The sequence below is a fragment of the Rhodococcus chondri genome (assembly GCF_036327435.1).
Lineage (GTDB): Bacteria > Actinomycetota > Actinomycetes > Mycobacteriales > Mycobacteriaceae > Rhodococcus > Rhodococcus chondri.
On sequence record NZ_JAUZMZ010000011.1, the window covers coordinates 1 to 55,974 of the forward strand.

The following is a 55,974-nucleotide window of genomic DNA, read 5'->3' on the forward strand; positions in this document are numbered from 1 at the left end:
ACTATAAGCGGACCGCGGTCCGATTAATTCCCCGGGCGCTAAAGTGTGACCTTGTGAACACCACACCCCTCCCGATGGCGAACCACGGCGACACCGAGCGCTGCGACGCCGCGCGCAACCGCCGGCGGCTGCTCGAGGCGGCGTCCCTGCTCGTCGCCGAACGCGGAGTAGATGCCGTCACCATGGAAGCGGTGGCCGCACGAGCCGGTGTCGGCAAAGGCACGGTGTTCCGCCGGTTCGGCTCACGCGCCGGGCTGATGCAGTCCCTGCTCGACCACACCGAGCGCGAACTGCAACAGGCATTCCTCACCGGCTCCCCGCCGCTGGGGCCGGGCGCCCACCCGGTCGACCGCCTCGTCGCCTTCGGCCGCGCGCGCATCGCGCTCATCGAAGTGCAGGGTGAGCTCGTACGGGCGACGGAAAGCTCGTCCGAGACACGGTTCTCGGTCCCTCCGCGCCTCATCTCTCTCACCCACATCGAATCCCTGCTGCGGGCGGCGGGCACGCCGGGAGATCGGTCGCTGCTCGCCCAGTATCTCTTCGCCCCGCTCGAGGCCTCGCTGGTGCTCCACCAGTGGCGGGTGCTCGGGTATTCGCTGGACCGCCTCGCCGACACCTGGGCCGACTTCGCGCGTCGTGTCGCCGGTCCGTCGGGCCCCGGCCCGGCAGACCGGCCCCGGAGCGTGAACTGATGCCCCGCGTACTCGGTATCCTCACCGTCCTCGTACTGGCCGGCCTCACCGCGGCCTGCGGCGACGGTTCCGGTGCGCCGCCGGCTTTCGGCACCGCCTCGGATCTGGTCGGCCGCACCTTCGTGTCGACCACGGTCACCGGTGCGCCCATCCCCGGCGACGGCCCGCTGATCATGGAGTTCCCCGAACCCGGGCGGATCGCCGCGACCGCGGGCTGCAACCACGCGATCGGCGCCGTCGATCTGGCGGAAGGGATCGTGACCGCCGGCGATCTCGCGATGACGCTGATGGCGTGCCCGCCTCCGCGCGACGGTGCCGACCGGTGGCTCTCGGCGCTGTTCGCCTCGCATCCGCGCTGGAGCCTCGACGGCGATGTGCTCACTCTCGATCGCGGCGCCGGGTCGATCTCCCTGACCGACAAGAAGGTCGTGGACCCGGACCGGCCGTTGATCGGCACCGAGTGGGCACTCACCTCGCTGCGTACCGCGTCCGCGATCGTCACGCCGGGCACACAGGCGCAGACGCCCACGCTCACCGTCGCCGAGGACGGCGCCGTGTACGGCAGCACGGGATGCAACCGGTTCCGGGGCCACGCGCAGATCACCGACACCGCAATCACCTTCGGCCCGCTGGCGACGACCCGCGCGGCCTGCCCGAACCCGGAGTCCGCCGACGTCGAACGCCACGTCCTCGGTGTGCTCGCGGGCGAGACCACCTATGCGATCGACGCCGCGACCCTGACGGTGACGGCAGCCGACGGGATTACCGGGATCGAATTCACCGCCTCCTGATCAGGTCGGGAGCGAGCTCAGTATCGGGAGGCGAGCCACTCAGCCAGGATACGGGCGCTCTCGTCGAGCTGCTTCGGCCAATCCATCGCCGATTCGTCGGCGTGATCGCTCACGTGCTTGACCAGCCGGCACCGGGCGCCCATCCGGTCGGCGGCATAGGCGATCGCGAATCCCTCCATGTCGACGAGATCGGCCCGCGCCGACAGCGCGTCGCGGACCTCGGCGTCGGAGACGAACGCGTCGCCGGTCGCGAGCACCGACCCGTCGCCGTCGTCGAGGGAGAGCACGTCGCGCACGGGGTGTCCGAGGCTGCGCAGCACTTCACTGCTGATGTCGTGGTTGATCACGGTGGACGGCACGTACAGACCACCGTGGTGGCGGTGCAGCGCCCCTGCGGTGCCGATGTTGACCACCAGCGGGCGTGTGTCCTCCGGATACCGGGCCAGGGCCGCCGTCACCGCGACCGCCGCGGTGACCTTCCCGATGCCGGTGACGAGGACGTCGTACCGGTCCGGCACGTGCGCGGCTTCGCCCTTCGTGGCGGATACGACGAGGATCCCGTTCACCTGCTGCCTCCGAGTTCGAGAGTCGCGAGCGCCGCCCGATGCAGCGCTCGCCCGTATCCGGCACCGTATCCCGCGGCGTGCACAGCCAACGGATGCAGCTGGTGCAGCGGAACCCGGTCCCGCCATCCGGCGCGCAGCGGATGCGCCGCCTCGTACCCGGCAAGGATGTCGTCGAGATGCGGGCAGCCGAACAGAGCGAGCATCGCGAGGTCGGTCTCCCGGTGTCCTCCGTGTGCCGCCGGATCGATGAGCACCACTTCGTGCGCCGACCACAGCACATTGCCGTTCCACAGGTCACCGTGCAGCCGCGCAGGTGGCTCGGGGTCGTCGAGGGCGCCGCCGCCGATCAGGTCACAAGCTCGTTCGATATCGGGCAGCTGCCGGCCGGTGACGCTGCCCGCCTCGACGGCGATGCGCACGAACGGAAGCACGCGCTCGACCGCGTAGAACTCGCCCCAGCTCGCATGCACCGTCCGGCTCATCGGACGCCGCCCGATGAACAGCTGCCCGTCGTATCCGTCCGGTGCGGCGCCGAACCCCGCCGCTCCGGCGTCGTGCATGCGGGCGAGACAGGAACCGAATCGCCCGGCAACGTCACCACCGGACGGCGACTCGGTGATGCGGTCGAGCACGATGTGGCCGGCGCCGACCTCACGGACTCGTGGCACGGGCATGCCCGCGTCGGCCAGCCACGCCAGCCCGGCGGCCTCGGCACGGAAGAAGTCGGGGTGTGCTCCGGGATCCTGTTTGCGGAAGACGTCGCGGTTGCTCACCGCACCGAGTCTGCCGTGCCGAAGACCCTGCGCGGCATACGTCGCCGTGATCGCGTGATCGCACTAGGGTTGCGGGGATGACGAATCTTCGCGCCCAGATCATCGATGAACTCGGGGTCAAGCCCACGATCGACCCGCAGAACGAGATCCGCTCGCGGGTGCGGTTCCTCGCGGACTACCTGCGCAGCACGCCGACGAAAGGCTTCGTGCTGGGCATCAGCGGTGGGCAGGACAGCACACTCGCCGGTCGTCTGACGCAACTCGCTGCCGAGCAACTGCGCGCCGAGGGCCACGACGCCGAGTTCGTCGCAGTCCGTCTCCCCTACGGCGTACAGGCCGACGAACACGACGCCCTGATCGCGCTCGAGTTCATCGGCCCCGACCGCACCCTGAAGATGGACGTCAAACCGGGAGCCGACGCGACCGCCGTCGAAGCGGGTCGCGCACTGCATGCGGACTCCGGGAACGAGATCGAACTGCGTGATTTCGTGCGAGGCAACATCAAGGCACGCGAGCGGATGATGCTGCAGTACGCGATCGCCGGTGAGCTGAATTATCTCGTCGTCGGCACCGATCATGCCGCCGAGGCCGTCACCGGCTTCTACACGAAATACGGCGACGGCGGCGTGGACATCACCCCCTTGGCGGGTCTGACGAAGCGGCAGGGCGCGGCGCTGCTGCGGGAACTCGGTGCTCCCGAGAGCACCTGGAGCAAGGTGCCCACGGCAGATCTCGAGGACGACCGTCCCGCCCTGCCCGACGAGGTGGCGCTGGGAATGACGTACAGCGAGATCGACGACTACCTCGAAGGCAAGGACGTCACCGGCGAACTCGTCGAGAAGCTCGAACGTCAGCACCGCATCACCCGGCACAAGCGCGCCATGCCGGTCGCGCCGTCCGACACCTGGTGGCGCTGACGCGGTAGGGCCGAGCCGCCGCAGGAAAGGGTTCAGCCGCCGGCGAAAGGCGGCAGAACGTCGACCCGCGGCCCGGCCTCGACGGTCAGGTCGCGGGTCAGCGCCGCCGAACCGACGGCGTCGCCCGGCTCGACGAGAAACGCGGCCACCGACAGGATCCGTTCCATGTCGAATCCGTGCCGGTCGATCAGGACCGCGCGCAGGGCGGCCAGGTCGGCACCGCCGGGCAATTCGATCGTTTCCTTGTCGCGGCCCGCGGCATCTGCCGCCGCCGCGAAATAGCGCACCTCGATACCGGTCACGCGATCATCCACCGATAGCTCCCATACTGCGTTGCGGCGGAACGAAATCCGCCGCGTCGATGCCGTGTCCGGCCCACTTGTTCCACATGGCGCCGCGCCAGAGCGCCGCGAGTTCGTCGTCGGTGGCACCGCCGCGCAGGGCCGCCCGCAGATCCGTCTCCCGGTCGCTGAACAGGCACGACCGGACGGTTCCCTCCGCCGTCAAGCGGGTGCGGTCGCAGTCCGAGCAGAACGACCGCGTCACCGACGCGATGACACCGACGGTCGCCGGGCCACCGTCGACGGTCCAGCGCTCGGCCGGCGCGGACGGGTCCTCACGTTCCGTTTCGGTCAACGCGAACCGCTGTCCGAGAACGTCGAGCAACCGCTGGGCGGGCACCATGTTCGCGCGCGCCCACTCGTGATCGGCGTCGAGCGGCATCTGCTCGATGAAGCGGAGTTCGACGCCCTCGTCGAGGCACCAGGCCAGCAGCTCGGTGGCGCCGTCGAGGGTCTCGGGCATGAGAACCGCGTTGATCTTCACGCGCGTGAAACCGGCGGTCTTGGCGGCGCGGATCCCGGCCAGGACCGAACCGATCCGATCCCGGCGGGTCAGCCGCGCGAAGTGCGCGCGGTCGACGGTGTCGAGCGAAATGTTGACGCGGGTCAGGCCGGCCTCGGCGAGGGCACGCGCCCGGTGTTCGAGGCCGATCGCATTGGAAGTGACGGCAAGCGGCACGCCGGGTGCGGTGCGGGAACAGCCGGCGATAATCTCTTCGAGGTCGCGGCGCATCAGGGGTTCCCCGCCGGTGAAACGCACTTCGCGGACCCCGAGCCTGCTCGTGGCGACTCCGACCAGTCGCACGATCTCGTCGGCGGTGAGCAGTTGTTCGCGCGGGATCGCCGGCAGGCCTTCCTCCGGCATGCAGTACGTGCAGCGCAGCGAACACTTCTCGGTGATCGATACCCTCAGATCGCGGGCGACCCGGCCGAACCGGTCGAGCAGTTCCGGCACGTCGGGACGATCGGACACGTCGTCCTCACGCACCCGCACGGACGGAATTCCCACATCCACCGTTGTCATCCGATCGCCTCCATGGCCCCAGTATGCCCACTGGCGGGCTCGGGCGAGCGGGGATACACACGACATCGGCCCGGCCGGCGCGCCGACCGCCGCAGCGACCGGTCCCGATGTGCCTAGTATGAGCGCCATGGCAGGCGGTAAACGGTCCGTGGAGGAACACGCAGCGCACGTTGCGAAGCTGCTCGCGGCGGTGCGCTCCGGGACGAGGGTTCGTATCCCGCTCTCCCGGGCGCTGCACCGTGCGCTCGCGGAATCGCTCGACGCGCCGATCGATCTGCCACCGTTCCGCAACTCCCAGATGGACGGATACGCCGTCGACTCGGCGTCGGTGGCGACCGTCCCGGTCACTCTCACGGTCCGCGGGGTACTCGCGGCCGGGGACGGCCGGGCCGAGCACGAACCCGGCACCGCGCTCAAGATCATGACCGGCGCCCCGATACCCGACGGCGCCGATGCGATCGTGCCCGTCGAGGACACCGAGGCCGACAAGCGCGCCGGGACGGTCACGGTGCACCGCACGGCACCCGCGGGCGCCTACGTGCGGGAGGCAGGCAGCGACATCCGCACCGGCGATCCCCTCCTCCCGGCCGGCACTGTGCTCGCCGCGCGGCACATCGCGGCGCTGGCCGCGGTCGGCGTGACCGACGTGTTCGTCCACGCGCGTCCCCGGGTCGCGGTGATCTCCACCGGCAGCGAACTCGTCCCGGCCGGTGACGCCCTCGCACCGGGCAAGATCTACAACTCCAACGGTCCAGCACTCGCCGCGAGCGCCATCGCGAACGGGGCCGACGTGGTCTCGATCGATCACAGCGACGACGACCCCGACGGTTTCGCCGAGATGCTCGCGCACGCGGTGGCGGTCGCCGACGTGGTGTTCACCTCGGGCGGCGTGTCGAGGGGGGACTTCGAGGTCGTCAAGGACACCCTCGAGCCCCGGGGTGGTGAATTCCTCTCGGTCGCAATGCAACCGGGCGGGCCCCAGGGCACAGCGGTGGTCGACGGCATACCGGTCCTGGCGTTCCCCGGGAATCCGGTGAGCGCCCTGGTCTCGTTCGAGATGTTCGCCCGGCCGGCGCTGCGCGAGGCCTCGGGGCTACCGGCCGTCGAGTACGAGGACCGGCCGCTCACAAGGGATCTCACGTCGATTTCCGGGAAACGACAGCTTCTGCGCGGCCGGCGGGACGGCACCGGCGTCGCACCCGCATCGGGACACGGCTCCCATCTCGTGGCCGGTATGGCCACGGCCGACGTACTGATCGACATTCCCGCCGACACCACCTCACTGAAGACCGGAGATCTCGTGAAAGTCATTCCACTGTGAGCGAATTGAGCCACATCGACGACCAGGGACGCGCACGGATGGTGGACGTGTCGGCGAAGGCGGACACCACCCGCACCGCAGTGGCCGCGGGACAACTCGTCACCACCCCCGAGGTGGTGGCGCTCGTGCGCGCCGACGACATGCCGAAGGCCGACGTGCTCGCCACCGCCCGCATCGCCGGAATCGCTGCGGCGAAACGTACCTGGGAACTCATACCACTGTGTCACCAGCTCGCACTCTCGTCGGTGAAGGTGACCTTCGACTTCACCGACACCGCGATCACCATCGAGGGCACCGCGAAAACCAAAGGCCCGACCGGAGTCGAGATGGAAGCACTCACCGCGGTGGCCGTTGCCGGACTGACCCTCCACGACATGGTCAAGGCCGTCGACCCCGCGGCGGTACTCGACGGGGTCCGGCTCGTGGCGAAGGACGGCGGCAAGCGCGGGCACTGGCGCCGCGACAGCCCCTCCCCCGCCTCCGAACCGGCGGCCGTCGAGCCGGAGATGCGCGAGCGCACCGCCGCGGTCCTGGTCTCCTCCACGGGAGTCGCGAACGGCACCCGCGAGGACCGCACCGGACCGATCATCGAACAATGGCTCACCGACCGGGGATTCACGGTCCGCGGTCCGCTCGTCTACGCGGACGCCCGGATCGGCGCGGGTCTGGCCGACGCGGTCGGCGGCGTCCCCGCTCTCGTGATCACCACCGGCGGAACCGGGGCCTCCCCGACCGACGCGACACCGGAAGCCACGCTGGCCCTGCTCGACCGGGAACTGCCCGGGGTCGCCGAATCCATTCGCCGGCGCGGGCTCGAGGTCACGCCGCACGCCGTGTTGTCGCGCGGGGTCGCCGGTCTCGTCGGACGCACCGTCGTGGTGAACCTTCCGGGCTCACCGGGAGGCGTGAAGGACGGCCTTGCCGCACTCGACCCGATCCTCGATCATCTGTTGGCACAAGTCGCGGGAGGCGGAGCACATGAGTGATCTGCTGGCACGGATTTCGTCGGAACCCCTGGATGTCGCGGCAGTGGACGCCGCGGTCGCCGGGCCGGAACACGGGGCGGTAGTGCTGTTCAGCGGCGTGGTCCGCAATCACGACGGCGGACAGTCGGTGACCGCACTCGAGTACCAGGCGCATCCGGACGCCGAGGCGTTCCTGCGCCGCTGCTGCGAACAGGTCGCGGCGGAATCGGGGCTTCCGGTCGCGGCGGTGCACCGAGTGGGCGATCTCACCATCGGCGATCTGGCCCTGGTCGCGGCGGTCGCCGCTCCTCACCGGGCCGAGGCATTCGCGACCTGCGCCGATCTCGTCGAGCGCATCAAACGGGAAGTGCCGATCTGGAAGCGGCAACGCTTCACCGACGGCGCCTCCGAGTGGGTCGGCCTGTAGTACTGCGCCGGACGGACGTGCGGCGTGGGGTAGGCTGACCGGGTTCGAGTGTCACGACGACACTCACCGTCGTGGGATACCGGCGGTCCGGGATCGTGCCCGGCCCGCAAGCACATGCATCGGCCTTCCTTGCGGCGATCCACCGCACCTCCGGGACGTACCCGGATGCGTGCACACACGCCGCATCGAAAGGCAGCGCTGTTCTATGACCACTTCTTTCTCCGATCTCGGTGTCCCCCGGACACTCGTCGCCTCCTTGAACGACAGCGGAATCACCGCTCCGTTCCCCATCCAGGTCGACACCCTTCCCGACACGCTGGCCGGCCGCGACGTGCTCGGCCGCGGCCGCACCGGCAGTGGCAAGACCCTCGCGTTCTCCATCCCGCTGGCCGCGCGTCTCGCCGGTGGCACCGCCCGCACGACCGGCCATCCCCGCGGGCTGGTCCTGGCACCGACCCGTGAACTGGCCACGCAGATCGCAGCGGTCGTCGAACCGCTCGCCCGCACCGCCGGTCTGCGCGTGACCACCATCTTCGGTGGCGTCTCCCAGAGCCGCCAGGTCGAGGCACTGCGACGCGGCGCCGACATCGTCATCGCCTGCCCGGGTCGCCTCGAAGACCTCATGCGTCAGGGTTTCGTCAAGCTCGACCAGGTCGAGGTCACCATCCTCGACGAGGCCGACCACATGGCCGACCTGGGCTTCCTGCCCGGTGTCACCCGGATCCTGAACGCCACCCCGCAGACCGGACAGCGCCTGCTGTTCTCCGCGACCCTCGACAACGGGGTCGACAAGCTCGTCAAGCGGTTCCTGCACAACCCGGTCATGCACTCGGTGGACGAGGCGAACTCTCCGGTGGCCGCAATGACCCACCACATCTTCGATGTGGCCGGTGTGGATGCGAAGAAGGCACTCGTCCGGACCCTCGCGTCGGGAACCGGCCGCCGAATCCTGTTCATGCGCACCAAGCATCAGGCCCGCAAGCTGGCCAAGCAGCTCACCGACTCGGGCATTCCCGCAGTCGATCTGCACGGCAACCTGTCGCAGAACGCGCGCGACCGCAACCTGGCCGCGTTCTCGTCGGGTGAGGCCCGTGTGCTCGTGGCCACCGACGTCGCCGCGCGCGGCGTGCATGTCGACGACGTCGAACTCGTGGTTCACGTGGACCCCCCGGCCGAGCACAAGGCCTACCTCCACCGGTCCGGCCGCACCGCGCGCGCCGGCAGCGCCGGTGACGTGGTGACCGTCGTGCTCCCCGAGCAGCGCAGGGACCTCGCCGTGATCATGCGTAAGGCCGCGATCACCGTCACCCCCGTGAAGGTGACCGCCGACTCCGAGCACGTGCTCGAGCTCGTCGGCGAGATCGCCCCGCACGTACCCCCGACCCAGAAGCCGGTCGCGGCCACGGGTTCGAGCCGTCCGCAGCGCAACGGCGGCGGTGCACGTCGACGGAACACACCCGGTCAGGGCGGCGGCTCACGTCAGGGCGCAGGCGCATCCCGTCAGGGCGGCAGCGGCGGTCACCGCAGCTCCGCCGGTCAGGGCGCCGGCGCAGCGGGACAGCGTCGTCCGCAGCGGCGGACGTCCGCGGCTCGCTGACCCTCTTCCCGGAACGTCAGCGTGGCGTGAACCGGTGGACGGCGTACATGGCGTCCGCCGACACCGGTTCCGTCGCCACGCACCTCGCCAGTTGCTCATGCGCTGCGTCGGTGTCGAGGTCGGCTCCGATCACGACGAGCTGGGTACCGTCCGGTACCGGCTCGCCGCGGCCGGCCGGTTCGAAGCGGATGTGATCGCCCACCGTGTGCAACAGATACGTGCTCGCGCGCAGACCCGCCGCGACACGGACATAACCCTTGATGCGGAACACCCCCGCGGGCTGGTTTTCGAGAAAGTCGACCAGCATGCGGGGGTGCAGCACGTCCGGTGACTCGAAGGTGATCGCGTCGTATCCGTCGTGCAGGTGCCCGTGTTCGGCATCGTCGCCGTGGTCGTCCTCGTACAGCAAGCGGTCGAGGGTGAGCTGCTCACCCGGTTGCGGACCGGGCCGTTCGGGAATGTCGAACAGCAGTCCGGGATCGATGCGCCCGTGCTCGGTCGAAACGACCGCCGCACGCGAGTTGAGCGCGCACAGCCGGCCCAGCAGATCGTCGTGCATATCGCCGTCGATGCGATCGGTCTTGTTCAGCAGCACCAGATCTGCCAGCGCGACATGCTGTTCGACTTCGGGGTGGCGGGCACGAGTCGCCTCGAATTCGGCCGCATCGACGACGAGCACCAGTCCCCCGTAGGCGACGTATTCGTTCTCCGATCCCGCGACGAGCCGAATCATGTTGCGCGGCTCGGCAAGTCCGCTGGCCTCGACGACGATGACGTCCAGTTCCGACGACCGGTGGGCGAGTTTGTCGAGCATCGCGTCCATGTCGCTGACGTCGACCGCGCAACACAGGCACCCGTTGCTCAGGGAGACCATCGAATCCACCTGGCCGGCCACCATCATGGAATCGATGTTGACCGAACCGAAGTCGTTGACGATCACGCCGATTCGGGCGCCCCGCGTATTGCGGAGCAGGTGATTGAGCAGCGTGGTCTTCCCCGAGCCCAAGAAACCTGCAACGACGACGACGGGGATCTGCCGCTTTGCCTTCTCGCCCACCCGGGCATGATACGTGTCCACCCGCGGCCCCATCCGTTCAGCTTCCGCGCTTGATCCACTCCTCGAGGTGCGGCGCTTCGGTACCGATGGTGGTGCCGTCGCCGTGCCCGGTGTGCACCGTGGTCTCGGCCGGTAAGGCGAAGAGCTTGTCGCGGATCGAGCCGATGATGGTCGGGAAGTCGGAGTACGAGCGTCCCGTCGCTCCCGGACCCCCCGAGAACAGGGTGTCTCCGGTGAACAACTCGCCTGCCTCGGGCAGATACAGGCACGTCGAGCCGGGTGAGTGACCCGGCGTGGCGATGGCCTGCATGTCGGTTCCCGCGACCGCGATCCGGTCGCCGTCTTCGAGGGTGCCGTGCGGGACGCCCGGGTGGGTCATCTCCCACAGCATGTTGTCGGCAGGGTTGAGCAGGATCGGCGCGTCGAGCCTCTCGGACAACTCGGGCGCGACCGTGATGTGGTCGTTGTGCGCGTGTGTACACACGATCGCGACCACCCGGCGACCTCCGACGGCGTCGATGATCGGCTGCGCGGTGTGCGCGGCGTCGATCACCACGACCTCCTCGTCGTTGCCGACGAGCCAGATGTTGTTGTCGACCTCCCATTCGCCGCCGTCGAGCGCGAAGATGCCCGAGGTGACGACCCGGTCGACGCGGATCGGCGAGGTGCTCACAGGACCACCACCGAACGCAGGACCTCACCACGGTGCATCGTCTCGAACGCTTTCTCGACGTCGTCGATGCCGATGCGCTCGGTGACGAACTTGTCGAGCGGCAGACGTCCTTGCTGATAGAGGTCGACGTACGTCGGGAAGTCGCGCTCGGGCAGGCAGTCGCCGTACCACGAGCTCTTCAGCGAGCCGCCGTGCGAGAAGAAGTCGATGAGCGGCATCTCGAGGGTCATGTCGGGGGTGGGGACCCCCACCAGCACCACGGTGCCGGCCAGGTCCCGGGCATAGAAAGCCTGCTTGTAGGTTTCCGGACGGCCGACCGCGTCGATCACGACGTCAGCGCCGAATCCGCCGGTGATGTCCTTGATTCGCTCGACCGCGTCCACGCTCGTCGAGTTGACCACGTGGGTGGCGCCGAGCTCGGTCGCCCATTCGAGCTTCTTGTCGTCGCGGTCGACGGCGATGATGGTGCCGGCCCCGGCGAGGCGGGCACCCATGATCGCGGCGTCGCCCACACCACCGCAGCCGATGACGGCGACCGACTGGCCCCGGGTGATGCCGCCGGTGTTCACCGCAGCGCCCAGGCCCGCCATGACACCGCAGCCGAGCAGACCGACGACGGCCGGATCCGCGCTCGGATCGACCTTGGTGCACTGGCCCGCGTGGACCAGCGTCTTGTCCGCGAATGCCCCGATTCCGAGCGCGGGCGACAGCTCGGTGCCGTCCTCGAGGGTCATCTTCTGTGTCGCGTTGAAGGTCGAGAAACAGTACTGCGGCTCGCCGCGCTTACACGCCCGGCACTGTCCGCACACCGCCCTCCAGTTCAGGACGACGAAGTCGCCGACCGCGACCGAGTCGACCCCCTCACCGACGGACTCGACGACCCCGGCGGCCTCGTGGCCGAGCAGGAACGGGAACTCGTCGTTGATACCGCCCTCGCGGTAGTGCAGGTCGGTGTGGCACACGCCGCACGCCGCGATTGCGACGACGACCTCACCGGGTCCGGGGTCGGGAATCACGATGGGTACTACCTCGACGGGAGCTCCCTTCGCGCGTGCAACGACTCCCCGGACTGTCTGCGACATGGTGGTGTCTCCTTCGTGGCTGTCTGGATGCGGACGGGTACTACCCGACCCTAACCGTCGTGCGCCGCGTGGGACATGTTCGAACGACCGGGGCGGATCTGCTCGAAGCGGCCGGATACCGTTACCCCGGATCTCGGTGATGTAACACAGTGAGCCGATTCTGCGACGTCTGTGGTGACCCGCTCGCATCCTTACTGGGATGTTCGAATCGGCGAGAAACGGATTGGTAAAGCCCATGGCTCTTCTGACATCGCTGTCACGCAGGAAAATCTTTGCCGGCGTGCTCGCGCCCACCGCGCTCGGAGTCGCGGCCGCGGTCGCGATCGCGTGGCCGCAGCCGACCGTGCCCACCGTGGCCGACCCTGCCCTCGCAGGCATGGCGTCGACGGCCGACTGCCACGACATGGTCAGTATCGGCATCGGCGGCCGCAACGACACGCCCCGCGATCAGACGAAGATGCTCGTCGACGAAAAGGGGAACGTGCTGCCCGCCGCCCAGCAGGGCGAGTACAAGAGCCACTGGGTGGATCCGGTCATCAACGCACCGTTGAAGGAGCACGAGGCCGGCAACGGGTATGCCGCGGTCTACGTCGAGTACCCCGCCGACCTCGGAAGCTACGAGCAGGCGGTGACGACGGGCGCCGACAACACCGTCAAGGTCATGCAGGCGATTCAGGCCTCGTGCCCCGACACCCAGTTCGCCATCGTGGGTTTCAGTGAGGGCGCCGACGTGGCCCGGCGTGCGGCGCTGCAGATCGGTAACCAGGAGGCCCCCGCAGAGGGCGACTCGTGGGCCATCGTCGACCCCGAGTCGGTCACCGGCGTGGTGATTCTCTCCGACGCCGGCCGTGCCACGGACGAAGGCTTCTTCCCGGGTGCGGAGAACGGCAACCCCGACAACTACGACCGCCCGTACCAGCCCGGCAAGGATCCGGTGTCCGGTGGCGGAGTGCTGCCCGGAACCAACGGTGAATTCGGCCACCTGAACGGCAAGGTCGCCTCCTTCTGCTCCGAGGGCGACTTCGCATGTTCGACGCCCGAGAACATCGCGTTGCTCGAACTCCTCGTCAACGTCGGTCGTCAGGTCAACGGTGACGCGCTCGAGCGTGAGGGACTGACGCCGGCCACAGGTGCGGATCTCGCACAGGTCGTGGGCGGGGTCGCCTTGATGGCCCTCGTCGATATTTCCGCGAACGAAAACTGGATGCGCTCCGACGAGACGTTCCTCGACGTCCTGATCAAGGTGTCCGACCCGGCCTACGACCCGGCAGCCCCCGCGGCCACACCGGCTGCTGCCGACGGCGACGACGCCGCCGCCGAGCCCATCCCCGCGGACCGGCTTGCCAACCTCGCGTACCTCCCGGAGAAGGTGCTCAAGGAAATTGTCGGCTTCGTCACCAGCAACCAGAACACCCTCGCGGTGGTCCTGAGCGACCCGTACGAGCAGACCTTCGGGTACGACGCCGAGAAGAACGACCACTACGGTCACCACTTCGACTACTGGGACGACAACATCGACGGCGAGGGTACGACCACCGTCGGGTATGCGGCCGACTGGCTCACGCACCTCGCCGAGCAGGCCAAGCAGGGCAAGGCCGTCTCGTCGGATGCGGAAGCGAAGGCGGTGCGCATGGCCGCTGTCCAGACCCCGGAGCCTTCCGAGACCACGGAGGCATCGGAGACCACGGAGACGTCCGAGACCCAGCTCGGTGAGACGGACGCACAGACCACGACGGTCGGGGAAGGCATCGCGCCGACACCGTCCGATCCCGCCACGGCGGGCACGGCTCCGAGTGGGGACCCGGCCCTGACCGCGCCGTCCGGCACGACGACTCCGGTCGCTCCCACGGTTCCGACCCCTACCGCCGGCACCGACGGCGTGGCAGTGCCCGAGGCGACGAACGGTGGGACAACGACCGATCAGTCCGCGACCATCGAGTCGACCACCGGGGAGCAGTCGGGTACCACCTCGTCGACCGGCACCCCGACGACGACCACCACGACCCCGGCACAGCCGGCCGCCTGAGAACCGAGAACTCGGCGTCAGCTCGCAGCTCTGATCCCGGCCTCCGCACCGAGCGCCGCGGCGTCACCTCGAGTACTGACGCCGAGTTTTCTCATTACACCGGCCAAGTGAAAGATGGTTCGGTCACCGTCCGCTTCGTCGGCTCGACCGGTACACGAAAGTCGGCCCTGAGCCGTCGGGTCAACTCGACGCCTCCAGCGCCGCGAGGCTGTCCTCGAGGTGACCGAGCAGCCGCTGCAAATGTGGGGCGTTGCGCCGGCAGCCGATCAACCCGAACTCCAGGTTGTCTCCGTAACTGAGCAGGGTGATGTTCAGCGACTGCCCTTCGATCGGCATGGATACCGGATACCACCCCTCCAATTCGGCATCCTGCCAGTACAACCGCTCTCGTGGACCGGGCACATTCGAGATCACTACGTTGTACGGGGGCGGCGCGGCCGCGGTGAACCCTGGAATCGCGTTGAGTCCGCTCGGTCCGATCGACGTCAACATGCCGATCGTGGACAACTGCAGCGGCGTGCGCCCACGCATCGTCTTCTTGGCGGCCAGCATCGACGCCTGAATGCGGGCGAGTCGCTCCGACGGGTCGGCCACGTCGGTGGCCAGTCGGCACAGCACCATCGTCACCGAGTTGCCGTCACTATCGCTGCGCGGCAGCGCAACCGGCACGGCGGCCACCAATGACTTCGACGGCAACCGGTCCTCGGTTTGCAGGTACGCGCGAAGCGCTCCCGAACACATCGCCAGCACGACGTCGTTGAGGGTGGCGCCATACCGCTCGGCCACCAGCTTGATCCGCTCGATCGACCACGACTGGGCCGCGAACCGGCGGGCACCCGTCAGCGGCCGGTTCAGCAGTGTCTTGGGTGCGCTGAACGGCAGCGCGGCATCAGGATTACGAACCCCCTTCACCGCGACGTCGGCGACGGTGGGCAATACGCCCACAATGTTGGTGGCCAGTGCTCCGGCCCGGGCCAGCGGCGCGGCGGAAACCGAGACGGGTGCGTCCACCGCCAGAGTGGGCCGCGGCCCCGGCGACCACAGCGCGCCCAGCTGGTCAGTGGGTTCCACCGAGAGCATGCGCATCGTGTTGCGGACCGCGTTCACCCCGTCGGTGAGCGCATGGTGAACCTTGACGTAGACGGCGAACCGGTTGTCGTCCAGTCCCTCGATCAGGTGGAACTCCCACAGCGGACGGTGCCGGTCGAGCAGGCTGCCGTGCAGCCGGGACACCAGTGCGAGCAGTTCGCGGACCCGGCCTGGACGTGGCAGCGCAGAGTGCCGCACGTGGTATTCCAGGTCGACGTCCTCATCGTCGGTCCAGCGCACCGCGCTGAGCGCGCCGGGCCAGGACGGCTTGCGCCGGTACATCGGAGCCAGCTCCCTGCAATCGAGCAGCCGTTGGTGCAGCGTCTGCACGTAGTCGGCCGGGGCGCCTTCGGGCAACCGGAAGATCTGGAGGCCGCCGACATGCATGGGGTGCTCACGCGTTTCGGACGCCAGGAACATGGCATCGAGGGGCGGGATGAACGTCATGGTGAATGCTCCGCTTGCGTGTGGTGTGGAGTCGGTGATCAGGTTGTCGTCGAGCCGGAACCGACCGGACATCGGCCGGCGGGCGCAGCCGTCGTCATTCGCCCACACCTGCCGCCGACTCAGCGGCGTTCCGGACGATCAGGTCGACGATCCGGCCGATAACCCCGGGCGCGATATCGTGGCCCATCCCGGCGATGGTGACGTGGCGGGCGCCGTGGATCGCCGCGGCGGTCGCCGCCCCTCCGCTGGGCGCCACGATGAGGTCGCGGTCGCCGTGGATCACCATCGTCGGGGCGGTGACATTACGCAGTTCGGCGGTGCGGTCACCGGATTTGAGTATCGCGTTGATCTGGCGCGCGACACCGTCGCCGGCCGCTTCCCGAAGCCCACGATCCCAGGCCCCGGCCGCGTACCGGGCCGCGCCGGCCTTGTCGATCGGGTAACCGGTGCCCGCCAGGTGGATCATCAACTTGACGTGCTTGTCGATGAACTTCGCGCGGTTGCGTGCTCCGGGGTTTGCCATGCGCAACTGCGTCGAGACGGCGGGCCGGCCGACCCGCTCGGCCCCGGTCGTGGAGAAGATCGTCGTCAACGATGCCGTCCGGGCCGGATGGCGGGCGGCGATCGTCTGCGCGATCATGCCGCCCATCGACATTCCCACCACATGTGCCCGCTCGACGCCGAGATGATCGAGCAACGCGATCGCGTCGCCCGCCATATCCGCCAGGTCGTACCCGTCCCCGCGGTGGCGGCGCAGCGCCCGGCGCAGCAGCCCCGGTGGCGGTGTCGTGGCCGGACTGGTCCTGCCGACGTCGCGGTTGTCGAACCGGATCACGTAGAAGCCCTGTGCGACAAGGCTATCGATCATGTCCTGCGGCCACGAGGTCAGGTCCAACGTCAGCCCGGCGATCAGCAGCAGCGGTGCAGCAGACGGGTCACCGTCGGTGCGATAGCACACCTCCCGATCGACACCGGCCCGACAGAATTGGTCGTTCATGCGGTCACCGCCGTCGTGTGAGCGGCCGCAACCGGGTCGCTGGTGTCGAACTGCAGGTTGGGGTCCAGCACCGAATCGCTGCGCAGGAGTCTGACGTCGGCGGTGTAGCTCGACGACATCATCCACGGAGCACCGTCACCCTGTTTGGGCATGAGCTTCAGCGCTCGCTGGACATAACCGGCGGAGAAGTCCAACAGTGGCCGGCCCTCCATCTCCGGGTCGCCGATCTCGGGACGTGCGGTGTCGAATCCGTTGCCGTCCATATGGGTCAGCAGCCGGCAGAAGTGCTCGCACAGCAGTCCGATCTTGAGCGTCCACGACGAGTTGGTGTAACCGACGGCGAACGCGAAGTTCGGCACGCCCGAGAGCATCATGCCCTTGTAAGCGAACGTCTCGGCGAAGTCGACCTGCTCACCATCCACAGTCAGATTCACCCCACCGAACATCTGCAGGTTCAACCCTGTTGCGGTGACGATGATGTCGGCATCGAGATGCTCGCCGGATTCCAGCTGGATCCCGTTCTCGGTAAAGGTCACGATGCGGTCGGTCACAACGGACGCGTTGCCGTCGGCGATCGCTTTGAACAGGTCACCATCGGGCACCGCGCACAGGCGCTGATCCCACGGGTTGTAGGACGGGTTGAAATGCGTGTCGACCGGATAGCCTTCGGGTAGCTGCTTGGCGTTGAGGTGACGGATGAGCTTGCGGGCCGGACCGGGGAAGGTCTGGCAGAACTGGTACACCGCACGTTGTCTGACGATGTTCTTGCGCCGGGTGAGCGCATACCCGCGCTTGTCGCCGAGCACCTTCTTGGCCGTGTTGGCGAACACGTCCTTGGCCGGGGTCGGCATGATATAGCTCGGCGAGCGCTGCAGCATCGTCACATGCGCAGCCTTGTCGGCCATCGCAGGCACCAGCGTGACCGCGGTCGCTCCGCTACCGATGATGACCACCTTCTTGTCGGTGTAGTCGAGCTCCTCCGGCCAATGCTGCGGGTGCAGAATCCGACCTGTGAAGCGATCACGGCCCTCGAAGTCCGGTGTGAATCCCTGGTCATAGCGGTAGTAGCCGCCTGCCATGAAAATCCAGTTCGCGCTGAACTGCAGCAGCTCTCCAGTCCGGGCGTGCTCGACGTCGACCGTCCAGCGTGCCCCTGTGCTCGACCACGCCGCACCCGACACCTTGTGGTGAAAGCGGATCTGCTCATCGATCCCGTTCTCAGCGGCGGTCTCGCGCAGGTAGGCCAGGATCTTGTCGGCCCCGGCGATGGCGTCGTCGTCGCGCCAGGGCTTGAACTCGTAGCCGAAGGTGTGCAGGTCGGAGTCCGAGCGAATCCCCGGATAGCGGAACAAGTCCCAGGTTCCGCCGCTGGCGCCGCGCGCCTCCAGGATCGCGTAGCTGCGGTCAGGATGTTCCTTCTGCAGATAGTAGGCGGCGCCGATGCCCGAGATGCCGGCTCCGACGATCAGTACGTCGACGTGTTCCGTGTGGACCATGACTGTGACTCCCTGTCGGCTTGTTGAAGCGATGTGATAATCGTCGCCTTCCCGACAGCTCCCAACCAAGGTCAGAACATCTCAATATCGCCTATTCGATGGTGCAGTCTGCACCGCAGCCTTACGGTGACCGAATGGTGTGGAAACAACCCTCGCCACGAGTCCGGGACCTGATCCGGCAGTGCTCCCAGCTCGTCGTCAACGCGCGACCGGAATGGCTGGACGAACTCGATGCGGCCGTCCTCGGAGCCAACCGGACGATTGCGTCGGATCCTGAGCTGGCGGCGGCGGTCAGCCACAGCAACCGGGCGAATATGTACTTCTGGGGCACGGCCAACGTCCGCGATCCGGGTGCCCCGGTACCCGCGAACACCGGTCCCGAACCGATGACCATCGCCCGTGAGTTGGTGCGCCGGGGGCTCGATGCGTATGCCTTGGACGCCTACCGGGTGGGCGAGGGAGTGGCCTGGCGCCGACTCATGGAGATCGCCTTCGAACTGACCACCGACCCGGCCGAACTGCGCGAACTGCTCGACGTGTGCTCGCAGTCGATCAGTGCGTTCATCGATGACACGCTGGCATTCATCGCCGGGCAGATCGAATTGGAGAGCGACGAACTCACGCGCGGCACCCACGCCGAGCGCCGCGAAACCATCGCGCTGATCCTCGACGGCGCACCCATAACCCGGCAACGCGCCGAGCATCGCCTCGGCTACGCACTGACCGGAAACCACACTGCCGCGGTCATTTGGAGCGACGACCCGGCCGGCGACCTGAGCCGGCTGGACCGCGCCACCGAGGCATTCGGCCAGGCGGTTGGCGCGCGACCGTTGAGTGTCCTCGCCAGTTCGGCCACCCGGTGGGTATGGGTGCGGGGAGTCAACGGTGTGGATGTGGCGACCCTCCACCATGCGATCGGCGGGGAGTCCGACATTCGTGTCGCGGTAGGACCGACAGCTGACGGAATGGATGGCTTCCGGCGCAGCCACTTCGACGCCCTTACCACCCAGCAGATGATGGCGCGCCTGCACTCACCGCAGCAGTTCGCGATGTTCGCCGACATCGAACTGGTCGCGTTGGTCACGGCCGACACCGATCGCGCCGCCGTCTTCGTCAAACACGCGCTCGGCGCCTTCGAGTTCGCGAGCGCCGAATTGCAGAACACGGTGCGAACCTTCGTCGGCGAGCAGTGCAACGCCTCGCGCGCCGCCGCTCAGCTCCATATGCACCGCAACACGTTACTGCGCAGGCTGGCCCGCGCCGACGAGCTGCTGCCCCGCCCACTGGCCGAGTCCGGCGTCAACGTAGCCATCGCCCTGGACGTCTTGCGCTGGCGCGGTGGGCAGCTCGGGTAGCTGCTGACGCCCAGCGCGTCTGGATCCCCGATTGTCTGAGCCCGGTTCAGAGTTTGGCGACTTCGCGCGAGCGTGAACGCAGCCGCAAACGACCGAACCGCCCTGACCAAAGGTCAGAGCGGCTCGATGTCGAGTGGAGCTAAGGGGACTCGAACCCCTGACCCCCACACTGCCAGTGTGGTGCGCTACCAGCTGCGCCATAGCCCCGTGCCGGTCCGGAGACCGCTCCTCGAGACTACAGGCGGAGGTACGGACCCTCGCCGGTAGGGGTCCCGACTGTGCGCCTGTCGAGGTCGCTGCGGCTGCTGTGTTCTATATGGAGTCCGAGACGAGATGGAGTCCGAGACGAGGCACGGGCCGGACCGATAGCGTGGAGGTACTTCGTAAGCTATCTTGCGGCAGCGACCCCATTACGTCAGCGACCACGGGATTCGATACGGGAGAGTCATGACCGATCGCACGAAGAACAAGGCAGGGCCGCCGCTGCTTTCCGGCGGCAACCCGCAGATCCCCAAAGGTGAGGGGGACGGCCCGGTGCGCGACTACATCGCCGCCATGCCCGAGTGGAAACGAGACGTCGGACAACGCCTGGACGACCTGATTGTCAGCACCGTCCCCGATGTCCACAAGGCCGTCAAGTGGAACCAGCCGTTCTACGGCCGCGAAGGCGAGGGATGGTTCCTGTCGTTCCGCTGCTACACCAAGTACGTGCAGGTGCAGTTCTTCAAAGGGACATCTCTGGACCCGATGCCGCCGAAAACATCCAAACACGATGAGGTGCGCTACCTCGACCTCTGCGAAGACGACGAGCTGGACGAGAACCGGCTCCGGTCCTGGTTCGAGCAGGCCGCCCGCCTGCCGGGCGAGAAGATGTGACGAGTTCTGAACGCCCAGCGGCGGGCTCCGGCCGGCATCAACCCGACCACAACGAAAAACCCTGCCCACCGATCACGGTGGACAGGGTTGCAACTTCGACCAAATGGTGGAGCTAAGGGGACTCGAACCCCTGACCCCCACACTGCCAGTGTGGTGCGCTACCAGCTGCGCCATAGCCCCATATTCGTTTTTCCGTGCGATCCGGGCGAGCCCTTCGCGCTGAAAGAAAACTACACCATTCGTCTCGACGCCAACAAATCGGCTGGTCAGCGCGGTGACGGAAGCGGGAACCCGTCACCGCGCCAGGCCGTATCAGCCCGCGACTTCGGCGACCCAGTTCTCGTTGCCGAGTGCGTCGACGACCACCCCGTTGTGGATGACGGCGGGCGTACCGGCCGCACCTGTCGCAGCGAGAGCCTGACGACCGGCTTCGGCGTCCGCTGCAGCCTGCTCGACGCGAGTACCGTCCGCGATGCACTGCGCGGCCTCGTCGGTGGCGCCGGCATCGCGGGCCATCTGCGCGAGCTGCTCGTTGTCGAGGTCGCTGTTGCCGCCCTCGGCAGGCTGGTTGTCCGGGGAGAACAGCGAGTCGTGGAACGCCGAGAACGCGATCGCGTCGCCGCTGTCGGCCACACACTGGGCCGCAGCAACCGAGCGGGTCGAGTAATCGCCGCTGCTCGAGAGCCGATCGAGGAACGCGAGGATGTGGTAGCGCACAGCGAGCCTGCCGTCGTCGACGGCCTGGGCGAGTTCCTGACCGTGTTTGTGCTCGAGTTCTGCGCAGTACGGGCACATCGGATCTTCGAAGAGGTCGATCGTCTCGGTTGCGTCGGGGAGCCCGAGCAGGATCGTGCCGTCGTCCTCGAGCGAGACCTGCACCGCCGAGTTCTGCACGGTGCCGTAACCGTCGTTGCGCGAATCGGTGCTGCCCGACTGCCACAGCACGCCGCCGATGACCAGCACCGCGACGACGGCCACAGCGATACCGCCGAGGAGATAGGTGAACTTGTTCGACGTCGGCTCCGGCGAGTATTTGACCGGTTTGACCTTTTTCGCGCTCACGGCTGTTGCCCTTCGTTCCTCGGGGATTCGTCCGGTCTCACTCTGCCATCACGGGCTGAGGTTCCGCTGAGAGGCGCGACCTCGGACCCAGCGCTGCCGGTGTCCGAGGAAACACGGTCAACCACACCGACAGGGCCAGGAATCCGATGTCCCGGGCGATTTCGAGGGCGTAGTCCCGGCCGTCGACGTCGGCGACGCCCCCGCCACCGAAACATCCACAGTCGATGGACAGGCCGCGCGACCAGGCCGACACGATCGCGCCGATGAGCACTATCAGCGCCGCCGCGCTCGCGACCGCAGCGGGGCGCACGGCCAGTCCGAGCAACAGCAACAGCCCGAGCAGCAGTTCGAGAACCGGAAACACCGCGGCGAACGGTCGTACGAGGTCTGTCGGCAACAACTGGTACGCGCGCACCGCAACCACGGTCTGGGTGGGATCGGAGAACTTGATCCACCCGGATATCAGCCATACGGCAGCGAGACCGAACCGCGCCACCACACCGACGATGCGCATCACCACGCGCTCGACAGTACCGAGATGCGGCTCAATGCCCCATGTCGTCCGTCACAGATTCCGTCACAGGTTTCGCACTGCGGCCCTTTCCGGCAAACAACCACGGCAGAGAAGTCGCCAGCATGATGACTCCGGTCACCGCGAATGCAACCGAATACGAGAGGTATTCGGCGAGCAGACCGGCCGCGATCGGACCGACCACGGCTCCGATGTCTGCCGTCATCTGGAAGGCGGCCAGCACCGGACCACCGCGCGCCTTGCTGCCGACCACGTCGGCGACCGCGGCCTGTTGTGACGGGTTGGACAGCCCCGAGCCCACGCCCGCGAGGAACGACGTGACGATGAACATGAGCAGGTTCTCGCTCAGCCCCATCGCGATGGTGCTCACACCGCACACCGCGAGCCCCGCCAGCACGAACGGCCGCCGACCGTAGCGGTCCGAGAGTTTGCCCGATTTGATGAGCACGAGAGCGTTGCCCACCGCGAACGTCGTCAGAGCGACCCCGGCGAAGGCTTCGCTCTGCCCGAGCGCCTCCACGACGAACAGCGGCACCATCGCCACGCGGACACCGAAGACGACCCAGCCGTTGGCGAAGTTCGAGCCGAGCGCAGCGCGATACGTCGGTGATTTCAGTGCCTCCGTGAACCGCATCGTCGGCGTTCCGTCGCTCTTCGCGGGCTGCGCAAGATGCGACGAGCGCAGACTGACCCCGACCACCGTCGCGGCGATCAGCAGCGCGACAGCGTAGATGAGAAACGGGGCCCTCAAGCCGAGTCCGACGAGGGCGCCGCCGACGAGCGGGCCGCCGATATTGCCGAGCAGGAAGCTGGTGGCGTACAGCGCGGCCACGCGACCGCGGGCATCCGGTGGCGCGATCCGCACCAGCAACCCGAGGGCCGAGACCGTGAACATCGTCGACCCGATCCCGCCGAGTCCGCGGAACACCAGCAGCTGCCAGTAGTTCGCCGCGAACGCACAGGCACCGGTGGACAGGGCCACGATGAGAAGGCCTGTGATGTAGACCGGCCGCTCCCCCAGCTTCTGGACCAGCTGACCGCTGGCCGGCGCGAACGCGAGCCGCATCGCCGCGAACGCCGAGATGACGACTGTCGCGGCGGTGACGCCGACGTCGAAACTCCGGGCAAATTGCGGTAGGGCAGGGGCGACGAGACCGAAACCGAGAGCAATCACGAAGCTCGCGGCGACCAACACCCAGATTTCCCGCGGCAGGGCCGCCTCACGTGTGCGCATGATGTCCCGATGTTAGCTATGCGCACGACCGATGCCGGAACGCTGTCCCGGCGGGTGATCACCGTCCCACTACCATTCGCCCGGTGACCGATTACGACGATCCAGACATGTTCGGGGGCCTCGACGCCTCCACCCTGCCGCCCCGACAGCAGCGGATTCTGGTGACGATCCGGGACTGGGTCGCCGCCACCGGATGCCCACCCAGCACGCGGCAGATCGGTGACGCGGTCGGCCTGCGTTCGTCGTCGTCGGTGTCCAGGCACCTGAAGAGCCTGGAGGAGAAGGGCTTCCTCAGCAGGGGCGCGGCTGTGACCCGGCAACTGGACGTGCGCCCGTTCCTCGCGGGCGTGGCCCCGGACCGTCGCTCCCACAACACCGTGACGGTGCCGGTGGTCGGCGACATCGCTGCCGGTGCGCCGATCCTCGCCGAAGAGCACACCGACGAGATGCTGACCCTTTCCCGCGAGCTCGTCGGCTCCGGCACCGTGTTCGGGCTCAGAGTGCGCGGCGACTCGATGGTCGACGCGGCGATCTGCGACGGCGATGTCGTCGTGGTCCGGCGACAGGACGAGGCGCACTCCGGCGAGATCGTCGCCGCGATGATCGACGGCGAAGCCACGGTGAAGGTGCTGCGGCGCCGAGGCGGCCACGCCTATCTCGAACCCCGGAATCTCGCTTACGCCGTCATCGACGGCGACGACGCGGTCGTGCTGGGCAAGGTGGTGTCGGTGATGCGCCGGATCTGACGACTCGGGTGTCAGCCCAGGACCGACGACACCAGCTCCCGTGCGGCGTCCTGCACCTGGGCGAGATGTTCCGGTCCGAGGAACGATTCGGCGTAGATCTTGTACACGTCCTCGGTGCCGGACGGGCGCGCCGCGAACCACGCATTCTCGGTGGTCACCTTCAGTCCCCCGATGGCCGCACCGTTGCCCGGCGCCTCGGTCAGGGTCGCGGTGATCGGTTCGCCGGCCAGCTCGGTCGCGGTGACCTGGTCGGGCGACAACTTCGCCAGCACCGCCTTCTGCTCCCGCGTGGCGGGGGCGTCGACGCGCGCGTACGCCGGATTTCCGTATTGCTCCGCGAGTTCGGCGTAGCGCCGGGACGGAGTTGTGCCGGTCACCGCCGTGATCTCGGCGGCGAGAAGCGCCATGACGAGGCCGTCCTTGTCGGTGGACCACACGGAACCGTCGCGGCGGAGGAACGACGCACCGGCGCTCTCCTCGCCGCCGAATCCGACGCTGCCGTCGAGCAGGCCGGGCACGAACCATTTGAATCCGACCGGCACCTCGATCAATTCCCGACCCAGACCGGCGGCGACACGGTCGATCATCGAGGAGCTGACCAGTGTCTTGCCGACCTTGCTGGTGCTCGACCAGCCCGGCCGATTCCGATACAGGTAGTCGATGGCAACCGCGAGATAGTGGTTGGGGTTGAGCAGGCCACCGTCGGGTGTCACGATGCCGTGCCGGTCGGCGTCGGCGTCGTTGCCCGTCGCCAGGTCGTAGTTCTCGCGGGCGCCGATCAGCGACGCCATGGCGTTGGGAGACGAGCAGTCCATGCGGATCTTGCCGTCGGTGTCGAGCGTCATGAAGCGCCAGGTGGCATCGACCAGCGGATTGACCACCGTCAGGTCGAGACGGTGCCGCTCGGCGATCTCCCCCCAGTAGTCCACGCTGGCACCGCCGAGCGGGTCGGCGCCGATCCGCAGGCCCGCGTCGCGGATCGCGTCGAGGTCGACGATGCCCGGCAGGTCGTCGATGTAGGTGGCGAGGAAGTCGTAACGTCCCGCCGCCGCGAGGGCCGATGCCGCCGGTACCCGCTTGACACCGACAAGTCCGCCGGCGAGCAGCTCGTTCGCGCGGGCGGCGATCACCGAGGTCGCAGCGGTGTCGGCCGGACCGCCGTGCGGGGGGTTGTATTTGAAGCCGCCGTCGCGCGGCGGATTGTGTGACGGAGTCACCACGATGCCGTCGGCGCGGGCACCGTTACCTGCGTTGTGCCGGAGGATCGCGTGACTGACCGCGGGTGTCGGTGTGTACCGGTCGCGCGAGTCGACGACCACCTCGACATCGTTGGCGACGAGCACCTCGAGCGCCGTCGTCCAGGCCGGTTCCGACAGCGCGTGGGTGTCCCGGCCGAGGAACAGCGGACCGGCGGTGCCCTGCCCGGCCCGGTATTCGGCGATGGCCTGGGTGGTCGCGAGGATGTGTTGCTCGTTGAAGGCGCCGTCGAGACTCGAACCACGGTGCCCGGACGTACCGAAGGCGACCTGCTGCAGAACGTTCTCGGGGTCGGGCTGCACGGTGTAGTAGGCGGTCACCAGGTGCGCGAGATCTTCCAGATCCTCCGGTGCTGCCGGCTGCCCTGCTCGTTCGTGCGCCATGAGGCCTCCTCGTCGATGTGTCGCTTCATATCCTGCCTGTCGCGGCGCACGGCCGCGATGTGGAACCCCGATGTGCTCCGACCGCCCGGCGGATACGGCTTCCGGATACGACGAAGGCCCCGGCCCGGTCACCGTGTGCGGTGTTCCGGCCGGGGCCTTCGTGCGTGTTGGTGGAGCTGCCGGGAATCGAACCCGGGTCCTCCGCCGCCTCGCCAAGGCTTCTCCGTGTGCAGTTCGCTATGCCTCTACTTGGATCTCCCGGTCTCGCGAACAAGCCGTGATGACGATCCCAGTCGCTGTTTGATGTCCCGTACGACTCCGCGACCGAGCCGGACGGTAAAGCCCTCTAGCTGATGCCAGTACCCGGATCGAGGGCGAACCCGGACTGACAGACACGCAGTCGCTACTTAGGCAGCGAGTGCGTAGTCGCGCTGATTGGAATCGGCGCTTAATTGGTTGCAGCGACGCTTACGGTGGTCTCTTGCCTGCACCGACACGCTTCCCTTGACTCAACGTACGCAGTCGAAACCGTTCAGCCCCGTACGCGCCTGCGAACCTCGCAGGACTACCCACTGTAACGTCACGTCCTCCCCAAGTCATTCCCTTTTCCACCGGCGTGTTCATGACACCGATCACACGGGAGGGTCAACTCGCCACCGTGATCATCGCGACTGCGGCCAGGGCGAGGAGCATGCCGCCGTACTGGCCGCGCCCGACGCGTTCGCCGAGAATGACGAGCGCGAGTACCACCGTCGCCGCCGGATACAGGGCACCGATGACGCTGACCAGCGACAGCATTCCGCTCTGGAAGGCGAACATCATCGCGGCGTTGGCGACGACGTCGAGCGCCGCGACGGTCACCACGTGGAGATACAGATACCTGGGCGGGGCCACGAACTGACGCAGCGACAGGGCGGCCACCCACACGACCGCCGTGGCGGTCAGTCGCGACATCGCCAGCGGCCACAACCCTGTGCCTTCGGGTACCTGATGCAGGGTCACGAACATCAACGCGAACGCGATACCGGAGCCGACGGTGAACCAGGCGACGCGCGGGGTGAAGCGCGGATGGTCGTCGCCGCCGACCGTCTCCGGCGACTCCCGGCTGACGAGCACCACCGCGACGAGTGCCACGGCGATACCGACGGCTGCGAGTGCCCCGGGCCGCTCTCCCGCCACGAAACCGACGAGCACCGGAATCCCCGCGACGAGGACCGCCGTCACGGGCGACACGATCGACATCGGGCCCGCCGCAAGCGCCCGATAGAACCACCACACGGCGAGACCGCCGAAGAGACCGGCCACCGCACCCCACCCGAGGGAGGACGCGGTTAGGTCGCCGCCCACCAGCGGCGCGAGAAGAAGAACCATCACCAGCGACAGCGGATAGCTCGCGATGACGAAGTTGAGGGCCGAGACGCGGCGGGACGCGACCCCGCCCACGAAATCGCTGACCCCGTAACCGATGGCGGCGACGAGGGCGAGCAGGATTCCGGTCAGCGCATGCCCTTCACACGACGACCGAGTTCGCGGGTCACCTCGCGTTCGGCGGTGCGCCGCGCCAGATCCTGCCGTTTGTCGTAGTCCTGCTTGCCGCGGGCCAGAGCCAGCTCCACCTTCACCTTGCCGTCGGAGAAGTACATCGACAGCGGGACGAGAGTCTGGTTGCCCTCGCGGATCTTGCCGACGAGCGAATCGATTTCGCGCCGGTGCAGCAGCAGCTTGCGCGTGCGGCGCGGCGCGTGGTTGGTCCAGCTGCCGTGCCCGTATTCGGGGATGTGCAGTCCGCGGAGCCAGACCTCGCCGTCGTCGACCGTCGCGAATGCGTCGACGAGCGACGCCTTGCCCTCACGCAGGCTCTTCACCTCGGTGCCGACCAGCGCGATACCCGCCTCGTAGGTGTCGATGATGGCGTAGTTGTGCCGCGCCTTGCGGTTGGTGGCAATGACCTTCCGGCCCTTTTCCTTCACGTGCAGGCCTTTCCGGTCCACGATCGGTCGAACAGAACACTGTCCAGCATAGGAACTCGCACAAGCCGTTATTCACGCACGTACAGGCGCAGCGTCGCGTATGCGGTCAGTGCGGCCATGCCGACACCGACGATCACCAGGAAGGGTGAGACGAGAAGGATGTCGCTGTCGGTGATGCGGGCGACGATGTTCGCCTCGTAGACCTCGGTGAGCATGTCGTCGACGAACAGCGACTTGGCGGTGAAGAGGCCGGCGATGGCCAGTGCGGCGCCGACGATGGCGGCCACGACCGCCTCGAGGAGGAACGGGAGCTGCGTGTACCAGCGGGTCGCGCCGACGAGTCGCATGATGCCCACCTCGGTGCGGCGGGTGAACGCGGCGATCTGGACCATGTTGGCGATGAGGAGTACCGCGGCGATCGCCTGGATAGTCGCGATCGCGAACGCGGCGTTGCGCACTCCGCCCAGCACACCGAACAATCGTTCGACGAGATCCTGCTGATTGAGGACGCTGTCGACTCCCGGCCGGGTGCCGAAATCGTCCTGAATGAGGGAGAACCGCTCCGGATCGGACATCTTGATCTTGAACGAGGCCGGGAAGCTCTCCGCGCTCACCAGTTCGGCGAGTTCGGGTTGGTCGGCGAAGACCCGATCGGTCGCGTCGGCGACCGCATCGTCGCGGCTGAGGTACTGCACCGACACCACGTCCTGCGTGTTTTCCAGGTCGGTGCGCAACGCGCTGCAGATGTCCTGATCGCACTCGGGGTCGAGGGTCGAGATGTCCTCGGTGAGGAAGACCTGAACCTCGACCCGGTCCAAGAAGATCTGCTGCGTCTTACCTGCCATCTGCACCACCAGCAGGCCGGCGCCGAACAACCCGAGCGAGATCGCTGTGGTGAGGATCATGGCGACGGTCATGGTGAGGTTGCGACGCAGGCCTGTGGCGACCTCGCTGAACAAGAAACTGGCACGCATGGGTTTGTGTGGTCCTTCGGTTGCCGGATGAACGGGCGTCGTGCGCGGGCGGTGGGCTACCGGCCGACGCCGTAGACACCGCGGGCTTCGTCCCGGACCACCCGTCCGAGGTCGAGTTCGACGACACGGCGCCGCATCGAGTCGACGATGTGATGGTCGTGGGTGGCCATGAGGACCGTGGTGCCGGTCCGGTTGATCCGTTCGAGCAGCAGCATGATGTCCTGGCTGGTCTCGGGATCGAGGTTGCCGGTGGGCTCGTCCGCCATGAGCACCAGCGGACGGTTCACGAACGCCCGCGCGATCGCGACCCGTTGCTGTTCACCACCGGAGAGCTCGGACGGCAGCCGATCCGCCTTGCCCGACAGACCCACGAGTTCGAGCACCTCGGGCACGGTGCGTTCGATCACCGCGCGGGGTTTGCCGATGACTTCGAGCGCGAACGAGATGTTCTCGGAGACGGTCTTGCGCTGCAGCAGGCGGAAGTCCTGGAACACGCATCCGAGGTTCTGACGCAGCTTCGGCACTCGACGTGCAGAAAGCTTGTTGAGGTGGAAATCCGCGACGTGGATGTTGCCCGCCGTGGGCGCCTCCTCCCGTAGGAGCAGTCGCAGGAACGTGGACTTGCCGGAGCCGGACGGGCCGATGAGGAACACGAACTCGCCCTTGCCCACCTCCACACTCACGTCGTCCAGTGCGGGGCGGGTCGAGGTCTTGTACGACTTGGACACATTCTCCAGGCGGATCACGACGGCCATGCTAGCCGTTACCCGACGGTGACCTAACCCCCCGACTCGCCGGTAGGTTCCGTGCCGGGCCGGTCGCCGAGGTTCGGGATGCCCGGTATCCGCGGGAACTGGAACGGTGCCTGGCCCGCGGTGGTCGGGACTGCGGTGGTCGGCACGGCCGTGGTCGCGTCGCCGGGCCCGGTTGTGTCCTCGGTCGGGGTGGGCGTCCCGGTAGGGGGCACTGTCGTGGACTCGGTGGGGAACTGTTCGACGGTCGGCACCGGCTCCGGCTCGACGGGCGGCACATACGGCACATACGGCCGGTCCGAAATGATGACGGCCTGCTGCGGCACGCCGCCTTCCGGTTCGGGCTCCTGGTTGATGAACAAATACAGCATCCACATGCCGAGCCACAGCAGGCACAGAGCGAGGGTGCTGGTACGCACACGTCCGTGCAGCAGACGTGACGGGATGTCGAGCCGCAGCCGGCGGCGTTCGGTCATGATGCCTCCGCCCGTTCGACCACGCTGGCCGTGTCGAGCTGCGGCGTCACGGTGATGCCCTTGGAGCGCAGCGCCGCGGCGATGCGGGCACGCAGCAGCCGCCCGACCTGAAATTGCTTTCCCGGAAGAGTGCGCGCGACCATGCGGATGCTGACCTGGTCGACCTCGAGACTTTCGACGCCCATCACGCTCGGTTCGTCGAGCAGCAGCTCACGAACGCGGTCCTCCTTGTAGGCCGCCTCGCCGACGTCGCGCAGAATGTCGTTGACGGCCGCGATATCGGCGGTGACCGGGATGGGCACGTCCACCACCGCGCGCGCCCAGTCCTTCGACAGGTTGACGGCCTTGTTGATCTGACCGTTGGGCACCGTGATCACTTCGCCGGCGGCGCTGCGGACCCTGGTCACGCGGAGGGTCACGTCCTCGACCGTCCCGACGGCATCCTCCGACGCGCCGGTGACCGAGATCTGCACCGTGTCGCCGAAGCCGTACTGCCGCTCGGTGATGATGAAGAACCCGGCCAGGATGTCCTGCACGATGCGCTGCGCGCCGAAACCGAGCGCCGCACCGAGCACGGTCGCGGGAGCCACCAGGCTCCCGATCGGAAGCGCCAGGTAGTCGAACACCTTCAACGTCGCCACGATGTAGACGAAGGCGATCACCATCCAGGTGACGACCTGGGCGACGGAGTGCCGATGTTTGGTGGCCTCGGAGCGCACCAGCTCGTCGGACTGCTGATAGCGCTCGTCGATCCGGCGGGTGATCCGCTCTCCGAGCCAGGTGACGAATCTCGCCACGAGGACGGCGCCGAGCACCGTCAGTGCCATCAGCAATCCGTTGGTACCGAGCCAGTTCAGCAGCCTATCGGCGGGAAACAGCATTCGACTCCTCCCCGCTGGGGATCATTGCTTCTGTTCTTCTCTCATGCGCCAGCGGATACCGGCTTCGAGGAAGCCGTCGATATCGCCGTCGAGCACACCGGACGGGTTGTTGACCTCGAACTCGGTGCGCAGGTCCTTGACCATCTGGTACGGGTGCAACACATAGGAACGCATCTGGTTGCCCCACGAACTGCCGCCGTCGCCCTTGAGCGCGTCCATCTCGGCCCGCTCCTCCTGACGTTTGCGTTCGAGCAGCTTGGCCTGGAGGACACGCATCGCGGAGACCTTGTTCTGCAGCTGCGACTTCTCGTTCTGACAGGTGACGACGATACCGGTAGGCACGTGCGTCAGCCGCACCGCGGAGTCCGTCGTGTTCACGGACTGACCGCCCGGCCCGGACGAGCGGTAGACGTCGACACGCACGTCGTTCTCGTCGATGTCGATGTGGTCGGTGGTTTCGACCACGGGCAGCACCTCGACTTCGGCGAACGACGTCTGGCGGCGGCCCTGATTGTCGAACGGGCTGATGCGCACGAGGCGGTGCGTACCCATCTCGACCGACAGGGTGCCGTAGGTATACGGCGCCTTGATCGCGAAGGTCGCGGACTTGATGCCGGCCTCTTCGGCGTACGACGTGTCGTACACCTCGACACCGTAGCCGTGCTTGTCGGCCCAGCGGATGTACATGCGCATGAGCATCTCCGCCCAGTCCGCGGCGTCGACACCCCCGGCGCCGGCGCGGATGTTGACGAGGGCGTCGCGCTGGTCGTATTCACCCGAGAGCAGGGTGCGCACCTCCATCGCCTCGATGTCGCTCCGCAGGGTTTCGCGTTCGGCATCGGCGTCCGCGAGCGCTGCGGTATGCGCGTCGCCCTCTTCACCTTCCGCGAGTTCGTAGAGAACCGGCAGATCTTCGAGCCGCTGGCGAAGCGCCTCGACGCGGCGCAGCTCGCCCTGTGCGTGCGAGAGCTGGCTGGTGACCTGCTGCGCGTGATCCTGGTCGTTCCACAGGTCCGGATCGGACGCCTGGTGCTCGAGTTCGTCGATACGACGGCGCAACTCCTCGACATCGAGAACCTGCTCCACGGTGCGGAGGGTCGTTTCGAGCTCGGCCAGGTCTGCGGAAACATCGGGATGCACGATCCCCAAGGCTACCGGAGCGCCACCGGGCGTCGACGCCCACGGCGACGGGACCGACCTCGCGGGGAACCGGCCGGGACGACAGCGGCTAGCGTTTGCTCCATGGCCACCGATCACACCGCCGAACTCGACCTTGCGCTTCGTCTCGCGGACGACGCCGACTCGCTCACCCGCGCGCGGTTCGGCGCGCTCGATCTGAAGGTCGACGACAAGCCCGACCTGACTCCGGTGTCGGACGCCGATCTCGCGGTGGAACGGCGGATCCGCGAGGTGCTCGGGGCCGAGCGTCCCGCGGACGCGGTCCTCGGTGAGGAGTTCGGCGGCGACGCGGTGCTGCGCGGCCGGCAGTGGGTGGTCGATCCGATCGACGGCACGAAGAACTTCGTGCGGGGGGTTCCGGTGTGGGCCACGCTGATCGCGCTCCTCGACGACGGCGTACCGATCGTGGGGGTCGTAAGCGCTCCCGCTCTGAACCGCCGATGGTGGGCAATGGCCGGCGCGGGGGCTTGGTCGTCCTTCGACGGTGGAGAACCCCGCCGTCTCGGGGTGTCGGAGGTGCACGCGCTCGGTTCCGCGTCCCTGAGTTTCTCGAGTCTGAGCGGATGGCACGAGCGCGGTATCCGCGAGAACTTCGTCGCATTGACCGACGAGGTGTGGCGGGTGCGCGCGTACGGCGACTTCTTCTCCTACTGCCTCCTGGCCGAGGGCACGGTCGACATCGCACTCGAGCCGGAGGTGTCCCTGTGGGATCTCGCCGCCCTGGACATCCTCGTGCGGGAGGCGGGGGGCCGGTTCACCGACCTCGAGGGCACGGCGGGTCCACACGGGGGTAGCGCGGTGGCCACCAACGGGTTGCTGCACGACGAAGTGCTGGCCCGGTTACACCCCTGATCTGCGGAGATCCCCGACGGGCAGCGTTCGCCGCTCTCCCTCGGGAGCCAGAACTTACCGGATAGTAGACAGCAACCTTACTCAGGAGTAAGATGAGGGTCGTCCGCTGCCGCCTCGAGAAAATTTCTGGTGATCATGAGCAAGCAAGACAGTGTGCCCCGGACCACCCCTCGCGACACATCCGCCGTCGGCCTCAATCCGTTCAAGCGCGATGCCATGGGCGCAGCGATGCGAGTACTCACAAGAATCACCGGGTCCGAACTCGCCGACCGGTACAACATCCGCCAGACCATCGACCGGGTGACGTACCAGTCCACCAAGACCGGTTTCAAGACCCTCGGCGCCGCGACCCGCACCTTCAAGAAGGTCTCCGGCGGGGCCGGCCCGCAGCGACTCGCAACGGCGCCGAACGCAACCTTCTTCGATCTCACGCCCACCGACGAACAGCAGATGATCACGGAAACGGTGCGCGAGTTCGCCGCCGAGATCCTGCGACCCGCCGCCCACGATGCCGACGAGTCCGCCGCCGCCCCGGCCGATCTGCTCGCCCGCGCAGCCGAGCTGGGCATCACCCTCGTGAACGTCCCCGAGGCCTTCGACGGCGCCGCATCCGAGCGCGGCGCAGTCACCAACACGCTCGTCGCCGAAGCCCTCGCCCACGGCGACATGGGCCTCGCCCTGCCGATCCTCGCGCCGAGCGGTATCGCGGTGGCACTCACGCAGTGGGGTACCGACGAGCAACAGCAGACCTACCTCCCCGCCTTCGCGGGGGAGGATGTTCCGCAGGCATCGGTGGTCGTCACCGAACCGCGGGCACTGTTCGATCCCTTCGCGCTGCAGACCAAGGCCGTGCGCTCCCCCAGCGGCTACAGGCTCAACGGCGTCAAGTCGCTGGTTCCGGCGGCCGGAAGTGCCGAACTGTTCATCGTCGCTGCCGAGCTCGACGGCAGGCCGTCCTTCTTCATCGTCGAGGCGAAGAGCAAGGGTGTCGTGATCGAAGCCGACCCCGGCATGGGCCTGCGCGCGGCCGGACTGGGCCGGCTCCTCCTGACCGATGTCGCGGTCCCGCAGTCGGCGCTACTCGGAGACGAGGCCGCGGACGCACGCGACGCACACGGCGCGGACAGGCGCGCCGAGCAGTACGCCGACGCGGTGCGGCTGTCGCGACTCGGCTGGGCGGCGATGGCTGCGGGCGCCGGCCAGGCCGTGCTCGACTACGTCATCCCGTACGTCAATGAGCGTGAGGCCTTCGGTGAGCCGATCAGCCACCGTCAGGCCGTGGCATTCATGGTCGCCAACATCAAGATCGAGCTCGACGGCCTGCGACTGGTCACCCTGCGTGGCGCGTCTCGCGCGGAGCAGGGCCTGTCGTTCGCGCGTGAGGCAGCGCTCGCCCGCAAGCTCGCGGCCGACAAGGGCATGCAGTTCGGCCTCGACGGGGTCCAGCTGCTGGGCGGCCACGGCTTCACCAAGGAACATCCCGTCGAGCGCTGGTACCGCGACCTGCGGGCCATCGGAGTCGCCGAAGGCGTCGTCCTCGTCTGAGCCCTCGTCTGAGCGGTCCGATCCGAACAAGGAAAATCCGATGATCAATCTCGAACTTCCCAAGAAGCTCAAGGCATCCGCGAATCAGGCCCACCAGGTCGCCGCGCAGATATTCCGTCCCGTCTCCCGCAAATACGACCTGGCCGAACACGAATATCCGGTCGAGCTCGACACCATGGCCGCCATGGTCGAGGGGCTCAACGATTCCGGGCAGGGCGCAGCGGGCGCCACCCTCGGACGGGACAGCAAGAGCACGACCGCCGAGAGCGGCAACGCCAACGGCGGCAACATGGCCGGACTGCTCAACGTCCTCGAAACATCCTGGGGCGATGTGGGGCTCACCCTGTCGATCCCGTACCAGGGTCTCGGCAACTCGGCGATCGCCGCGGTCGCGACCGACGAACAGCTCGAACGCTTCGGCAAGGTGTGGGCGTCGATGGCCATCACCGAACCCGGATTCGGTTCGGATTCGGCCGCCGTGACCACCACCGCGGTACTCGACGGTGAGGAATGGGTGCTCAACGGCGAGAAGATCTTCGTCACCGCCGGCGAACGGTCGACACATGTGGTGGTGTGGGCCACCGTCGACAAGTCCAAGGGTCGCGCCGCGATCAAATCGTTCGTGGTCCCTCGCGACGCCCCCGGGCTGAGCGTGGCCCGGCTCGAACACAAGCTCGGGATCAAGGCTTCGGACACCGCCGTGCTGGTCCTGCAGGACTGCCGGATCCCGAAGGACAACATTCTCGGCTCGCCGGAAGTGGAGGCCGAGAAGGGCTTCGCGGGGGTCATGCAGACCTTCGACAACACCCGTCCGATCGTGGCGGGCATGGCCATCGGTCTCGGCCGGGCAGCGTTGGAAGAATTGCGCGCGATCCTCGCCGACGCGGGCGTCGAAATCTCCTATGATGTCCCCGCATACAACCAGCACGCCGCGGCCGCCGAGTTCCTCGCCCTCGAGGCCGACTGGGAAGCCGCTTACCTGCTGGCGCTGCGGGCAGCATGGATGGCCGACAACAAGAAGCCGAATTCGCTCGAGGCGTCGATCTCCAAGGCGAAAGCCGGACGCACCGGTACCGCGGTGTCGCTCAAGGCCGTCGAGCTCGCGGGCACGTACGGATACTCCGAGCGGCCACTGCTCGAGAAGTGGGCCCGCGATTCGAAGATTCTCGACATCTTCGAGGGCACGCAGCAGATTCAGCAGCTGATCGTGGCCCGCAGGGTTCTCGGAAAGACGTCCTCCGAGCTGAAGTAGAGCACCGGAGGACCCATCGGGGGATGGGACCCTCGCCGCGCATCCGTGCGCGGCGAGGGATTTCCGATTCGGGCAAATCGGCTTCTGTGTGAGGATCGTCACCGATACTGTGTGCGAAGACGCACCGGACGCAGTATCGGAGGGGGACGAATGCCCGGGCTGGACATTGTCGACAGAATTTCCGGCGGAAAGATCAAAACCGCCAAGATCACCGATACACTCGGGGCCCTCGCGGTGCTGCGGCGCGCGGGCCTCGTTCACTTTCCGCGAGTCGACCAGAGCATCGCCACCATCGCCGCAACCCGCAAGTACGGTCCGTTCGCCGGTTCGGTACACGCGAATGCCGAGCGAGGCCTCGAGGCGGTCGCGATCATCGACGAACACGGCGAGACGACCTACCGCGAGCTCGAAGCCAAGTCCAACGCGCTCGTGCGTGCGTGGGAAGCCGCCGGGATCTCCGCGGATTCGGTGCTGGCCGTCATGGCCCGAAATCACTGTGGCCTCGTTCTGACCATGCTGGCGGCCACCAAACTGGGTGCGCGCCTGGTGATGATGAACACCGGGTTCGCGCCGCGACAACTTGCCGATGTCGCGGCGCGGGAGAAGGTCTCGACTTTCGTCTACGATTCCGAGTTCTCCGACGTCGCGGCGGCGCTGCCGCACGACGTCCGGAGGTATCTCTCCTGGCGGGACGAAAATGTGGCCGGGGCGAGCGAAGCGACGGGAGATGTGGCCGGGGCGAGCGAAGCGACGGGAGATGTGGCCGGGGCGAGCGCAGCGAGGGGGAGCGGAGCGACGGGAGATGTGACCGCAGACATTCCGACACTGGAGTCGACGCTCGCCGGTTTCGATGGGTCGTCGGTGGCGCCGCCGAAGGACTACAACGGGTTCGTCCTGCTCACCAGCGGAACCACCGGCACTCCGAAAGGGGCTCCGCGCGGCCGGACGTCACCGCTCGCGTCGGCGCAGTTCCTCGACCGTGTGCCACTGCGGCGCGGTCAGACGATGCTCATGGCGGCCCCGGCTTTCCACGGCACCGGCGTCTCGCAGTTCGCACTCGCGTTGGCCCTGGGTCAGACCGTCGTGATGATGCGGCGCTTCTCTCCCGTCGACACGTTGCGCATGATCGAGCAGCACCGCGCGAACGTCCTGGTGGTGGTGCCGACCATGTTGCAGCGCATTCTCGATCTGGGGAAGGACCGGATCTCTGAGTTCGACACGTCGAGCCTGCAGATTCTTTTAGCGGCGGGGTCAGCCTTGTCCCCCGAGGTGTGCCGCCGCACGAGCGAAGCGTTCGGCGAGGTGCTCCACAATTTGTACGGGTCCACGGAATGCGCGGTCGCGACGGTAGCGACCCCGGAGGATCTTCGCCGAGCGCCCGGTACCGCGGGCCGGCCGCCGGTGACGTGTCGCGTCGAACTGTTCGACGACGACGGCAGCCGGATCACGGATTCCGGCGTGGTGGGCCGGATTTTCGTCGCGAGCGGTCTCAGTTTCAACGGCTATACGGACGGACGGGACAAGGAGCGTATCGACGGACTGCTCTCGACGGGAGACATCGGGCACTGGGACGAGCAGGGTTATCTCTTCGTCGACGGCCGAGACGACGACATGATTGTTTCCGGCGGGGAGAACGTATATCCGCTCGAAGTCGAGAATCTGCTGGTGGAGCGCGACGACGTGCTCGATGCAGCTGTGGTCGGCGTCCAGGACCCGGAGTTCGGGCATCGTCTGCGGGCGTTCGTGGTTCCGTCCCCGGACAGCGCGCGCGACCCCGAGGACATCAAAGCGTTCGTGAAGGCGAACCTGGCGCGGTACAAGGTGCCGCGTGAGGTGGTTTTCCTGGAAGAGTTGCCTCGTAACGCGACCGGCAAGTTGCTCCGCCGGGTGCTCGTGGAGATGGAGCCGCCGACAGACGCGTCGACGTCGTCGGTCCAACGGCAGCCCTGACAGCCGAAAATACGAAGGCCGCCCTTCCGAATCGGAAGGGCGGCCTTCGTGGTGGTAGCGGGGACAGGATTTGAACCTGCGACCTCTGGGTTATGAGCCCAGCGAGCTACCGAGCTGCTCCACCCCGCGTTGCATGAATCAACGTACACGAGCGCGGAAACGGAAAGCAAATCGCATGAGGCGCCGTCGTTTTGCGGTCTTCCATGCACCCTCGGAGAGTGACGGAGCCCACTTTTCACCCGTGATCCCCACTACATAACGAACGAATAACATTCATGTGACAAAGGCGCATATTTGCGCGTCGACCTGCACCGATGCCGAAGGTACGTCCCACATCCTGGACACACGTCCGTGAGATTCATCGGATGCGCCGCGCCAATCTTCTTCTGTACGTTCGGTCCCGGCTCGAAACCACCGAGCCACCACCGGCCCGCCGCCGCCGACTCTGCCCCGCGGGATTCGGTGCCTACGAAAGCTTCGAGGGGCAGAGGGCGTGGCACACGACACCCGATCCGATGGATCCGATGGGCATCCCGATGCCCGCGTTCCCGGGGGCTGCCATCGTCCGCGAGCGCGGAGAGGATTCCACCCACATGACTACTTTCTTCAGCAAGCGTGTTCTTCGTACGGCCGTCGTCACCGGTGCACTCGCCGCGGTCCCCCTCGGTCTCGCGACGGGCACGGCATCCGCCGCGAGCCACAACTGGGACGGGGTCGCACAGTGCGAAAGCGGCGGTAACTGGGGCATCAACACCGGCAACGGTTACTACGGCGGCCTCCAGTTCTCGCAGAGCACGTGGGAAGCGAACGGCGGCAGCGGCAGCCCGCACACCGCCTCGAAGGCCGAGCAGATCCGCGTTGCGGAGAACACCCTGCAAACCCAGGGTCCGGGTGCATGGCCGACGTGTGGCCAGTACCTGACCACCGAAGCCGCGCCGGCAGCACCCGCCGCGCCGGCAGCACCCGCCGCGCCGGCAGCACCGGCCGTGCCCGCCGCACCGGCCGCCCCTGCGGAAACCCAGCAGGTGCTCGACGCTGCGTCCGCCCTGGCGACCCAGCACGGGTACGGCGCTCAGTTCTCGCAGTTCGTCGATGTGGCGCTCGCGGGTCGCTGACCGCCCGAGCACCGACAGCCCGAACATGAGCAGGGCCCCGCGATCGAATCGCGGGGCCCTGCTCGTCGTTCTCCTCCTGTTGCCCCGATCGGGGTCAGCCTCCGGTGGACTCGTACGCCTCCACGGCTTGCTGGACCCGTTCGAGAGCGCGGCCATAGGCCTCGAAATCGCCGCTGCGCTGGGCATTGCCGAGTTCTTCGAGCGCGGCACCGAGTTCGGCGACCGCGGCGTCCCGGTTCGCCGGCACCGGCGCGGCCGGAACCGGGCTCTGAGCCGGCTGCTCTGGAGCCGCTCCGTCTGCCACTTCGCCCCGCGTCTGGTCTTCGACTTCGGCGGTCGGTTGCGCCTCTCCACCGGGTGCGGTGGCGGCGTCACCGACACCTTGCCCGAATACCTGGTCGAGTGCACCTGCGAGTGTCGGGCCGTAACCGATGCGCACACCGCCACCCGTGCCCGGTTCCCGGTAGCTGACCAGCACACGCGACAACTGCGGGAACGTCGAGGTACTGCCCGCGGTCGGATTACGTTCGGTGTACATGGGCTGGACGTACAGGATGCCGCCCTCCGCAATGGGCAGAGTCAGCAGATTTCCATACTGAATACGGTTGGAACGTTCGAGCAGTGTCCGTTCGGACGCGACTCTGGTGTCGGAGATCATCGCGTTCTGCGTCTGCTCGGGACCGAACGTCTGCGTGTCGGTCGGCAGTTGCAGGATCGTGAACTGGCCGTACTTCTCCGGATCCGCTTCCACCGAGATGTAGGCGGACAGGAACTGGCGGTTGTACCCGACCATCGCCGACGTCAACCGGAACGACGGCTCGGCGGTTTCCTTGTCGCCCATCAGCAGGTAGTACGGCGGCTGGTTCGCGCTCGTATCGACCGTCGGGTCGGCCGGCACCGACCAGAATGCGTTGTTGGTGAAGAACTCACGCGGATCGTCGACGTGGTACTTCGCCAGCATTTCCCGCTGCACCTTGAACAGGTCTTCCGGATACCGGAAGTGAGCGCGGAGCTCGTCGGAGATCTGGTCCTGCGGTGTCACGGCCTCCGGGAAGACACCCATCCATGCGTCGAGAACCGGGTCCTGCTCGTCCACCTGGTACAGGGTGACGGTGCCGTCGTACGCGTCGACCGTCGCCTTGACGGAGTTGCGGATGTACGACACTTCCTTACGCGGAATGAGCCGGCCCGTGTTCTGGTCGATGCTGTCCTCGACGAGACCCTCGAGCGATGCGCGTTGCGCGTAGGGGTAATGGTCGAGCGTCGTGTAGGCGTCGACGATCCACACGATCCGTCCGTTCACCGCGGCAGGGTAGGCGTCACCGTCGGCGGTGAGCCACGGTGCGACCTTGGTGACACGCTCGCGCGGGTCGCGGTTGAACAGAATCTTCGAATCGCCGCCGATGGCACTCGAGAACAGAATGTTGCGTTCGGCGTACTTCGCCGCGAAGGCGAGTCGATTGAACCAGTTGCCGATCCCGACGCCACCGGTCCCGGTGTACGTGTACTTGGAGGTGTCGGTGTCGTACTCGCGCGGCCCGGACTCGTCGGCGCCGTTGCCCACGATCGCGTAGTCGGGCTCGACTTCCGCGATGACCTCGCCGTAGTAGATACGCGGCTGCTCGACCGGGATCACCTGGTTGTCGGCGGCCAGCGACGCGAGGTCGCTGACCTGGTAGACCGGGTAGCCGCTGTTGCTGTTCGCCGCCTCTTCCGCGGACGCGCTCGCCGCGGCGTTGACACGATTCGCAGGCGCCGCGACCAGGCCGTTTCCATGCGTGTACACGGTGTGGCGGTTGATCCAGTCGGTCTGGTTGCCGGTCAGGCTGGTCGGCGACAGCTCTCGCGCGGCGACGATGTAGTCCTCGACCTTGCCATCGATCTCGTAACGGTCGATGTCGAGCGACTCGGGGTAACCGTAGAAGTTCTTGAGCTGCGTCTGCTGCGTGAAGGTGCGCGGCAGGATGTTCGGATCGAGGAGACGAGCGTTCGCGATCGTCGTTATGTCGGCGGGGACCTGTTCCGGCGATACGGTGCCGACACCCGGATAGTCCTCGTACTTCACCTTGTCTTCGGTGATCCCGTACGCCTCGCGGGTGGCCGCGATGTTGCGTTCGATGTATTCGCTCTCCTTGTCGGCGGCGTTCGGCCGGACGGAGAACTGCTCGACCATCAGCGGGTAGACCGCGCCGACCAGGATCGACGAGAGCACCAGCAGCGCGGTTGCCAGGGCCGGGATCCTCAGATCGCGCAGGAAGATCGCGGCGAAGAACGCGATAGCGCAGATCACCGCAATCGCGAGCAGGATCAACTTCGCGGGGAGCACTGCGTTGATATCGGTGAAGCCGGCGCCGGAGAACGTGGGTTCCTTCCGGCTGCTCCACAGCAATTCGTACCGGTCGAGCCAGTAAGCGATGGCCTTGAATGCCACGAAGAGACCGGCGAGAACGGCCAGCTGCACCCGCGCAGCCGTCGACATGCTTCCGCCGCGGCCGGCGAGCCGGATACCGCCGAAGATGTAGTGCGTGACGAGGTTGGCGAAGAACGCGAGCACGACGGCCACGAACAGCCAGTTGAGCAGGTAGCGGTAGAACGGCAGATCGAACGCGTAGAAACCGACGTCCAGCCCGAACTGCGGGTCGGTGCTCCCGAAGGAACCGCCGTTCAAGAACATCTGGACCGTCACCCAGCCGGCCTGCGCGATCAGGCCCGACAGCACACCGAACACGATCGGGATACCGAGCCCGAACGTGCGCATCCGGGTCATCACGGTGGTGCGGTAACGCGCAACCGGATCGTTGGGTCCGGTGGTCGGCACGAACACCGGCCGCGACCGGTACGCCAGCAGCAGCGCGAGCCACAGGACGGCGCCGACGAACAGGCCGACGACCAGGAACAGCACAAGTCGGGTCAGCAGGACTTTGACGTATACGCCCCGGAAATCCACTTCGCCGAACCACAGCCAGTTGGTGTACGTGTCCACCAATCGGGGTCCGAGCAGCAGCAGCACAGCGGCTACCACGGCAAGGATCAGCAGCAATCTGTTGCGCTTCGACAATGTAGGTATTCCGGTGGGGGGCCTCATGCCCACGTGCCACGCTCCCAACTCGTCCGGCGGCGCGAGAGCGCGCCGCGTCTGTCCACCTCGTGCGTCACACCGGGTGACCGTTTCGCCCCACTCTACGGAACCGCAGGGCAGGAGGTGACCCGTCGTCACCACAGCGCACGCACCTGTGACCGCTCGGGCCCCCAGATGTCAGGATAGGCGTGTGACCGACCACCTTCCCGCGCCCTCGGAAGAGGCGCTTGCGCGCACCGTCCACGAGATCGTCGATTTCGTCGATGCCGAGGGCTGGGAGCAGCCTCCGATGATGTTTGCCCTCGTACCCACCGTGCTCCTGGCGGCGTCGGAACCGGCGCTGAGCGACCAACTCGACGCGGGCCACGAGTACACGCCGATCCTCCAGGAGGCATTCCCCGACGATGTGGGCGGCGGCAGCCCGGCGCTCGACGAATTCCTCGCGACCACGAGTTGGCCCGAATCGGTCGCCGGATGCGCTCTCGTCCAGGAGATCGTGGTCCTGCCGCCGAGCGCGGAAACCGATCTCGACGAGGCTCTGGTGCCGCTGCTCGCCGATCCCCTGGCCGCGGACGAGGCCGCGCGCACCGCGGCGCACCGCCATCCCGATCGACGCGAAGGCCGGCTCATCGCGGCGGTTCTGCGGGACGGACCGGCCATGGCATTGCTGCAATTGCGGCCGAGCGACGAGGACGATCCGTTCGCCGGCATCGAGCTGCGCACGTACGACGACCTCGCACCCAACGTGATCAGCGCGTTGTACGCGACGCTCGAACCCGGCGACAACGACTGAGAAGGTCGCGGTTTCACGGGTCTATCCGCAGGTCGGCGCCATGTCACCCGCGGACAGCGCCTCGAGTGAATCGATCGCGGTGCCCAACGTGTCGACCTCGACGAGTTGCACTCCGTCCGGGGCGCCGGTCAGCGCTTCCGCGCAGTTCTCGGTGGGAACGAGGAACACTTCGGCGCCGTCCTCGGCCGCGGCCGTCAGTTTGTGGGTGATGCCGCCGATGGGTCCGACGACTCCGTCCGAGTCGATGGTGCCGGTGCCCGCGACGGACTTGCCGCCGGTGATGTCGCCCGGGGTGAGTTTGTCGATGACGGCGAGGCTGAACATGAGACCGGCCGAGGGGCCGCCGATGTCCGCGAGGTTGAACGTCACCGTGAAGGGAACGTCGGGCACCTCTTCGGTGCCGATGCCGAGGAAACCCTTGTCCGGCTCGCCCGGTCGGGCGCCGAGCACGACCCGGACGGTCTCGTCACCCTCGCCGCGATCGACGGTGACGTCGAGTGCCTCGCCGGGTGGGGTGTCCCCGACCGCCCGCTGAACCTGCCCGGCGGTCGTCATCGGTTCTCCGCCCACCGCCACGACGCGATCGCCTTCGCGGAGCGCTCCCGACGCCGGACCGTCCTCGGCCACCGTCCCCACGCGAAGGTCGACCGGCATGTCCAGATGGTGCAGGGCAGCGAGTTCGGCGCTGCGCTCCGACTGGGAGAACAGCGCCTGATCCACAGCTCTCACCTCGTCCTTGCTGCGGTTCGGCGGGTACACCTGCTCGCGCGGCGCCAAACCGTAGCGGCCGCTGATCCACGCGGTCACGGTCTGGGCGAGGTTCAGATTGTCGGTGACCCCGACCGTCGTCATCACGAGGCGGCCACTGGGATCGTCGGCATCGATTCCGTCGACCGCCACGACGGGCTTGCCGTCGACCTCCCCGAGAGTGTCGAACGTCGGACCGGGACCGAGCGCCACGTACGGCGCCGTGACGTTGATTGCGACCGCCACCAGGACCAGCACCGGGAGGAGCGCGGCCAAGGGGGTCACGAAGCGTCGATTCACCCGGCCAGGGTATCGGGCGCCTCTGTTCGCGGTCAGCGTGACCACGATGACCGGCTCCCCGCTCTCGCGCCTTGTACCGTTGTGAGCATGAGCGACACGCCCTTCGGATTCTCGAATCCCGACGACGACCCCGACCGCAAGAAGGACGAGGGATCCGGCAGCGGCGGAGGCCCGGGCGGATCCCCCTTCGGCTTCGGCCTGCCCGGCGGTGACAATCCGTTCGGTGCCCAAGGGTTCGATCCCGCGCAGTTCGGCCAGATGCTGAGTCAGTTCGGTCAGATGCTCAGCGGTATGGGCAGCGCAATGGGCACCCCGAATGCCGGACCGGTGAACTACGAGGTCGCCGGCAAACTCGCCCGGCAGCAGATCGGATCGGTCACCCCGATCTCCGCGGGCACCGCAGACGCGGTGCGCGACGCCGCGCGGCTCGCCGAACTGTGGCTCGATGCCGCCACCACGCTTCCGGCCGGCGCGACCAAGGCCGTGGCCTGGACCCCGGTCGAGTGGCTCGACAACACCCTCGAAACATGGAAACGGCTGTGCGACCCCATTGCCGCGCAGGTCAACGGCATGATGCTCGAAGGCATGCCCGAGGAGGCCCGGGCGATGGCCGGCCCGATGATGGGGATGTTCGCCCAGATGGGCGGACTCGCATTCGGCTCCCAACTGGGCCAGGCGCTCGGCCAGCTCTCGAAGGAGGTCCTGACCTCCACCGACATCGGGCTTCCCCTCGGTCCCGAGGGCACGGCGGCCCTGCTCCCGACGGCGATCGAAGCCTTCGGCGAGGGTCTCGAACAGCCGGCCCAGGAAGTTCTCGTCTTCCTGGCGGCTCGCGAAGCGGCTCACCAGCGGCTCTACAGTCACGTGCCGTGGTTGCGGCAGCAGTTGCTGGCCACCGTCGAAGAATATGCGCGCGGCATCCGGATGGACTTCTCGGCCATCGAAGACCTCGCCCAGGGCATCGATCCGAGTTCGCTGACCGACCCGTCCAAGATCGAGGAAATCCTCAAGCAGGGCGCCTTCGAGCCGCAGACGACGCCCGAGCAGAAGCAGGCGCTCGAACGCCTCGAAACTCTGCTCGCCCTCGTCGAGGGCTGGGTCGAAACCGTGGTGATCGACGCCCTCGGAGACCGGCTGCCCGGCGTGTCCGCGTTGAGCGAGACGCTGCGCCGCCGCCGCGCGACCGGTGGCCCGGCCGAACAGACCTTCGCGACCCTCGTCGGTCTCGAGTTGCGTCCCCGCAAACTGCGCGAGGCGGCGACACTGTGGCGGCGCCTCACCACCGATGCCGGAGCCGAGGCGCGCGACAAGGTGTGGGCGCATCCGGATCTGCTTCCGGATACGTCCGATCTCGACAGTCCCGCGGGCTTCGTCGACCGTGTGCTCGGCGGTGGTACCGGAGCATTCGAGGATCCGATCGCCCAGCTGAAGGAGACGATCGAACGCGAGCGCGCCGAGCGCGAGCAGGGCGACTCCGACCCCGACCAGGGTACGGGTTCCGGCAAATCCGACTGACTCCGGATAACGCCTGCTCGACGCTCTTTCCGCCTGTGGATAACCGGGCTGCGGGCAGGCGCCACCCGGTGCCGCCACCGGCATGCTCACCGGCATGACCCCGTCACTCGATCCCTGTGTCCGCCTTGCACTCGACCCGGATCTGATCGTGCTCCGCCGTCCGGGAGGCGGCGTGCAGCTCGGCTGGGGTCCGGATACCGGGGTGATCGTGGCCCCACCGTCCGGCATGGACACCTTCGATGTGTACACCGTGCTGCGATTGCTGGACGGCCGCCACGGGCGGGACGCCGTGGCGGAGGCGGCGACCGCCGGGCGCGGCGCCGACCGCGCGGCGGTATGCGACCTGCTCGACGAACTCGTCGCGATCGGCGCCGTAAAGGTCGCGTCACCGGCGACCGAGTCCGTGGACCCCGCGCCGCCACCGCGTTTGCGCATATACGGCAACGGTCCGCTGACGGACGCACTCGCCGCGAACCTGACGTTGTGGGGCACCCGCCTGTCTCGCTCCTCTCGATATACCGACGAGACGGAGATCGCCGGGGCCGGAGTGGGGTATGTGCTGTTGACCGATGCCCAGGTACCCGACCCGCGTCTGGTGCAGGACCTCATGCGCCACCGGGTTCCGCATCTCGTCGTGCGGCTGCGAGACGGGCGCGGGGTGGTCGGGCCGTTCGTCGTGCCGGGACGGACGAGTTGCCTGCGCTGTGCCGACCTCACTCGCAGCGACCTCGATCCGTCGTGGCCCCAGCTGGCCGTCCAACTGTCGAACCGGGTGGGCCGCGCCGAACGGTCGGTGGTGCTGGCCACGGCCGCGGTGGCGCTCGGCGAGTTGGACGCGATCCTGGCGGGCCGTGCATCGGCGCCGCCCACCGTGATCGATCGCACCGTCGAGGTCGACCTGCGCACGTATCGGCTTTCCACGCGACGGTGGTTCCGGCATCCGGAGTGTGCGTGCTCGACGCCGCGGTCCACCGGTCAGGCATGATGGTGGGCGTGTCAGACATCCCCCGCAGGAGCTCTTCCCGCACCGCCAAACTCGCGAGTATCCCTCTCGGTATCGCGGGACGCGCCGCCGTGGGATTCGGCAGGCGCATGGCCGGTGGCGATCGCAACGAAATCGACGCGGAGATGGCCGCCCGAGCCGCTGAGCAGATGTTCACGGTCCTCGGCGAGCTCAAGGGCGGCGCGATGAAGTTCGGCCAGGCGCTCAGCGTGATGGAAGCCGCCGTTCCCGAGGAGTTTGCGGAGCCCTACCGCGAGGCCTTGACCAAGCTGCAGTCCGAAGCCCCGCCGCTCCCGGCCAAAGCGGTGCACCACGTCCTCGATCAGCAGCTGGGCACCCGGTGGCGGGAGCGTTTCGCCTCGTTCGACGATGTGCCGACTGCCTCTGCGAGCATCGGCCAGGTGCACCGAGCCGTGTGGTCGGACGGCCGCGATGTCGCGGTGAAGGTGCAGTATCCGGGGGCCGACGAAGCGCTGCGTGCGGATCTGCGGACGCTGTCGCGGTTCGCCGGTCTGTTCGCCACGGTGATGCCCGGAACCGATGTCCGCGCGCTTCTCGATGAACTGACCGCGCGTACCGAAGAGGAACTCGACTATCGCATCGAGGCGGACAACCAGCGTGCTTTCGCGGCCGCGTTCCACGGCGATCCGGATTTCATCATCCCGCACGTCGTCGCCAGCTCACCCAAAGTAGTGGTGACCGAATGGCTTTCCGCGACACCACTCTCGGTGATCATCAACGAGGGCACTCGGGAACAGCGTAACCGCGCGGGGGCGTTGCTGGCCGAATTCCACTTCAGCTCCCCCGCACGCGTCGGGATGCTGCACAGCGACCCGCACCCCGGCAACTTCATGCTGCTCGACGACGGACGGCTCGGTGTCATCGATTTCGGTGCGGCCGCAGCGATGCCCGACGGCTTCCCGCCGGAGCTGGGGCGCATGGTGCGGCTGGCACTCGACGAGCGATTCGACGAGCTCACCCAGCTGCTGTACGACCACAAGTTCGTGCTTCCGGGCAAGAAGGTCACCGACCAGGAGATCGCCGACTATCTGCGCCCGTTCACGGACCCGATCCACGGCGAGTCGTTCCATTTCACCCGTACGTGGCTACAGCGGGTCGCCGGCGTCGCCACCGACCTGAGCGGCCCGCAGTTCCGCACGGCCCGGACACTGAACCTGCCACCCGAATACGTGAGCGTTTTCCGGGTCCTGCTCGGCTCGGTGGGTATCTGCGCACAACTCGACGCGTACGCCCCCTATATGCGGATCCTGACGGAGTGGCTGCCCGGTCTCACCGACGAGTGATCGGAGAGCCGAGCAGCCCCGGCGCCTGAATTCACGCACACACCAATTCTTTCCGCGGTTCCGCAACCGGGTGTTTGCGGGGACGCCCGCGGGGACGCTTGCGGGCAACGATCGCACCGTGGTCGAAGATCTCGCCGCCCCACACTCCCCACGGTTCCTCACGGTCGAGCGCGGCGGCAAGGCACCGGGCACGTACCGGGCAGGTCGCACACAGGGACTTCGCGTGTTCGAGGTCGGCCGGTGCCTCCGCGAACCACAGGTCGGGATCGTTGTTGTGGCACGGCAGGACATCGAGCCGCGCGGCGTCTGCCTCGGAAGCGAAATCTCCGTCGGTATCGTGCGTAATTGTCGACACGGTATCGCTCGGCACGAGAGCTCCTTCTGCTGGTTCGTATGAATGCGGTGCGAACCGGGCCGAGAAAGAGATGGCCACGGTCCGCTGGGCGGGGTCCGTGGCCGAAAGAGTTTGTCGCTACCGGGAGCTTCCCTGGTAGAGACGTCCGGCCACGGACGAAGCGGCGGCTGCGCGCGCGCGTCGAACGCGCGCGGCAGCGGCGGGTGTGCCGACGCGGGCGGCGGCCGCCGCAGCGAATGCAGTGATGCCGAGCATCAGGGCCACCTCCTTCGTCGTGGGCACACGGGCTTCCCGTGACATCGTCGTCCAGGGTAGTTTCGCCCCCACGGGTCGCACAAGTTATTTTCTACCTGCGGTGATGCGACGCTGCCGCGATCCGGGCGCAGGCGTGCCCGTCCGGGTAAACTGCCGAGACATGGCTCTCGCGACCTCGAGGTTTCTGCCGGTACTCGATTGCCCCGATCCTCGGGGGCTCGCCGCGTTCTACCGCGACCTGCTGGGGTGGCAGGTCACTCAGGACTCCGACGACTGGGTCGAACTCTCCCGCGACGGTTACCTGGCGCTCGCATTCCAACTCGCGCCGCAGTTCGTGCCCCGAGCCTGGCCGGCCGAAGGCGTGCACTCGCACATCGACGTGTTCGTGGACGACCTCGACGACGCCGAGCGGGAGGCCCTGCGGCTCGGTGCACTGCGCGTCGACCATCCGCCGACTCCGCAGAAGTTCCGGGTCTACCGTGATCCGGCCGGACACCACTTCTGCCTCTGCACCACCTGAGCGCACTCGGCGCGTCGCGCCGGTAAGATGACCGGCGTGCAAACCGGCCGCTCGATATCCTTCACCGGATCGCGTGCTGCGAAAAACTTCTCGGCCGGACCACACGTCGGAGTTCGTCCGGAATCGACGACACTGCTGTTCGAGGAGAACCTGCGTCCCGGGGGCACGAACGGCTACACCACCTCTTGGGGCACCAACGCCCACGGCAAGATGGCCGGCTGCCCGCCGTCGGAGCGTGCGACCGTGCATCCGGCGGCCGAGACAGATGCGTCGCAGTCCGGGTAACAGCCCGGCCCGCGACGCCGTACCCGGCCTCCGGTGGCCACCCACGCCCGTCCGGAACCGCCGAATCGTGGTTCGCCCCTCCCGGAAATGCCGTAACCGGCGCGTCCGGTCGTCCCGGAAAGTCCTATGACCACTCCGTTCTCTCGCCAAACCCTGCTGTCTCCCGGTTCCTGGCCGGAGGTCAAGCGCGTCACCGAAGTCCTGCGCAAGGAAACCGTGGGCGGTGTGCTGCTGCTCGTCGCGGCGGCTCTCGCCCTGATCTGGGCGAACACGCCCTGGTCGGATGCCTACCACGCGCTGCGAGAGTTCAAGGTCGGACCGGCGAGCCTGCACCTGGATCTGCCGCTGTCGGTATGGGCAGCGGACGGGTTGCTCGCAGTGTTCTTCTTCGTCGTCGGACTCGAACTCAAGAGGGAGTTCGTAGCCGGCGACCTGCGCGACCTGCGCCGAGCAGCCTTGCCGATCACCGCGGCCGTCGGCGGAATGGTCGCGCCGGCACTGGTATTCGTGGTGATCAATCTCCGGACCGGAGACGGCGCACTGAACGGCTGGGCCATTCCCACGGCCACCGACATCGCTTTCGCGGTGGCGATCCTCGCCGTCGTCGGCTCGCATCTACCGGTCGCTCTGCGAACTTTCCTGCTGACGCTGGCCGTGGTCGACGACCTTCTGGCAGTCACGGTCATCGCCGTGTTCTACACCGAGGACCTCGACTTCGTATACCTGGGACTGGCACTGATTCCCCTGGCCTTGTTCGCATTCGCGGTCCAGAAACGCATCCGTTCGTGGTGGCTCCTCATTCCGCTGGCCTTACTCACCTGGTACCTGGTTCACGAATCCGGGGTGCACGCCACCGTCGCCGGTGTTCTGCTCGGTTTCACGGTGCCGGTACTGCGAAGCGCCGCGACCGGCGGACCGGACGCAGGTCCCGGGCTGGCAGAACACTTCGAACATCGGCTCCGGCCCTTCTCCGCCGGTGTGGCTGTGCCGGTCTTCGCGTTCTTCGCCGCCGGGGTCACTATCGGCGGGATCAGTGGATTCACCGCCACCCTCAACGATTCCGTCGCGATCGGCATCATCGCCGGGCTGGTCGTCGGCAAGGTCGTCGGCATCACCGGAACGAGTTTCCTGACCGCGAAATTCACGCGAGCCAGTCTCGCCGAAGGCCTGAGATGGATCGACGTCGCGGCGGTTGCCCTCCTCGGCGGTATCGGGTTCACCGTTTCCCTGCTCATCGGAGAACTGGCCTACGCCGGGGATCCGCTCCGCAGCGACCACGTGAAGATCGGTGTGCTGACCGGCACGATAATTGCCGCGCTGCTCGCCACCATCGCACTGCGCATCCGCAACCGAGCGCATCGAACGATCTACGAGCGGGAGAACCGCGACGACGATCACGACGGGATCCCCGACATCTACCAGTAACCGCGCTCTACAACTCCGCTCTACAACTCCAGTGTGTCCGCGATCCGCTCGCCCCGGACCAGCGCGAGAACGTCCGCCCCGTACTGTTCCAGCTTCTTCGCGCCGATGCCCGGGATCGCGACGAGCGAACGGTCGTCGCGAGGTTGCTGTTCGGCGATCGCGACGAGTGTGTTGTCGCTGAACACAACATACGCCGGAACCTTCATCTCCTTGGACCGATCGCGACGCCACTCCTTGAGCGCGACGAGCAGACCCTCGTCGAGGTTCGACGGGCAGCTCTCGCATCGTCCGAGCATCGTCGAGGTCGATCCCATCAGGGGCTTGCCACACACCCGGCACTGCGGACGCTTCTTCTTCGACGGTGCCGGCTCCACGATCTTCGACGCCGGTGAGCTGTCGGGGATCAGGCCGTGCAGGAACCGGGACCGCCGGCGCGACCGCCGGCCGCCCTCGGTCCTCGACAGCGCCCACGACAGCTGAAGGTGCACCCGGGCGCGGGTGACCCCGACATACAGCAGCCGGCGTTCCTCTTCGATGCCGGCTTCGTCGGGCGGAGTGTCCTTGTCGCCGGTCACGTGCGTGATCGGCAAGGTGCCGTCGGTCAACCCGACGAGGAACACCGCATCCCACTCGAGGCCCTTGGCCGCGTGCAGCGACGCCAGGGTCACGCCCTGCACGGTCGGCGGCTGGCGAGCTTCGGCGCGTGCCGCGAGATCGCGCAGCAACGCGGCCAGGGTCAGGTCCGGTTCGTGTTCGAGCAACTCCTCGGTGAGGGCTACGAGCGCGGTCATCGATGCCCACCGCTCCCGCGCCTGCGTCCCGGCCGGTTCGGTGTCGGTCAGCCCGAGCGGTACGAGCGCCGCACGCACCAGGGTGACGAGATTGGTTCCGCGATCGGCGTCGTCGGGCAGGTCTTCCCGGCCGGCCACCTGTCGCAGGGCATTCACCGCCTGCCGCACCTCGGTCCGGTTGAAGAACCCCTCACCCCCACGCACCTGGTAGGGGATGCCCGCTTCGGTGAATGCCTGCTCGTACGCCTCGGACTGCGCGTTGATTCGGTAGAGCACCGCGATCTCCGACGCGGTAACGCCCTGGCGGAGCAGTTTCGCAATCGCCTTCGCGGTGGCCTGCGCTTCGGCGGGCTCGTCATCGTACTCGGCGAACGTCGGTTCCGGACCTGCCGACCGCTGTCCGATCAACTGCAGCCTGGTTCCGGCGATCCGTCCACGCGCCTCACCGATCACCCGATTGGCGAGGTTCACCACCTGCGGCGTGGACCGGTAGTCGCGTTCGAGACGCACCACAGTGGCATCGGGAAACCGGCGGGAAAAGTCCAGGAGGTACTTCGGGGTGGCCCCGGTGAACGAGTAGATGGTCTGGTTCGCGTCACCGACGACGGTCAGGTCGTCACGGTCGCCGAGCCACGCGTCGAGCACCCGCTGCTGCAGCGGTGTCACGTCCTGATATTCGTCGACGACGAAGCAGCGGTACCGGTCGCGGAACTCGTCCGCAACAGTGCTGTTGTCCTCGAGGGCCGCAGCGGTGTGCAGCAGCAGATCGTCGAAGTCGAGGTACATGCCCTCGTCACGGATCTTGAGCGCCTCGTATCCCGAATAGACGGCTGCGACGCGGGCAGCATCGGCGGGCGGTTCGCGGCGGGCACGTGCCACCGCGGCAGGGTAGTCCTCCGGTGCGATCAGCGAGCCCTTGGCCCATTCGATCTCCGACAGCAGATCGCGCACGGTGTCGGTGTCGGTGGCGAACCCGGCGCGATGGGCCGCCTGCGACACGACTGCGAACTTGCGGTCGAGCAACTGCCACGGAGTCTCGCCCACCACCTGCGGCCAGAAGTAGCGCAACTGGCGCAGGGCCGCGGCGTGAAATGTCCGTGCCTGGACCTGAGATCCGGACCCGCCGACGCCCAGCACACGCAGCCTGGACCGCATCTCCCCCGCTGCGCGGGCGGTGAAGGTCACCGCGAGAACCTGCCCGGCGGCGACGTGGCCGTCCGCGACGAGATGGGCGATGCGGCGCGTGATGGTGCGAGTCTTGCCGGTGCCCGCGCCGGCGAGGACACACACCGGACCCCGGGGCGCGAGCACCGCCGCTGTCTGTTGTGGGTCCAGGCCGTCCACTGCCACATCCGCTCGCATGGCCTCCATCATGGCAGTGCGAGCCGACAGCGCACCGGAGCGGCGCCGCATCACGACGTGAGACCTGTGTCCGAGAACACATTCCGGGCGCCGATGGAACAGAGCGGTGGGGTTGTGGTGTTGTCGGCAACATGACCACTACCGATGCTCCCGCGCTGACCGTCTACTCCACCACCTGGTGCGGTTACTGCCGTCGCCTGAAGAAGCAGCTCGACGAGAACGGGATCGCCTACACCGAAATCGACATCGAGGCCGATCCGGCGGCGGCCGAGTTCGTCGGCAGTGTGAACAACGGCAATCACATCGTGCCGACGGTCAAGTATGCGGACGGAAGCACCTCCACCAATCCGGGGCTGTCCGAGGTCAAGCGCACCCTGGGCCTGTAGTCACCCTCGTGGACCGAATCGGTCTGTGGGGAGCGGGAATTCTCCTGCGCCCCGCAGACCGGTCTCGGTCGTTCCCCGCAGATCCCACAGATCGCGGACGACCCTCAGATACCGGCCACCCAGCCTTCGAGCATTCCACGGGCGATCGAAATCGACCCCGGTAGCAGCAGCGGCGCGTCCCCCGGTGACGCCCAGTCGCCCACCTCGAGCGCCGCGCGCACCTCGTCTCGCTCGAACCAGCGCGCCTCGCCGATCTCCCCGTCACGGAAATCGAGCGGCTGGTCAGGATCCGCGGTCGCAGCGAAACCGAGCATCAGAGACCTGGGGAACGGCCACGGCTGACTACCCAGGTAGTGCACCTCGCGCACATCGACCCCCACCTCCTCGCGGATCTCGCGGGCCACGCACGATTCCAGCGACTCCCCCGCCTCTACGAATCCGGCGAGCACCGAGAAGCGCCGCTCCGGCCATACCGGCTGGCGGGCGAGCAGAACCCGGTCGGCGCCGTCGTGGACGAGGCAGATGATGGCCGGATCGGTGCGGGGGAACTCTTCGTGACCAGTGGCGGTACTGATCCGCGACCAGCCCGATATCGTCGGTTCGGTCGGGGAGCCGTCCACGGCGCTGAAACCGGCGTGGTCGTGCCAGTTGAGCAGCGCGACAGCACTGACCATGAGGTCCGCATCGGCGTCGCCGAGCCGATCTCCGACGCGTCGCAGGTCCGCGACGGCACCCGTCTGCGCGAGCACGCGCACCGCCCACACGTGCCGGCCGTCGCGCACACCGAGGAATACCGCGCCGGGCGTGGGATCGGGGCCGAGGTCGGTGGCGTCACCGAGCACGAGTTCGGTGTCTGCGACCGGCACCTGCCCGCGATGATCGACGCGCAGCAGCCGCGCTTCCGCCCACCCGGCGCGCAATGCCTCGACATCGGAGCGCAATTCCTCGGCCCGGTCGACGACGGTGCGCGACAGCAGCGGGGTTCCGGACAGGGAGAAACTGGTCACGAAGTGCACACTATCCGCGCATCGCGCCGGGCGCCGAACCGGGCACGAGCCGGATGTAGAGCAGCTTGTCGTCGGGCTCGAGCGCGTCGACCTCGGGAGACCCGACCCGCCACATCCGGCCGTCCCGCACGACGGCGAGCACGAGATCCTTCAGATGACGCGGTGAGCCCCCCACCTCGCTCGAATCCACGTCGCGCTCGGTGATCGCGAAGCCGGCTTCCGGGGTGAGCAGATCCTCGATCATCTCCACGACGTTCGGCGTCGTGGTCGCGATACCGAGCAATCGTCCCGCCGTCTCGGACGAGATCACCACCGAATCCGCACCCGACTGACGCAACAGGTGGGTGTTCTCGGATTCCCGGATCGCCGCGACGATTTTCGCCCTGGGCGCGATCTCGCGGGCGCTGAGCGTCACCAGGACCGCGGTGTCGTCGCGGTTGGCGGCGACGATGACCGCCGCCGCGTGCTGCACACCCGCCAACCGCAGCACATCCGACTTGGTGGCCGAACCCTGCACGGTGACCAGGCCCTGCCCGGCGGCGGACTCGAGAACCACCGGGTCGGTATCCACCACCACGATTTCGGACGGCGTGATCCCGTCACCGAGCATCGCGTCGACGGCGGTACGGCCTTTCGTGCCGTAGCCGATGACGACGGTGTGATTACGCACGCGGCGCCTCCATCGCTGAATCTTGAATGCCTGTCGAGAGTTCTCCGTCAGTGCCGACAGCGTCGTACCGACGAGAACGATAAGGAAGAACACCCGAAGTGGGGTGATCAGCAGAATATTGATCAGCCGTGCCTCGGCCGTGAAGGGCGTGATGTCGCCGTATCCGGTGGTCGACAGCGACACCGTCGCATAGTAGACGCAGTCGAGCAGCGACATCTCGTTGTCCTGCACGTCGCGGTAGCCGTCGCGGTCGAGATAGACCACGAGCACCGCCAGCAACAGCGCACTGAGCGCGTATCCGATCCGACGCGCGATCGCGATACCGGGGCTCGACAGCTCCTGCGGCACCCGCAGGACTCCCACCAGCGCGAAATCCGGTTGCTCGGTGAGCTGATCCGAACGGCTGAACCGCGCACGCAACCTGCCGGGCATTGCGCCTTCCCATCTCGTCTGATCTCGGTCGTCGGGACCGAGCTGTCCGCGATGCCGGAACCGCAAGCGCCGACATCGGATCGCAGCCTACGCGCCGACCGTTAGTGTGGCGCGCATGTCCGCACAACAGTCCCAAGGCGCCGCGTTGCGTCTCGCTGCGTTGCTCTTCGGCGCCGGCACCATGCACTTCGTCCGGCCGAAGCCGTTCGACAGTATCGTGCCCGACTTCCTGCCCGGCGACGCCAGGATGTACACGTACGCCTCCGGGGTCGCCGAACTCTCGGTCGCCGGGGCGCTGGTGGTGCCGCGCACCCGGCGTCTCGGAGCGGCCGCGGCGGCCGTGCTGTTCGTCGCGGTGTTTCCGGCCAATGTGCAGATGGCTGTCTCGTGGCTGCGTAGCAGCAAGCTCTCCCCCGCCGCGAAAGCGGTTGCCCTCGCACGTCTTCCGCTGCAGATCCCGCTCGTCACCGAGGCCCTGAAAGCTCGGCGCAACGCGCCGGTTCGCACTGTGGCATAGCGTCCGTCAGGTCGACTCGAGCAGCAGCGCCGCCAACTCCTCCGGCCGGGCAAGTGCGGGCAGGTGCCCGCTGTCGACGGTCTGCACATCGATGCCGAGCCGCTCGCGGGTCACCCGGACCATGAACGGCAACGGGAACAACCGGTCTCGGCGGCCCGCCACGACGCGCACCGGGACCGCCGGCCATCGCTCGGCCGACCACGACGGTTCGAACGCCGCATCCGACAACCGCGGTTCCTCTCGCGCGAAGGCATCCGCGACGACGCCGGCGGGCACGTCGTGGAAGAACAGTTCGCGGATGTCCGTCGGAGCATCGGGATCCCTGCCGTCCGCCGCGGCTTGTGCCCGTTGGGCGGCCTCCTGGCCGACGTTGCTCCACCACTGCGCCGCCGACTCACCGGGCGCGGGGATCATCGGCGCCACCAGTACCAGTTCGTCGACGGGAATCCGCTCGGCGACGATCACGGCGGTGAACGCCGACATCGACTGTGCCACCACGATCAGCGGCGTCGCGGCACCTTCGACTGCGGCCACCACGCGGTCGGCGTAGTCGTAT

Annotated in this window: 54 protein-coding genes, 3 tRNA genes and 1 other RNA gene; 25 read left to right on the top strand and 33 right to left on the bottom strand. The window is 67.5% G+C overall.

Annotated elements, in window-relative coordinates; all coding sequences use genetic code 11:
- Positions 1-74 precede the first annotated feature (74 nt).
- Positions 75-692: a TetR/AcrR family transcriptional regulator gene (locus Q8814_RS03515; RefSeq protein ID WP_330150674.1), complete on the top strand. Its 618-nt coding sequence runs from the start codon at positions 75-77 to the stop codon at positions 690-692.
- On the top strand, positions 692-1,483 hold the full coding sequence (locus tag Q8814_RS03520) for an META domain-containing protein (protein ID WP_330150623.1): 792 nt from the start codon (positions 692-694) through the stop codon (positions 1,481-1,483). The genes Q8814_RS03515 and Q8814_RS03520 overlap by 1 nt, the downstream gene beginning before the upstream one ends.
- A gap of 17 nt (positions 1,484-1,500) precedes the next feature.
- Here the strand turns inward: Q8814_RS03520 and Q8814_RS03525 are convergent, their stop codons facing one another.
- Together Q8814_RS03525 and Q8814_RS03530 are read right to left on the bottom strand one after the other, a co-directional pair.
- The gene (locus tag Q8814_RS03525) at positions 1,501-2,049 is read right to left on the bottom strand and encodes a nucleosidase (protein ID WP_330150624.1); all 549 of its coding nucleotides are present in this window, start codon (positions 2,047-2,049) and stop codon (positions 1,501-1,503) included.
- Positions 2,046-2,822, bottom strand: coding sequence for a fructosamine kinase family protein (locus Q8814_RS03530; RefSeq protein ID WP_330150625.1), 777 nt, complete (start codon positions 2,820-2,822; stop codon positions 2,046-2,048). Before Q8814_RS03530 ends, Q8814_RS03525 begins: the two co-directional genes overlap by 4 nt.
- A 77-nt stretch (positions 2,823-2,899) precedes the next feature.
- Here Q8814_RS03530 and nadE point away from each other — a divergent pair, with 77 nt between their 5' ends.
- The gene (gene nadE, locus Q8814_RS03535) at positions 2,900-3,739 is read left to right on the top strand and encodes an ammonia-dependent NAD(+) synthetase (RefSeq protein ID WP_330150626.1); all 840 of its coding nucleotides are present in this window, start codon (positions 2,900-2,902) and stop codon (positions 3,737-3,739) included.
- 32 nt (positions 3,740-3,771) lie between these two features.
- On the opposite strand, the gene Q8814_RS03540 is transcribed toward nadE, so the two are convergent.
- Positions 3,772-4,041: a MoaD/ThiS family protein gene (locus tag Q8814_RS03540; RefSeq protein WP_408015821.1), complete on the bottom strand. Its 270-nt coding sequence runs from the start codon at positions 4,039-4,041 to the stop codon at positions 3,772-3,774.
- A 4-nt stretch (positions 4,042-4,045) separates the two neighbouring features.
- The gene (moaA, locus tag Q8814_RS03545; RefSeq protein ID WP_330150628.1) at positions 4,046-5,104 is read right to left on the bottom strand and encodes a GTP 3',8-cyclase MoaA; all 1,059 of its coding nucleotides are present in this window, start codon (positions 5,102-5,104) and stop codon (positions 4,046-4,048) included.
- A gap of 127 nt (positions 5,105-5,231) precedes the next feature.
- On the opposite strand from moaA, the gene Q8814_RS03550 reads away from it, so the two are divergent.
- The 4 genes from Q8814_RS03550 to Q8814_RS03565 all read left to right on the top strand — a co-directional run bounded on the left by Q8814_RS03550 (position 5,232) and on the right by Q8814_RS03565 (position 9,414).
- Positions 5,232-6,425, top strand: coding sequence for a molybdopterin molybdotransferase MoeA (locus Q8814_RS03550; RefSeq protein ID WP_408015823.1), 1,194 nt, complete (start codon positions 5,232-5,234; stop codon positions 6,423-6,425).
- Positions 6,422-7,411, top strand: coding sequence for a bifunctional molybdenum cofactor biosynthesis protein MoaC/MoaB (moaCB, locus tag Q8814_RS03555; protein WP_330150630.1), 990 nt, complete (start codon positions 6,422-6,424; stop codon positions 7,409-7,411). Before Q8814_RS03550 ends, moaCB begins: the two co-directional genes overlap by 4 nt.
- Complete coding sequence (locus Q8814_RS03560) at positions 7,404-7,817, top strand: molybdenum cofactor biosynthesis protein MoaE (RefSeq protein ID WP_330150631.1); 414 nt, start codon at positions 7,404-7,406, stop codon at positions 7,815-7,817. The genes moaCB and Q8814_RS03560 overlap by 8 nt, the downstream gene beginning before the upstream one ends.
- A gap of 205 nt (positions 7,818-8,022) precedes the next feature.
- On the top strand, positions 8,023-9,414 hold the full coding sequence (locus tag Q8814_RS03565; RefSeq protein ID WP_330150632.1) for a DEAD/DEAH box helicase: 1,392 nt from the start codon (positions 8,023-8,025) through the stop codon (positions 9,412-9,414).
- 16 nt (positions 9,415-9,430) lie between these two features.
- Here Q8814_RS03565 and Q8814_RS03570 read toward each other — a convergent pair whose 3' ends face one another.
- Genes Q8814_RS03570 through Q8814_RS03580 form a run of 3 tightly spaced genes read right to left on the bottom strand, consistent with a single transcriptional unit; the run spans position 9,431 to position 12,226 of the window.
- Positions 9,431-10,504 (bottom strand): CobW family GTP-binding protein, encoded by a 1,074-nt coding sequence (locus Q8814_RS03570; protein ID WP_408015822.1) that lies wholly within the window; start codon positions 10,502-10,504, stop codon positions 9,431-9,433.
- 4 nt (positions 10,505-10,508) lie between these two features.
- Entirely contained in the window at positions 10,509-11,144 is a 636-nt protein-coding gene (locus Q8814_RS03575) for an MBL fold metallo-hydrolase (protein ID WP_330150634.1), read from the bottom strand.
- Positions 11,141-12,226 (bottom strand): S-(hydroxymethyl)mycothiol dehydrogenase, encoded by a 1,086-nt coding sequence (locus Q8814_RS03580; RefSeq protein ID WP_330150635.1) that lies wholly within the window; start codon positions 12,224-12,226, stop codon positions 11,141-11,143. Before Q8814_RS03580 ends, Q8814_RS03575 begins: the two co-directional genes overlap by 4 nt.
- A 235-nt stretch (positions 12,227-12,461) precedes the next feature.
- Between Q8814_RS03580 and Q8814_RS03585 the strand changes: the two genes are divergently transcribed.
- Entirely contained in the window at positions 12,462-14,252 is a 1,791-nt protein-coding gene (locus tag Q8814_RS03585) for a cutinase family protein (RefSeq protein WP_330150636.1), read from the top strand.
- 180 nt (positions 14,253-14,432) lie between these two features.
- On the opposite strand, the gene Q8814_RS03590 is transcribed toward Q8814_RS03585, so the two are convergent.
- The 3 genes from Q8814_RS03590 to Q8814_RS03600 all read right to left on the bottom strand — a co-directional run bounded on the left by Q8814_RS03590 (position 14,433) and on the right by Q8814_RS03600 (position 18,281).
- Positions 14,433-15,788, bottom strand: coding sequence for a WS/DGAT/MGAT family O-acyltransferase (locus Q8814_RS03590; RefSeq protein ID WP_330150638.1), 1,356 nt, complete (start codon positions 15,786-15,788; stop codon positions 14,433-14,435).
- Positions 15,789-15,882: 94 nt separating this feature from the next.
- On the bottom strand, positions 15,883-16,785 hold the full coding sequence (locus tag Q8814_RS03595) for an alpha/beta fold hydrolase (protein WP_330150640.1): 903 nt from the start codon (positions 16,783-16,785) through the stop codon (positions 15,883-15,885).
- Positions 16,782-18,281: a flavin-containing monooxygenase gene (locus Q8814_RS03600; RefSeq protein ID WP_330150641.1), complete on the bottom strand. Its 1,500-nt coding sequence runs from the start codon at positions 18,279-18,281 to the stop codon at positions 16,782-16,784. Before Q8814_RS03600 ends, Q8814_RS03595 begins: the two co-directional genes overlap by 4 nt.
- Before the next feature lie 134 nt (positions 18,282-18,415).
- Between Q8814_RS03600 and Q8814_RS03605 the strand changes: the two genes are divergently transcribed.
- A complete protein-coding gene (locus tag Q8814_RS03605) occupies positions 18,416-19,636 on the top strand; it encodes an Rv1453 family transcriptional regulator (protein ID WP_330150642.1) in 1,221 nt (406 codons plus the stop codon).
- 134 nt (positions 19,637-19,770) lie between these two features.
- On the opposite strand, the gene Q8814_RS03610 is transcribed toward Q8814_RS03605, so the two are convergent.
- Positions 19,771-19,843 (bottom strand) — tRNA-Ala (locus Q8814_RS03610).
- 240 nt (positions 19,844-20,083) lie between these two features.
- Between Q8814_RS03610 and Q8814_RS03615 the strand changes: the two genes are divergently transcribed.
- The gene (locus tag Q8814_RS03615) at positions 20,084-20,512 is read left to right on the top strand and encodes a DUF1801 domain-containing protein (RefSeq protein WP_330150643.1); all 429 of its coding nucleotides are present in this window, start codon (positions 20,084-20,086) and stop codon (positions 20,510-20,512) included.
- 104 nt (positions 20,513-20,616) lie between these two features.
- On the opposite strand, the gene Q8814_RS03620 is transcribed toward Q8814_RS03615, so the two are convergent.
- From Q8814_RS03620 to Q8814_RS03635, 4 genes are all read right to left on the bottom strand, one after another.
- Positions 20,617-20,692 (bottom strand) — tRNA-Ala (locus Q8814_RS03620).
- Positions 20,693-20,824: 132 nt separating this feature from the next.
- A complete protein-coding gene (locus Q8814_RS03625) occupies positions 20,825-21,574 on the bottom strand; it encodes a DsbA family protein (protein WP_330150644.1) in 750 nt (249 codons plus the stop codon).
- Between the two features lie 37 nt (positions 21,575-21,611).
- Complete coding sequence (locus Q8814_RS03630; protein ID WP_408015824.1) at positions 21,612-22,088, bottom strand: MauE/DoxX family redox-associated membrane protein; 477 nt, start codon at positions 22,086-22,088, stop codon at positions 21,612-21,614.
- A gap of 31 nt (positions 22,089-22,119) precedes the next feature.
- Positions 22,120-23,340 carry an MFS transporter gene (locus tag Q8814_RS03635; RefSeq protein WP_330150646.1) on the bottom strand — a complete coding sequence of 407 codons (1,221 nt, stop codon included), beginning with the start codon at positions 23,338-23,340 and terminating at the stop codon, positions 22,120-22,122.
- Between the two features lie 107 nt (positions 23,341-23,447).
- On the opposite strand from Q8814_RS03635, the gene lexA reads away from it, so the two are divergent.
- Positions 23,448-24,086, top strand: a complete 639-nt coding sequence (lexA, locus tag Q8814_RS03640) for a transcriptional repressor LexA (protein WP_330150675.1) — start codon at positions 23,448-23,450, stop codon at positions 24,084-24,086.
- An 11-nt stretch (positions 24,087-24,097) separates the two neighbouring features.
- On the opposite strand, the gene pgm is transcribed toward lexA, so the two are convergent.
- From pgm to prfB, 9 genes are all read right to left on the bottom strand, one after another.
- On the bottom strand, positions 24,098-25,726 hold the full coding sequence (pgm, locus tag Q8814_RS03645; RefSeq protein WP_330150647.1) for a phosphoglucomutase (alpha-D-glucose-1,6-bisphosphate-dependent): 1,629 nt from the start codon (positions 25,724-25,726) through the stop codon (positions 24,098-24,100).
- Positions 25,727-25,894: 168 nt separating this feature from the next.
- Positions 25,895-26,266: a transfer-messenger RNA gene (gene ssrA / locus Q8814_RS03650) on the bottom strand.
- A 105-nt stretch (positions 26,267-26,371) separates the two neighbouring features.
- Positions 26,372-27,214: a DMT family transporter gene (locus tag Q8814_RS03655; RefSeq protein ID WP_330150676.1), complete on the bottom strand. Its 843-nt coding sequence runs from the start codon at positions 27,212-27,214 to the stop codon at positions 26,372-26,374.
- An 8-nt stretch (positions 27,215-27,222) separates the two neighbouring features.
- Positions 27,223-27,696, bottom strand: a complete 474-nt coding sequence (smpB, locus tag Q8814_RS03660) for an SsrA-binding protein SmpB (protein ID WP_330150677.1) — start codon at positions 27,694-27,696, stop codon at positions 27,223-27,225.
- Between the two features lie 68 nt (positions 27,697-27,764).
- Entirely contained in the window at positions 27,765-28,670 is a 906-nt protein-coding gene (ftsX, locus tag Q8814_RS03665; protein WP_330150648.1) for a permease-like cell division protein FtsX, read from the bottom strand.
- 56 nt (positions 28,671-28,726) lie between these two features.
- Positions 28,727-29,416 (bottom strand): cell division ATP-binding protein FtsE, encoded by a 690-nt coding sequence (gene ftsE / locus Q8814_RS03670; protein ID WP_330150649.1) that lies wholly within the window; start codon positions 29,414-29,416, stop codon positions 28,727-28,729.
- A 32-nt stretch (positions 29,417-29,448) separates the two neighbouring features.
- Positions 29,449-29,898: a hypothetical protein gene (locus Q8814_RS03675; RefSeq protein WP_330150650.1), complete on the bottom strand. Its 450-nt coding sequence runs from the start codon at positions 29,896-29,898 to the stop codon at positions 29,449-29,451.
- Positions 29,895-30,779, bottom strand: a complete 885-nt coding sequence (locus Q8814_RS03680; protein ID WP_330150651.1) for a mechanosensitive ion channel family protein — start codon at positions 30,777-30,779, stop codon at positions 29,895-29,897. The genes Q8814_RS03675 and Q8814_RS03680 overlap by 4 nt, the downstream gene beginning before the upstream one ends.
- Positions 30,780-30,800: 21 nt before the next feature.
- Positions 30,801-31,919 carry a peptide chain release factor 2 gene (gene prfB, locus Q8814_RS03685; protein ID WP_330150652.1) on the bottom strand — a complete coding sequence of 373 codons (1,119 nt, stop codon included), beginning with the start codon at positions 31,917-31,919 and terminating at the stop codon, positions 30,801-30,803.
- Positions 31,920-32,021: 102 nt separating this feature from the next.
- Between prfB and hisN the strand changes: the two genes are divergently transcribed.
- From hisN to Q8814_RS03705, 4 genes are all read left to right on the top strand, one after another.
- Positions 32,022-32,810, top strand: a complete 789-nt coding sequence (gene hisN / locus Q8814_RS03690) for a histidinol-phosphatase (RefSeq protein ID WP_330150654.1) — start codon at positions 32,022-32,024, stop codon at positions 32,808-32,810.
- A 129-nt stretch (positions 32,811-32,939) separates the two neighbouring features.
- Positions 32,940-34,355 (top strand): acyl-CoA dehydrogenase family protein, encoded by a 1,416-nt coding sequence (locus Q8814_RS03695; protein ID WP_330150655.1) that lies wholly within the window; start codon positions 32,940-32,942, stop codon positions 34,353-34,355.
- 40 nt (positions 34,356-34,395) lie between these two features.
- Complete coding sequence (locus Q8814_RS03700) at positions 34,396-35,607, top strand: acyl-CoA dehydrogenase family protein (protein WP_330150656.1); 1,212 nt, start codon at positions 34,396-34,398, stop codon at positions 35,605-35,607.
- A 150-nt stretch (positions 35,608-35,757) separates the two neighbouring features.
- Positions 35,758-37,557: an acyl-CoA synthetase gene (locus tag Q8814_RS03705; RefSeq protein ID WP_330150657.1), complete on the top strand. Its 1,800-nt coding sequence runs from the start codon at positions 35,758-35,760 to the stop codon at positions 37,555-37,557.
- 52 nt (positions 37,558-37,609) lie between these two features.
- Here Q8814_RS03705 and Q8814_RS03710 read toward each other — a convergent pair.
- Positions 37,610-37,686, bottom strand: a tRNA-Met gene (locus Q8814_RS03710).
- 464 nt (positions 37,687-38,150) lie between these two features.
- Here Q8814_RS03710 and Q8814_RS03715 point away from each other — a divergent pair.
- Positions 38,151-38,672: a transglycosylase family protein gene (locus Q8814_RS03715; protein ID WP_330150658.1), complete on the top strand. Its 522-nt coding sequence runs from the start codon at positions 38,151-38,153 to the stop codon at positions 38,670-38,672.
- A gap of 94 nt (positions 38,673-38,766) precedes the next feature.
- Here the strand turns inward: Q8814_RS03715 and Q8814_RS03720 are convergent, their stop codons facing one another.
- Positions 38,767-41,763, bottom strand: coding sequence for a UPF0182 family protein (locus Q8814_RS03720; protein WP_330150659.1), 2,997 nt, complete (start codon positions 41,761-41,763; stop codon positions 38,767-38,769).
- Positions 41,764-41,941: 178 nt separating this feature from the next.
- On the opposite strand from Q8814_RS03720, the gene Q8814_RS03725 reads away from it, so the two are divergent.
- A complete protein-coding gene (locus tag Q8814_RS03725) occupies positions 41,942-42,544 on the top strand; it encodes a PPA1309 family protein (protein ID WP_330150660.1) in 603 nt (200 codons plus the stop codon).
- Between the two features lie 21 nt (positions 42,545-42,565).
- On the opposite strand, the gene Q8814_RS03730 is transcribed toward Q8814_RS03725, so the two are convergent.
- Positions 42,566-43,591 carry a YlbL family protein gene (locus tag Q8814_RS03730; protein WP_330150661.1) on the bottom strand — a complete coding sequence of 342 codons (1,026 nt, stop codon included), beginning with the start codon at positions 43,589-43,591 and terminating at the stop codon, positions 42,566-42,568.
- An 87-nt stretch (positions 43,592-43,678) separates the two neighbouring features.
- Between Q8814_RS03730 and Q8814_RS03735 the strand changes: the two genes are divergently transcribed.
- The 3 genes from Q8814_RS03735 (at position 43,679) to Q8814_RS03745 (ending at position 47,413) form a co-directional block, all read left to right on the top strand.
- Complete coding sequence (locus tag Q8814_RS03735; RefSeq protein ID WP_330150662.1) at positions 43,679-45,106, top strand: zinc-dependent metalloprotease; 1,428 nt, start codon at positions 43,679-43,681, stop codon at positions 45,104-45,106.
- Between the two features lie 94 nt (positions 45,107-45,200).
- On the top strand, positions 45,201-46,091 hold the full coding sequence (locus Q8814_RS03740; protein WP_330150663.1) for a TOMM precursor leader peptide-binding protein: 891 nt from the start codon (positions 45,201-45,203) through the stop codon (positions 46,089-46,091).
- Positions 46,088-47,413, top strand: coding sequence for an ABC1 kinase family protein (locus tag Q8814_RS03745; protein WP_330150678.1), 1,326 nt, complete (start codon positions 46,088-46,090; stop codon positions 47,411-47,413). The genes Q8814_RS03740 and Q8814_RS03745 overlap by 4 nt, the downstream gene beginning before the upstream one ends.
- 31 nt (positions 47,414-47,444) lie before the next feature.
- Here the strand turns inward: Q8814_RS03745 and Q8814_RS03750 are convergent, their stop codons facing one another.
- Positions 47,445-47,759, bottom strand: coding sequence for a WhiB family transcriptional regulator (locus tag Q8814_RS03750; protein ID WP_330150679.1), 315 nt, complete (start codon positions 47,757-47,759; stop codon positions 47,445-47,447).
- A gap of 126 nt (positions 47,760-47,885) precedes the next feature.
- The gene (locus Q8814_RS03755; RefSeq protein WP_330150664.1) at positions 47,886-48,068 is read right to left on the bottom strand and encodes a hypothetical protein; all 183 of its coding nucleotides are present in this window, start codon (positions 48,066-48,068) and stop codon (positions 47,886-47,888) included.
- Between the two features lie 115 nt (positions 48,069-48,183).
- Here Q8814_RS03755 and Q8814_RS03760 point away from each other — a divergent pair, with 115 nt between their 5' ends.
- From Q8814_RS03760 to nhaA, 3 genes are all read left to right on the top strand, one after another.
- The gene (locus Q8814_RS03760; protein WP_330150665.1) at positions 48,184-48,543 is read left to right on the top strand and encodes a VOC family protein; all 360 of its coding nucleotides are present in this window, start codon (positions 48,184-48,186) and stop codon (positions 48,541-48,543) included.
- A 36-nt stretch (positions 48,544-48,579) separates the two neighbouring features.
- Positions 48,580-48,828 (top strand): hypothetical protein, encoded by a 249-nt coding sequence (locus tag Q8814_RS03765; protein WP_330150666.1) that lies wholly within the window; start codon positions 48,580-48,582, stop codon positions 48,826-48,828.
- Positions 48,829-48,954: 126 nt separating this feature from the next.
- Positions 48,955-50,253, top strand: coding sequence for a Na+/H+ antiporter NhaA (gene nhaA, locus Q8814_RS03770; RefSeq protein WP_330150668.1), 1,299 nt, complete (start codon positions 48,955-48,957; stop codon positions 50,251-50,253).
- Positions 50,254-50,273: 20 nt separating this feature from the next.
- Here the strand turns inward: nhaA and Q8814_RS03775 are convergent, their stop codons facing one another.
- The gene (locus tag Q8814_RS03775) at positions 50,274-52,418 is read right to left on the bottom strand and encodes an ATP-dependent DNA helicase UvrD2 (RefSeq protein ID WP_408015825.1); all 2,145 of its coding nucleotides are present in this window, start codon (positions 52,416-52,418) and stop codon (positions 50,274-50,276) included.
- A 119-nt stretch (positions 52,419-52,537) separates the two neighbouring features.
- On the opposite strand from Q8814_RS03775, the gene Q8814_RS03780 reads away from it, so the two are divergent.
- Positions 52,538-52,792 carry a mycoredoxin gene (locus Q8814_RS03780; RefSeq protein ID WP_330150669.1) on the top strand — a complete coding sequence of 85 codons (255 nt, stop codon included), beginning with the start codon at positions 52,538-52,540 and terminating at the stop codon, positions 52,790-52,792.
- A 104-nt stretch (positions 52,793-52,896) separates the two neighbouring features.
- Here the strand turns inward: Q8814_RS03780 and nudC are convergent, their stop codons facing one another.
- Together nudC and Q8814_RS03790 are read right to left on the bottom strand one after the other, a co-directional pair.
- Positions 52,897-53,799, bottom strand: a complete 903-nt coding sequence (gene nudC, locus Q8814_RS03785; RefSeq protein ID WP_330150670.1) for an NAD(+) diphosphatase — start codon at positions 53,797-53,799, stop codon at positions 52,897-52,899.
- A gap of 10 nt (positions 53,800-53,809) precedes the next feature.
- Positions 53,810-54,901, bottom strand: coding sequence for a potassium channel family protein (locus Q8814_RS03790; RefSeq protein WP_330150671.1), 1,092 nt, complete (start codon positions 54,899-54,901; stop codon positions 53,810-53,812).
- A 115-nt stretch (positions 54,902-55,016) separates the two neighbouring features.
- On the opposite strand from Q8814_RS03790, the gene Q8814_RS03795 reads away from it, so the two are divergent.
- Positions 55,017-55,418: a DoxX family protein gene (locus Q8814_RS03795; protein ID WP_330150672.1), complete on the top strand. Its 402-nt coding sequence runs from the start codon at positions 55,017-55,019 to the stop codon at positions 55,416-55,418.
- Between the two features lie 6 nt (positions 55,419-55,424).
- On the opposite strand, the gene Q8814_RS03800 is transcribed toward Q8814_RS03795, so the two are convergent.
- Positions 55,425-55,974: alpha/beta fold hydrolase (locus Q8814_RS03800; protein ID WP_330150673.1), on the bottom strand; the 550-nt coding region annotated here is incomplete at its 5' end.

Bases quoted from the DNA above. Each gene is read 5' to 3' on its own strand.
- Q8814_RS03515 (WP_330150674.1), top strand. From the start codon at position 75: ATGGCGAACCACGGCGACACCGAGCGCTGCGACGCCGCGCGCAACCGC.
- Q8814_RS03520 (WP_330150623.1), top strand. From the start codon at position 692: ATGCCCCGCGTACTCGGTATCCTCACCGTCCTCGTACTGGCCGGCCTC.
- nadE (WP_330150626.1), top strand. From the start codon at position 2,900: ATGACGAATCTTCGCGCCCAGATCATCGATGAACTCGGGGTCAAGCCC.
- moaA (WP_330150628.1), bottom strand. From the start codon at position 5,104: ATGACAACGGTGGATGTGGGAATTCCGTCCGTGCGGGTGCGTGAGGAC.
- Q8814_RS03550 (WP_408015823.1), top strand. From the start codon at position 5,232: ATGGCAGGCGGTAAACGGTCCGTGGAGGAACACGCAGCGCACGTTGCG.
- Q8814_RS03560 (WP_330150631.1), top strand. From the start codon at position 7,404: ATGAGTGATCTGCTGGCACGGATTTCGTCGGAACCCCTGGATGTCGCG.
- Q8814_RS03565 (WP_330150632.1), top strand. From the start codon at position 8,023: ATGACCACTTCTTTCTCCGATCTCGGTGTCCCCCGGACACTCGTCGCC.
- Q8814_RS03570 (WP_408015822.1), bottom strand. From the start codon at position 10,504: ATGGGGCCGCGGGTGGACACGTATCATGCCCGGGTGGGCGAGAAGGCA.
- Q8814_RS03580 (WP_330150635.1), bottom strand. From the start codon at position 12,226: ATGTCGCAGACAGTCCGGGGAGTCGTTGCACGCGCGAAGGGAGCTCCC.
- Q8814_RS03585 (WP_330150636.1), top strand. From the start codon at position 12,462: ATGGCTCTTCTGACATCGCTGTCACGCAGGAAAATCTTTGCCGGCGTG.
- Q8814_RS03590 (WP_330150638.1), bottom strand. From the start codon at position 15,788: ATGACGTTCATCCCGCCCCTCGATGCCATGTTCCTGGCGTCCGAAACG.
- Q8814_RS03595 (WP_330150640.1), bottom strand. From the start codon at position 16,785: ATGAACGACCAATTCTGTCGGGCCGGTGTCGATCGGGAGGTGTGCTAT.
- Q8814_RS03600 (WP_330150641.1), bottom strand. From the start codon at position 18,281: ATGGTCCACACGGAACACGTCGACGTACTGATCGTCGGAGCCGGCATC.
- Q8814_RS03605 (WP_330150642.1), top strand. From the start codon at position 18,416: ATGGTGTGGAAACAACCCTCGCCACGAGTCCGGGACCTGATCCGGCAG.
- Q8814_RS03615 (WP_330150643.1), top strand. From the start codon at position 20,084: ATGACCGATCGCACGAAGAACAAGGCAGGGCCGCCGCTGCTTTCCGGC.
- Q8814_RS03630 (WP_408015824.1), bottom strand. From the start codon at position 22,088: ATGCGCATCGTCGGTGTGGTGGCGCGGTTCGGTCTCGCTGCCGTATGG.
- Q8814_RS03635 (WP_330150646.1), bottom strand. From the start codon at position 23,340: ATGCGCACACGTGAGGCGGCCCTGCCGCGGGAAATCTGGGTGTTGGTC.
- lexA (WP_330150675.1), top strand. From the start codon at position 23,448: ATGTTCGGGGGCCTCGACGCCTCCACCCTGCCGCCCCGACAGCAGCGG.
- pgm (WP_330150647.1), bottom strand. From the start codon at position 25,726: ATGGCGCACGAACGAGCAGGGCAGCCGGCAGCACCGGAGGATCTGGAA.
- ftsX (WP_330150648.1), bottom strand. From the start codon at position 28,670: ATGCGTGCCAGTTTCTTGTTCAGCGAGGTCGCCACAGGCCTGCGTCGC.
- Q8814_RS03675 (WP_330150650.1), bottom strand. From the start codon at position 29,898: ATGACCGAACGCCGCCGGCTGCGGCTCGACATCCCGTCACGTCTGCTG.
- Q8814_RS03680 (WP_330150651.1), bottom strand. From the start codon at position 30,779: ATGCTGTTTCCCGCCGATAGGCTGCTGAACTGGCTCGGTACCAACGGA.
- hisN (WP_330150654.1), top strand. From the start codon at position 32,022: ATGGCCACCGATCACACCGCCGAACTCGACCTTGCGCTTCGTCTCGCG.
- Q8814_RS03700 (WP_330150656.1), top strand. From the start codon at position 34,396: ATGATCAATCTCGAACTTCCCAAGAAGCTCAAGGCATCCGCGAATCAG.
- Q8814_RS03705 (WP_330150657.1), top strand. From the start codon at position 35,758: ATGCCCGGGCTGGACATTGTCGACAGAATTTCCGGCGGAAAGATCAAA.
- Q8814_RS03715 (WP_330150658.1), top strand. From the start codon at position 38,151: ATGACTACTTTCTTCAGCAAGCGTGTTCTTCGTACGGCCGTCGTCACC.
- Q8814_RS03735 (WP_330150662.1), top strand. From the start codon at position 43,679: ATGAGCGACACGCCCTTCGGATTCTCGAATCCCGACGACGACCCCGAC.
- Q8814_RS03740 (WP_330150663.1), top strand. From the start codon at position 45,201: ATGACCCCGTCACTCGATCCCTGTGTCCGCCTTGCACTCGACCCGGAT.
- Q8814_RS03745 (WP_330150678.1), top strand. From the start codon at position 46,088: ATGATGGTGGGCGTGTCAGACATCCCCCGCAGGAGCTCTTCCCGCACC.
- Q8814_RS03755 (WP_330150664.1), bottom strand. From the start codon at position 48,068: ATGTCACGGGAAGCCCGTGTGCCCACGACGAAGGAGGTGGCCCTGATG.
- Q8814_RS03760 (WP_330150665.1), top strand. From the start codon at position 48,184: ATGGCTCTCGCGACCTCGAGGTTTCTGCCGGTACTCGATTGCCCCGAT.
- nhaA (WP_330150668.1), top strand. From the start codon at position 48,955: ATGACCACTCCGTTCTCTCGCCAAACCCTGCTGTCTCCCGGTTCCTGG.
- Q8814_RS03775 (WP_408015825.1), bottom strand. From the start codon at position 52,418: ATGATGGAGGCCATGCGAGCGGATGTGGCAGTGGACGGCCTGGACCCA.
- Q8814_RS03780 (WP_330150669.1), top strand. From the start codon at position 52,538: ATGACCACTACCGATGCTCCCGCGCTGACCGTCTACTCCACCACCTGG.
- Q8814_RS03790 (WP_330150671.1), bottom strand. From the start codon at position 54,901: ATGCCCGGCAGGTTGCGTGCGCGGTTCAGCCGTTCGGATCAGCTCACC.
- Q8814_RS03795 (WP_330150672.1), top strand. From the start codon at position 55,017: ATGTCCGCACAACAGTCCCAAGGCGCCGCGTTGCGTCTCGCTGCGTTG.